This window comes from Pseudoalteromonas sp. Z9A4 (assembly GCF_011378845.1).
GTDB lineage: Bacteria > Pseudomonadota > Gammaproteobacteria > Enterobacterales > Alteromonadaceae > Pseudoalteromonas > Pseudoalteromonas arctica.
The window spans coordinates 230,687-288,357 of sequence record NZ_WTLA01000001.1; the positions used below are offsets into that span (position 1 = coordinate 230,687).

The 57,671-nt window shown below is 38.3% G+C and carries 51 protein-coding genes and 1 tRNA gene (2 of these 52 running past the window's edge); 40 read left to right on the forward strand and 12 right to left on the reverse strand.

What is annotated here, in order from left to right:
- A protein-coding gene (locus tag GQR54_RS00985; RefSeq protein WP_024590122.1) for an MgtC/SapB family protein crosses the window boundary here: on the reverse strand, positions 1-251 show its 5' portion. The gene continues 166 nt to the left of window position 1, outside the view; 251 of the gene's 417 nt are visible here — the first part of the coding sequence; it begins with the start codon at positions 249-251; its stop codon lies off the left edge, out of view.
- Between the two features lie 213 nt (positions 252-464).
- Here GQR54_RS00985 and GQR54_RS00990 point away from each other — a divergent pair, with 213 nt between their 5' ends.
- Both GQR54_RS00990 and GQR54_RS00995 read left to right on the forward strand, forming a co-directional pair.
- Complete coding sequence (locus GQR54_RS00990; protein ID WP_346766065.1) at positions 465-1,982, forward strand: BCCT family transporter; 1,518 nt, start codon at positions 465-467, stop codon at positions 1,980-1,982.
- 72 nt (positions 1,983-2,054) lie between these two features.
- Positions 2,055-2,393 carry a hypothetical protein gene (locus tag GQR54_RS00995; protein ID WP_166376278.1) on the forward strand — a complete coding sequence of 113 codons (339 nt, stop codon included), beginning with the start codon at positions 2,055-2,057 and terminating at the stop codon, positions 2,391-2,393.
- Here the strand turns inward: GQR54_RS00995 and fghA are convergent.
- Both fghA and GQR54_RS01005 read right to left on the reverse strand, forming a co-directional pair.
- Positions 2,347-3,189 (reverse strand): S-formylglutathione hydrolase, encoded by an 843-nt coding sequence (gene fghA / locus GQR54_RS01000; protein WP_166376279.1) that lies wholly within the window; start codon positions 3,187-3,189, stop codon positions 2,347-2,349. The genes GQR54_RS00995 and fghA overlap by 47 nt on opposite strands.
- A gap of 72 nt (positions 3,190-3,261) precedes the next feature.
- The gene (locus GQR54_RS01005) at positions 3,262-4,383 is read right to left on the reverse strand and encodes an S-(hydroxymethyl)glutathione dehydrogenase/class III alcohol dehydrogenase (RefSeq protein ID WP_002960732.1); all 1,122 of its coding nucleotides are present in this window, start codon (positions 4,381-4,383) and stop codon (positions 3,262-3,264) included.
- A 134-nt stretch (positions 4,384-4,517) separates the two neighbouring features.
- Here GQR54_RS01005 and GQR54_RS01010 point away from each other — a divergent pair, with 134 nt between their 5' ends.
- From GQR54_RS01010 to hflX, 7 genes are all read left to right on the forward strand, one after another.
- A complete protein-coding gene (locus tag GQR54_RS01010; protein WP_206017585.1) occupies positions 4,518-5,390 on the forward strand; it encodes a LysR family transcriptional regulator in 873 nt (290 codons plus the stop codon).
- A gap of 147 nt (positions 5,391-5,537) precedes the next feature.
- A complete protein-coding gene (locus tag GQR54_RS01015; protein WP_166376281.1) occupies positions 5,538-6,755 on the forward strand; it encodes a lipoprotein-releasing ABC transporter permease subunit in 1,218 nt (405 codons plus the stop codon).
- A complete protein-coding gene (lolD, locus tag GQR54_RS01020) occupies positions 6,748-7,446 on the forward strand; it encodes a lipoprotein-releasing ABC transporter ATP-binding protein LolD (protein WP_007375330.1) in 699 nt (232 codons plus the stop codon). Before GQR54_RS01015 ends, lolD begins: the two co-directional genes overlap by 8 nt.
- The gene (locus GQR54_RS01025; protein WP_165727442.1) at positions 7,436-8,680 is read left to right on the forward strand and encodes a lipoprotein-releasing ABC transporter permease subunit; all 1,245 of its coding nucleotides are present in this window, start codon (positions 7,436-7,438) and stop codon (positions 8,678-8,680) included. The genes lolD and GQR54_RS01025 overlap by 11 nt, the downstream gene beginning before the upstream one ends.
- Positions 8,681-8,797: 117 nt before the next feature.
- Complete coding sequence (locus GQR54_RS01030; protein ID WP_002960721.1) at positions 8,798-9,271, forward strand: DUF1456 family protein; 474 nt, start codon at positions 8,798-8,800, stop codon at positions 9,269-9,271.
- Positions 9,272-9,644: 373 nt separating this feature from the next.
- Positions 9,645-10,997 (forward strand): NADP-specific glutamate dehydrogenase, encoded by a 1,353-nt coding sequence (gene gdhA, locus GQR54_RS01035; RefSeq protein ID WP_165741898.1) that lies wholly within the window; start codon positions 9,645-9,647, stop codon positions 10,995-10,997.
- Positions 10,998-11,195: 198 nt separating this feature from the next.
- Positions 11,196-12,545 carry a GTPase HflX gene (gene hflX, locus GQR54_RS01040; protein WP_024592374.1) on the forward strand — a complete coding sequence of 450 codons (1,350 nt, stop codon included), beginning with the start codon at positions 11,196-11,198 and terminating at the stop codon, positions 12,543-12,545.
- Positions 12,546-12,612: 67 nt separating this feature from the next.
- Here the strand turns inward: hflX and GQR54_RS01045 are convergent, their stop codons facing one another.
- Positions 12,613-14,379 (reverse strand): AMP-binding protein, encoded by a 1,767-nt coding sequence (locus GQR54_RS01045; protein ID WP_166376282.1) that lies wholly within the window; start codon positions 14,377-14,379, stop codon positions 12,613-12,615.
- Between the two features lie 185 nt (positions 14,380-14,564).
- Positions 14,565-15,011 (reverse strand): DUF3010 family protein, encoded by a 447-nt coding sequence (locus GQR54_RS01050; RefSeq protein ID WP_007582681.1) that lies wholly within the window; start codon positions 15,009-15,011, stop codon positions 14,565-14,567.
- 355 nt (positions 15,012-15,366) lie between these two features.
- Between GQR54_RS01050 and thrS the strand changes: the two genes are divergently transcribed.
- From thrS to GQR54_RS01100, 10 genes are all read left to right on the forward strand, one after another.
- The gene (gene thrS, locus GQR54_RS01055; RefSeq protein WP_007582683.1) at positions 15,367-17,277 is read left to right on the forward strand and encodes a threonine--tRNA ligase; all 1,911 of its coding nucleotides are present in this window, start codon (positions 15,367-15,369) and stop codon (positions 17,275-17,277) included.
- A gap of 59 nt (positions 17,278-17,336) precedes the next feature.
- Positions 17,337-17,897 (forward strand): translation initiation factor IF-3, encoded by a 561-nt coding sequence (gene infC / locus GQR54_RS01060; RefSeq protein WP_002960714.1) that lies wholly within the window; start codon positions 17,337-17,339, stop codon positions 17,895-17,897.
- 212 nt (positions 17,898-18,109) lie between these two features.
- On the forward strand, positions 18,110-18,310 hold the full coding sequence (rpmI, locus tag GQR54_RS01065; protein ID WP_002960713.1) for a 50S ribosomal protein L35: 201 nt from the start codon (positions 18,110-18,112) through the stop codon (positions 18,308-18,310).
- Positions 18,311-18,325: 15 nt separating this feature from the next.
- Positions 18,326-18,685, forward strand: a complete 360-nt coding sequence (gene rplT / locus GQR54_RS01070) for a 50S ribosomal protein L20 (protein ID WP_002960711.1) — start codon at positions 18,326-18,328, stop codon at positions 18,683-18,685.
- 486 nt (positions 18,686-19,171) lie between these two features.
- Complete coding sequence (locus tag GQR54_RS01075; RefSeq protein WP_166376283.1) at positions 19,172-20,989, forward strand: M14 family metallopeptidase; 1,818 nt, start codon at positions 19,172-19,174, stop codon at positions 20,987-20,989.
- Position 20,990: 1 nt separating this feature from the next.
- Positions 20,991-21,632, forward strand: a complete 642-nt coding sequence (locus tag GQR54_RS01080) for an MBL fold metallo-hydrolase (protein ID WP_166376284.1) — start codon at positions 20,991-20,993, stop codon at positions 21,630-21,632.
- A 107-nt stretch (positions 21,633-21,739) separates the two neighbouring features.
- The gene (locus GQR54_RS01085; RefSeq protein WP_007375323.1) at positions 21,740-22,198 is read left to right on the forward strand and encodes an Lrp/AsnC family transcriptional regulator; all 459 of its coding nucleotides are present in this window, start codon (positions 21,740-21,742) and stop codon (positions 22,196-22,198) included.
- A 129-nt stretch (positions 22,199-22,327) separates the two neighbouring features.
- Positions 22,328-23,884 (forward strand): SulP family inorganic anion transporter, encoded by a 1,557-nt coding sequence (locus GQR54_RS01090; RefSeq protein ID WP_010554472.1) that lies wholly within the window; start codon positions 22,328-22,330, stop codon positions 23,882-23,884.
- A gap of 251 nt (positions 23,885-24,135) precedes the next feature.
- Positions 24,136-25,212: a histidine kinase gene (locus GQR54_RS01095; protein WP_166376285.1), complete on the forward strand. Its 1,077-nt coding sequence runs from the start codon at positions 24,136-24,138 to the stop codon at positions 25,210-25,212.
- Positions 25,205-26,029 carry a LytTR family DNA-binding domain-containing protein gene (locus tag GQR54_RS01100; RefSeq protein WP_007582688.1) on the forward strand — a complete coding sequence of 275 codons (825 nt, stop codon included), beginning with the start codon at positions 25,205-25,207 and terminating at the stop codon, positions 26,027-26,029. Before GQR54_RS01095 ends, GQR54_RS01100 begins: the two co-directional genes overlap by 8 nt.
- Before the next feature lie 68 nt (positions 26,030-26,097).
- Here GQR54_RS01100 and pyk read toward each other — a convergent pair whose 3' ends face one another.
- Positions 26,098-27,534 carry a pyruvate kinase gene (pyk, locus tag GQR54_RS01105; protein ID WP_007582689.1) on the reverse strand — a complete coding sequence of 479 codons (1,437 nt, stop codon included), beginning with the start codon at positions 27,532-27,534 and terminating at the stop codon, positions 26,098-26,100.
- Positions 27,535-27,911: 377 nt separating this feature from the next.
- On the opposite strand from pyk, the gene gndA reads away from it, so the two are divergent.
- The gene (gene gndA, locus GQR54_RS01110; RefSeq protein ID WP_165740831.1) at positions 27,912-29,285 is read left to right on the forward strand and encodes an NADP-dependent phosphogluconate dehydrogenase; all 1,374 of its coding nucleotides are present in this window, start codon (positions 27,912-27,914) and stop codon (positions 29,283-29,285) included.
- Positions 29,286-29,354: 69 nt separating this feature from the next.
- Here gndA and ansA read toward each other — a convergent pair whose 3' ends face one another.
- On the reverse strand, positions 29,355-30,365 hold the full coding sequence (ansA, locus tag GQR54_RS01115) for an asparaginase (protein ID WP_007582693.1): 1,011 nt from the start codon (positions 30,363-30,365) through the stop codon (positions 29,355-29,357).
- Between the two features lie 82 nt (positions 30,366-30,447).
- Positions 30,448-32,313 (reverse strand): signal peptide peptidase SppA, encoded by a 1,866-nt coding sequence (sppA, locus tag GQR54_RS01120; protein WP_024590136.1) that lies wholly within the window; start codon positions 32,311-32,313, stop codon positions 30,448-30,450.
- Positions 32,314-32,532: 219 nt separating this feature from the next.
- On the opposite strand from sppA, the gene GQR54_RS01125 reads away from it, so the two are divergent.
- The 7 genes from GQR54_RS01125 (at position 32,533) to GQR54_RS01155 (ending at position 37,909) form a co-directional block, all read left to right on the forward strand.
- Positions 32,533-34,494, forward strand: coding sequence for an NADPH-dependent 2,4-dienoyl-CoA reductase (locus GQR54_RS01125; protein ID WP_165721546.1), 1,962 nt, complete (start codon positions 32,533-32,535; stop codon positions 34,492-34,494).
- Between the two features lie 93 nt (positions 34,495-34,587).
- The gene (locus GQR54_RS01130; protein ID WP_166376286.1) at positions 34,588-35,271 is read left to right on the forward strand and encodes a DoxX family protein; all 684 of its coding nucleotides are present in this window, start codon (positions 34,588-34,590) and stop codon (positions 35,269-35,271) included.
- Positions 35,272-35,401: 130 nt separating this feature from the next.
- Entirely contained in the window at positions 35,402-35,950 is a 549-nt protein-coding gene (locus tag GQR54_RS01135; protein ID WP_007582703.1) for an NAD(P)H nitroreductase, read from the forward strand.
- A gap of 203 nt (positions 35,951-36,153) precedes the next feature.
- The gene (locus GQR54_RS01140) at positions 36,154-36,531 is read left to right on the forward strand and encodes a hypothetical protein (RefSeq protein ID WP_007582705.1); all 378 of its coding nucleotides are present in this window, start codon (positions 36,154-36,156) and stop codon (positions 36,529-36,531) included.
- Positions 36,532-36,689: 158 nt separating this feature from the next.
- Positions 36,690-36,780 (forward strand) — tRNA-Ser (locus GQR54_RS01145).
- Positions 36,781-36,832: 52 nt separating this feature from the next.
- Positions 36,833-37,219 carry a hypothetical protein gene (locus tag GQR54_RS01150; RefSeq protein ID WP_166376287.1) on the forward strand — a complete coding sequence of 129 codons (387 nt, stop codon included), beginning with the start codon at positions 36,833-36,835 and terminating at the stop codon, positions 37,217-37,219.
- A gap of 69 nt (positions 37,220-37,288) precedes the next feature.
- Complete coding sequence (locus tag GQR54_RS01155; RefSeq protein ID WP_007586200.1) at positions 37,289-37,909, forward strand: FKBP-type peptidyl-prolyl cis-trans isomerase; 621 nt, start codon at positions 37,289-37,291, stop codon at positions 37,907-37,909.
- Between the two features lie 363 nt (positions 37,910-38,272).
- On the opposite strand, the gene GQR54_RS01160 is transcribed toward GQR54_RS01155, so the two are convergent.
- The gene (locus tag GQR54_RS01160) at positions 38,273-40,642 is read right to left on the reverse strand and encodes a TonB-dependent receptor (RefSeq protein WP_166376288.1); all 2,370 of its coding nucleotides are present in this window, start codon (positions 40,640-40,642) and stop codon (positions 38,273-38,275) included.
- A 440-nt stretch (positions 40,643-41,082) separates the two neighbouring features.
- Between GQR54_RS01160 and GQR54_RS01165 the strand changes: the two genes are divergently transcribed.
- From GQR54_RS01165 to GQR54_RS01190, 6 genes are all read left to right on the forward strand, one after another.
- A complete protein-coding gene (locus GQR54_RS01165) occupies positions 41,083-43,410 on the forward strand; it encodes a beta-galactosidase (RefSeq protein WP_166376289.1) in 2,328 nt (775 codons plus the stop codon).
- Positions 43,397-44,374 (forward strand): SMP-30/gluconolactonase/LRE family protein, encoded by a 978-nt coding sequence (locus GQR54_RS01170; RefSeq protein ID WP_165741465.1) that lies wholly within the window; start codon positions 43,397-43,399, stop codon positions 44,372-44,374. The genes GQR54_RS01165 and GQR54_RS01170 overlap by 14 nt, the downstream gene beginning before the upstream one ends.
- Positions 44,375-44,690: 316 nt before the next feature.
- Positions 44,691-45,800: a mandelate racemase/muconate lactonizing enzyme family protein gene (locus GQR54_RS01175; RefSeq protein ID WP_165741463.1), complete on the forward strand. Its 1,110-nt coding sequence runs from the start codon at positions 44,691-44,693 to the stop codon at positions 45,798-45,800.
- 449 nt (positions 45,801-46,249) lie between these two features.
- Positions 46,250-47,422 (forward strand): cytochrome P450, encoded by a 1,173-nt coding sequence (locus GQR54_RS01180; RefSeq protein ID WP_166376290.1) that lies wholly within the window; start codon positions 46,250-46,252, stop codon positions 47,420-47,422.
- 60 nt (positions 47,423-47,482) lie between these two features.
- Positions 47,483-47,791 carry a 2Fe-2S iron-sulfur cluster-binding protein gene (locus GQR54_RS01185; RefSeq protein ID WP_166376291.1) on the forward strand — a complete coding sequence of 103 codons (309 nt, stop codon included), beginning with the start codon at positions 47,483-47,485 and terminating at the stop codon, positions 47,789-47,791.
- Positions 47,792-47,807: 16 nt separating this feature from the next.
- Positions 47,808-49,085 carry an FAD-dependent oxidoreductase gene (locus GQR54_RS01190; protein ID WP_166376292.1) on the forward strand — a complete coding sequence of 426 codons (1,278 nt, stop codon included), beginning with the start codon at positions 47,808-47,810 and terminating at the stop codon, positions 49,083-49,085.
- On the opposite strand, the gene GQR54_RS01195 is transcribed toward GQR54_RS01190, so the two are convergent.
- Positions 49,071-49,820, reverse strand: coding sequence for an AraC family transcriptional regulator (locus GQR54_RS01195; RefSeq protein ID WP_166376351.1), 750 nt, complete (start codon positions 49,818-49,820; stop codon positions 49,071-49,073). The two genes, GQR54_RS01190 and GQR54_RS01195, sit on opposite strands and share 15 nt — an antisense overlap.
- A gap of 141 nt (positions 49,821-49,961) precedes the next feature.
- On the opposite strand from GQR54_RS01195, the gene GQR54_RS01200 reads away from it, so the two are divergent.
- From GQR54_RS01200 to GQR54_RS01215, 4 genes are all read left to right on the forward strand, one after another.
- Positions 49,962-51,071: a Zn-dependent alcohol dehydrogenase gene (locus GQR54_RS01200; RefSeq protein WP_007586186.1), complete on the forward strand. Its 1,110-nt coding sequence runs from the start codon at positions 49,962-49,964 to the stop codon at positions 51,069-51,071.
- 11 nt (positions 51,072-51,082) lie between these two features.
- Complete coding sequence (locus GQR54_RS01205; RefSeq protein ID WP_166376293.1) at positions 51,083-51,907, forward strand: alpha/beta hydrolase-fold protein; 825 nt, start codon at positions 51,083-51,085, stop codon at positions 51,905-51,907.
- Positions 51,908-51,910: 3 nt separating this feature from the next.
- Positions 51,911-53,833 (forward strand): beta-agarase, encoded by a 1,923-nt coding sequence (locus GQR54_RS01210; protein WP_166376294.1) that lies wholly within the window; start codon positions 51,911-51,913, stop codon positions 53,831-53,833.
- Positions 53,834-54,058: 225 nt separating this feature from the next.
- Positions 54,059-54,373, forward strand: coding sequence for a hypothetical protein (locus tag GQR54_RS01215; RefSeq protein WP_165727321.1), 315 nt, complete (start codon positions 54,059-54,061; stop codon positions 54,371-54,373).
- On the opposite strand, the gene GQR54_RS01220 is transcribed toward GQR54_RS01215, so the two are convergent.
- On the reverse strand, positions 54,344-54,730 hold the full coding sequence (locus GQR54_RS01220; protein WP_007586180.1) for a YkgJ family cysteine cluster protein: 387 nt from the start codon (positions 54,728-54,730) through the stop codon (positions 54,344-54,346). The genes GQR54_RS01215 and GQR54_RS01220 overlap by 30 nt on opposite strands.
- A gap of 284 nt (positions 54,731-55,014) precedes the next feature.
- On the opposite strand from GQR54_RS01220, the gene GQR54_RS01225 reads away from it, so the two are divergent.
- Both GQR54_RS01225 and GQR54_RS01230 read left to right on the forward strand, forming a co-directional pair.
- Positions 55,015-55,194 carry a hypothetical protein gene (locus tag GQR54_RS01225; RefSeq protein WP_024592379.1) on the forward strand — a complete coding sequence of 60 codons (180 nt, stop codon included), beginning with the start codon at positions 55,015-55,017 and terminating at the stop codon, positions 55,192-55,194.
- A gap of 199 nt (positions 55,195-55,393) precedes the next feature.
- The gene (locus GQR54_RS01230; RefSeq protein WP_007586178.1) at positions 55,394-55,822 is read left to right on the forward strand and encodes a hypothetical protein; all 429 of its coding nucleotides are present in this window, start codon (positions 55,394-55,396) and stop codon (positions 55,820-55,822) included.
- A 107-nt stretch (positions 55,823-55,929) separates the two neighbouring features.
- Here GQR54_RS01230 and GQR54_RS01235 read toward each other — a convergent pair whose 3' ends face one another.
- On the reverse strand, positions 55,930-56,940 hold the full coding sequence (locus tag GQR54_RS01235) for an alpha/beta hydrolase (RefSeq protein WP_166376295.1): 1,011 nt from the start codon (positions 56,938-56,940) through the stop codon (positions 55,930-55,932).
- A gap of 499 nt (positions 56,941-57,439) precedes the next feature.
- On the opposite strand from GQR54_RS01235, the gene GQR54_RS01240 reads away from it, so the two are divergent.
- Positions 57,440-57,671 carry the beginning of a ricin-type beta-trefoil lectin domain protein gene (locus GQR54_RS01240; RefSeq protein WP_166376296.1) on the forward strand. 2,234 nt of this gene lie beyond the right edge of the window, so the window shows 232 of its 2,466 coding nt (coding positions 1-232); the start codon lies at positions 57,440-57,442; its stop codon lies beyond the right edge, outside the window.

Genomic DNA, 57,671 nt, shown 5'->3' on the forward strand with positions numbered 1-57,671 from the left:
CCACCGCCAATAAAACCAATACCAGTAATGATGCCTTGCAACATTTTTGATTGAGCTTCTGCGCCATCTAAAACCGACATAGCAATTAATGCATACCCACACGATGCAACAGCAACAAGAGGAAAGGTACGAAGGCCTGCGCCATCATTACTTCGCTCTCTGTCGTAAGCCATGGGTAGTGCAAGTAGGTATGCAATACCTAGGTGTATTAAGTTATCGATGATTTCATTCCACTGTAAATCAATTTCCATTATTGAGCCTGTGCTGGTTAACTTTGTTAATAATAAGCAAACAGCAAGCCATGGCATAAATTACTATTAATCAATGAGTTATTGTTAATACCTATATTTAACAAGAATTATTGAGGAAACTTTTACATGTTTTTATTACTATTTTACGCAATAGTTAATTTGATCTGAGTTTTAAAGCCCCGTATTCTTTTATCCAGACTAAAAGACACCTATGTGAATCTCTTGCCTTTAAATAAAACATTAAGCACCCCCACTAAGCTTGAAAAAACAGCCTTACTATTTTGCGTTGGGTTATCTGTTATTGCTTTTTTATTTCCTGAATTACTCACAGAGCACTTACAACCCGCTATTAATAAAATTTTAGGTTATTTAGGCTCGCCATTTTTTATATTGGTAAACTTGTTACTTTTTTCTGTGATAGCTATTGCTATAAGCCCATTAGGGCAACGAAAAATAGGAGGAGCGCAAGCACTTGTTGAGTTTAGTACCTTTGGTTGGCTTTCTATGTTGTTTGCAGCAGGAATGGGCTCAGGACTTATATTTTGGGGAGTAGCAGAGCCTGCACTACACACGGTTAATTCGCCTTTAAAGCAAAGCTTGTATCCTAACAATCAAACAAGTGGTTTGGCACTTACCTTAGTTAATTGGGGCGCGCATGCATGGGCGCTCTATGCAGTATTTGGCTTGTTATTAGGTGGGCTTACTCGCAATAGTGGTAAAGCGGGCGATATTAGTGCTCCTGTGATCAGTGCAACTAAAGGCGTTATTAATCGGGCTTGGCAGTTACAGTTGAGCTTTAGCATTAAATTAATTGCCATACTTGCAATATTTTTTGGTGTCGTGGGCACAATTGCTAATTCAACTTTATTACTGCGTAAAGGGCTCGAGCTTGAGCTAGGGGTTGAGTCTGCTTTATTTTCGGGGTTTATTATTATTTTTTTAATTGCGCTGCTTTATACCATTTCTGCAAAGTTGGGGCTTAAAAAAGGAATTCAAACTCTTAGTAAATTTAATGTGTTTTTAGCATTTGCACTTATAGTATGGCTATTAATTTTTGTGCCTATAAAGCCAATTATAGACATAGCAATAGGCGGTACATGGGATTACATTCAGCTCATAACCACAGGTACATGGCAGTTTGAAAGCGTAATTAATGACCCCGCATGGGCAACAGGTTGGACATACAATTACTATTTTTGGTGGTTAGCTTGGGGTCCGTTTGTTGGTGTGTTTTTGGCAAAAATTAGCCAAGGACGGCCGGTTTGGCAATACATATTAGGTGTCGTATTTGTACCAACCTTTGTGACTATTATATGGTTTAGTGTGTTTTCGGGCTCTGCAATTGCGTGGGATCAAACTCACAATGCAGGCATTTTAGCGGCTATTAAAGCCGATTATACACAAGGGCTGTTTGTATTTTTCGAGCAATTAGGCTGGCAAGGCGGTTTATTGATTTGGTCAAGTTTATTGCTTCTACTCATTTTTGTAGCCACATCAGCAGACTCTGCTGTTTTGGTTATTCGCCAATTAAGTGGTGCAAGTGAAGCTCAAACATGGAGCTTGTATGCTTGGTCGTTTGCACTAGGTTTATGCGCTTTTGTTTTGCTAGTACAAAATAATGAACCATTAAACAGAAGCGTTGCTATTATTGGAGCGCTTCCTTTTTTGGTTATTTTTATTTTACAGCTGGTGGGTTTTATTAAAGAGTTCATACGTGAATTTAAGCACTAAGGCTTACATTTTTTTACAATGCTATTTTTAAAATTGTATATAATTTAGGTAATTATATTGGTGGGGTTAATAATGCGTACTTTATTGATTATTCTATTTTCAAATGTATTAATTGGTTGCGCTGCTGCGGGTATAATTTTAGATGGGGCAGCGCGCTCTCAACCTGGCCCAGTAAATGCGGGGCCTGTTGTAAAAGATAAAGAGGGCTTTAGCTTTACTAAACTCGGTGTTGAAGCCGATATGGCTATAGTTGAATTTATTAAAGGTAAGGGCAATAACAATACGGTACAAGTATGCAGGCAAGTGAGTAAAGTATTGAAAGAGTGTGTAGAGTTAGAAAAGTCACCCCTACACACTAATGAGCCTATGCAGTTAAAAACTGATGATGAAATAATAAGTGTTGGTCAATAAAACTGCTTATAAAAAAGTAACTATGATCATAGCCTGCTTGCATTTCAAGTGTAAGCGGAAAGCCTTTTTTATCAGCAATAGCGACTAAGTTTTCTGGCTTAAGTTGCTCTTGTAAAAAACCATCGGCATCACCTTGACTTACTAACATGGGTAAGTAATGAGCTTGCTCTGCGTTTTTCATCAGCTCGCAGCTATCATACTGTGCCCAAAGCGCTTTATCATTTCCTAAATAACCAGTAAATGCTTTTACACCCCATGGGCATTCAATCGGATTTACAATAGGGCTAAAAGCCGAGGCACTTACAAACGCAGTCGGGTTTTTAAGTGCAACCATTAATGCACCGTGCCCGCCCATAGAGTGACCACTAATTGCTTTTGTGCTTGTGACGGGAAAATGTTGTTCAATAAGTGCTGGTAATTCACTAACAACATAATCGTACATATTAAAATGAGTGTTGTAAGGAGCTTGCGTGGCATTTACGTAAAAGCCTGCGCCTTGTGCAAAGTCGTAGCTGTCTTCATTGGGGACGTTTTCGCCGCGCGGGCTAGTGTCAGGCGCTACAATAGCAATACCCAGCTCAGCTGCTTTTTTAAATGCGCCGGCTTTTTGCATAAAATTTTCGTCTGTACAGGTTAAACCTGATAGCCAATAAAGTACCGGTACTTTGTTTGTCTCACTTGCGCCTGGTGGCAAAAATACGGCAAAGCGCATAGTGCAATGTGTACTTTGTGAGCTGTGAGTATATTGCTTATGCCAACCGCCAGACACTTTTACACTTGAGATGTTTTCTAACATACTTAATCCTTAAAAGCCGCAAACTTAAAAGTATTACGGCTTATTAATAAGCTATTTTACGAATGCAGTTTATTAGTAATGAATGACTGTACGAATACTTTTGCCTTCGTGCATTAAATCAAACGCTTCGTTAATATCTTCAAGGCTCATTGTGTGAGTAATAAAGTCGCTAAGAGCAAATTCACCTGCCATGTAACGCTCAACAATTTCAGGAAGTTGTGAACGGCCTTTAACGCCACCAAATGCACTACCACGCCATACACGCCCAGTTACCAGTTGAAACGGACGGGTTGATATTTCTTGGCCTGCACCCGCCACACCAATAATTACTGACTCACCCCAACCTTTGTGGCAACACTCAAGTGCTGAGCGCATAACGTCAACATTACCGATACATTCAAACGAGTAGTCAACGCCGCCGTCTGTCATTTCAACAATAACTTCTTGAATTGGCTTGTCGAAATCTTTTGGGTTAATTAAATCAGTTGCACCTAGTTTTGTAGCTAAATCGAATTTAGTGGTGTTTATATCAACACCAATAATACGACCCGCACCGGCCATTTTTGCGCCAATAATCGCAGACAAACCAATACCGCCTAAGCCAAATATAGCAACAGTGTCGCCAGGCTTTACTTTAGCTGTGTTGGTAACTGCGCCCATGCCTGTTGTTACACCACAGCCGAGTAAGCAAATCTCTTCTAGTGATGCTTCTTTATTTACTTTAGCGAGTGAGATTTCTGGCAATACAGTGTACTCAGAGAACGTTGATGTACCCATGTAGTGATAAATTGGTTGGCCATCTTTAAAAAAGCGTGTAGTGCCGTCTGGCATTAGGCCTTTACCTTGTGTTTCGCGCACGGCTGAACACAGGTTAGTTTTACCTGAAGTACACATTTTACATACGCCACATTCTGCAGTGTATAAAGGAATAACATGATCCCCAACTTCAACACTCGTTACGCCTTCGCCAACAGCATAGACAACACCAGCGCCTTCGTGACCTAAAATAGCAGGAAATATGCCTTCAGGATCTTGGCCTGATAATGTAAATGCATCGGTATGACACACACCTGTAGCGGTAATTTTTACCATTACTTCGCCTTTTTTAGGCATCATCACATCAACTTCTTCAACACTAAGTGGTTGATTAGGACCCCAAGCAATGGCAGCTTTTGATTTAATAAATTCAGACATGTGTTTTATTTCCTTTAACTGGCTATTAAAAAATAATTGTAGACCCAATTTGCTTGGGTGATGTGCTTATTGTATTTGTTTCTCAAATAATGATAATCTCAATTTTATTAAAACACTTTTACAGTATGGTAATAATGGCGCGTTGGGATGGAATAGATGAGTTTATAGCTGTAGGGGAGGAGGGCAGCTTTACTGCGGCTGCAAAAATGCTTGGGCTTTCGGTTGCGCATATTAGCCGCCATGTTACGGCGCTTGAGAAACGTTTAAATACCCAGCTTTTAACCCGTACTACTCGTAAAGTGGTTTTAACTAAAGAAGGCGAAGTGTATTTACATCAAATAAAGCACTTACAACATGCTATGGATGAGGCAACTCAAGGTCTTGCCACGCACCAAACTACACCAAAGGGTAAAATTAAGCTCACAGCCCCTGTTATGTATGGGGAAACGTTCATTATGCCTATAGTGCATAATTTTATGAAGGATCATCCCGAGGTAGAAGTTGTTGCCACACTAAGTAACGAGCAAGAAAACTTATTAGAGGGCGGATTTGATTTAGCCATAAGGTTAGGGCATTTAAAAGATTCGAGCTTAAAAGCGCGTAGGTTAAGTGCGCGGCGGTTTATTATGTGCGCGGCACCACAGTATTTAACGCGATTTGGTGAGCCGCATACTTTAGGCGAGCTAAACAGCCATGAATGTTTAATTGGTAATAGCAGCTACTGGCGCGTAAACGAAAATGGGCGCGATAAACACATTAAAATAGCGGGGCGGCTACAGTGTAATAGTGGTTGGGCGCTGGTGGATGGCGCAAAAAAGGGGCTCGGTATTGTACAGTTACCCGACTACTACATTGGCAACGAAATTTCCTCTGGAGAATTAGTTCCTATTCTAACTGCTTATCAACCACAGCAAGAGGGTGTATGGGGCGTGTATCCACCAAGGCAGTTTGTGGCCACTAATGTACGCGTATTACTCGATTATTTAGTCAACGGACTTAAAGCTTAACCGCGAGTTAATGGTTAAATACATATTGCTTTAAATATAGCCAAGTATCAGATTTTTAAATTATTTCTTACATTTTACGTCATACCCAAAGGCACTTTTTTCGTGCTACTATTGCTCAATACTTTTAGGATAAGTGTTAAAAATAATATGTTTCAACCGGTTAGCTTATTTATAGGGCTTAGATATAGTCGCTCCTCTAAGGGAAATGCGTTTATATCGTTTATATCGTTTTTTTCTATTGCCGGTATCGCTATTGGTTTAATGGCTTTATTTACGGTCAGCAGTGTAATGAATGGCTTTGAAAATAGCTTAAAAACGAACATGCTAGGGCTTATTCCTCATGTTGAAATAAAAGCGGAAGCACATACAGCTACACAAATGAATACCCTAAAAACCGACCTCGAACAATCTCCCTATGTTGACCATGTAAGCTTATACCGCCACGGCGAAGCTATTTTACAAACTAATAAAGATTTACATGGCGTTTTACTGCAAGGCCTTTACGACGATAACGGCTCTTTATATAAAATAACCGACAAAATAGTGCAAGGCGATTGGAAAACCGTACTTAACAAAAACTACAGCATTGCAATAAGCCGTTATTTGAGCCGTAAATTAGGCGTTAGCGTGGGTGATAAGCTGCGCGTTATTATGCCTAACGCTTCAACTTATACGCCACTTGGGCGAGTACCTAGCCAGCGTTTATTTAAAGTTGCCGCAATATACGAAACCGGATCTGAGATAGATATGGCACTTGCGTTTACGAGTGGCGCTTCGCTACAACGGGTATTAAAGCTGGATAAAAACACCGCCCCAAATTTAAGTGTTTCATTGCACGAACCTTTCGAACTAGATGAATTTATTGAAGCAAGCCAACGTATTTTAAAAGATCACAATTACAGTGATTGGCGCAGTACCCAAGGTACTCTATTTGCAGCCGTTGCTATGGAAAAGCGCATTATGTCTATGTTGCTTGCCCTCATTGTATTGGTGGCTGTATTTAATATTGTATCGGCATTAACCATGATGGTAAGCGAAAAACAAGGTGAAGTAGCCATACTACAAACGTTAGGTTTAACACCTTCGCAAGTGCAAAAAGTGTTTATGGTGCAAGGCCTATATAACGGCGTAATTGGTACTGCAATAGGCGCATTTTTAGGTGTAATATTTAGTTTATATATAAATGAGCTACTTGCATTAGTGGGCTTAAACTTATTGGCGGGTATAGAGCTTCCGGTAAAATTTGATATTTTGAGTTTAGTAATAATAGCGTTTGCCAGTATTGCTATGAGCTTTTTAGCTACCTTATATCCTGCGCGTAAAGCCGCAAAAGTAAAACCAGCAGAGGTATTACGTTATGAATGATTTAGTAATTAGTTGTGAAAATTTAAGTAAGGTTTATCAAGATGGCAGCAACCAAGTTGAAGTATTAAAAGGCGTTGATTTAGCGCTTCAGCAAGGTGAAATGCTCGCTATTGTGGGGAGTTCAGGCTCTGGTAAAAGTACGCTTTTACACATACTTGGCACATTAGATACCGCAAGCTCAGGTAGCGCTAAAATTAAAAACCAAGAAGTTGCAAAACTTTCGCGAACAGAGCAAGCCGCATTTAGAAACCAAAATTTGGGCTTCATCTATCAATTTCATCACTTATTAATGGAGTTTAGCGCAGTTGAAAACGTGGCTATGCCATTATTAATTAAAGGCTTGAGTGCAAAAGAAGCCAAAGCTCAAGCGCTCGATATGCTCGAAAAAGTAGGCCTTGCACATCGCAGCTCGCATAAACCGTCTGCGCTTTCTGGTGGAGAGCGCCAACGCGTGGCTATTGCCCGTGCACTGGTTACTAAACCTGCGCTTGTGCTTGCTGATGAACCAACCGGTAATTTAGATAAACAAAATGCGATTAAAATTTACGATTTAATTAATGAGCTTAACCAAAGCTTAAACACCAGTTTTGTGGTAGTTACACACGATTTAGAACTTGCCGATAAGCTAGGCAAAATAGCTTATTTAGACGATGGAAAACTAGCTATTAAAGAGTCGCAGCATGTTGCTTAGTGCATTTTTAAGTAAACGTTTTAGAGCCTATTCAGGCCACAAAGATGAAAAAAACGGCTTTGTTAGTTTTATCGCTAAAGCGTCGACTATTGGTATTTTATTAGGTGTCGCGGTTTTAATTGTGGCGCTGTCGGTAATTAATGGTTTTGAGCAGCAACTAGTACATAGATTGCTAAGTGTTGTGCCGCAGGTTGAATATGTAGCACCAAGTAGACCCATTGCAAATTGGTCGCAAAAAGTTGAGGATTTACAAACACAACCGCATGTAACAGGGGCTGCGCCATTTATTGCAGTGAATGGGATGGCGCAATATAAAAGCCAGCTAAAAGCGATAGAAATTCGAGGTGTTGAGCCATCGCTCGAGAGTAATGTATCGGCGGTAAACCAGTTTACCAGTGGTAAATTAGTGAGTCAGTTAGCCCTTGACGATGTAATTTTAGGTAAGCAAATAGTAAAACAGTTAGATGCAAGAGTAGGCGACAACATTACGTTACTTATTCCGCAAATAGGCCAAAAAGGTCAGTCATTATTAGCGCCTAAACGCGTAACACTTAACCTTGCAGGTGTTATAGAAATGGGAGGCCCCATTGATAGTACAGCTGCATTTATACATCTTAATAAAGCGCAGCAAACATTGGGTTACGATGAAACTCAAGTAACAGGGCTGCGGTTAAGTGTTGATGATGTGTTTTCGGCGCACCAAATAGCGCTAAAAGTGGGCCAAACTATTGACGACTACGTGTATGTTTCCAGTTGGTTCAGAACCCAAGGCAGCCTTTTTCAAGATATTCAAATGGTACGTACCATTGTTTATATTGTGGTGTTTTTAATTATAGCGGTAGCCAGTTTTAATATTGTATCCTCTTTAGTGATGGAAGTACGCGAAAAACAAGGCAATATCGCAATTTTAAAAACCATGGGCGCGAAAGACAGTACTATTTTAGCCACCTTTGTAATGCAAGGCTTAATGCAAGCATTTGTAGGCGTGGCACTAGGAACACTAATTGGCGTGGTATTAGCGCTTAATATAAGTGAGCTTTTTACGTGGATAAGCCAATTATTTGGAGCCAATCCACTTGAGGGCGTTTATTTTATAGAGTTTTTACCAAGTAAATTAGTACTTGAAGACATTGGTATTACAGTGATTGTTACGTTTGTGCTTGCGATACTTGCCACTATTTATCCTGCATGGCAAGCAACGCGCGTAGATCCTGCCAAGGTGCTTGGTAACTAGGTATAAGAAGCTCAGATAAAAATTAATAGGGTGGTATTAGTAAACCTGTTAAACTAGGTGCTTATTTAAAATTAAGCAATAACTGCTTGGTTGCTATACCTCACTTTGGGATTTACTTTGACTAATAACGATATTTTACGCCGCATTCGCTACACTTTTAACTTAACTGATACTGCTATGGTCAATGTTTTTGCATCAGCAGAGCATACGGTCACCAAAGAGCAAGTAATTGCATGGTTAACTAAAGAAGGTGAAGAGGCTTTTACCCCAATAAGTGATACTGAGTTTGCTAGCTTTTTAAATGGGTTTATTAATACCCAACGTGGCAAACGCGAAGGTGAGCAACCAGAGCCTGAGAAGAAGCTAAATAATAATATTATTTTCATGAAGCTACGTATTGCTTTAAATATGAAAGCAGAAGATGTTATAGCAACACTTGCACTTGTTGATTTTGATTTAAGTAAACATGAGTTAAGCGCATTTTCTCGAAAAGTAGATAACAAACATTACCGTGTTTGTAACGATCAAATATTACGTTTGTTTTTAACTGGCGTACAAAAGCAGCACCGTCCAGAAGAGTCTGCTGAGTAACTGGTTTTAGCTAATTAGTTTTTAGTTAGTGGGTTTTTTGCGAGCGCAATGCAGTATAAAACCCATTAATTGTTATATTTTTAAACAAACCCACACCTAACCTAATACTTCTAAAATTCCCTTTTGAAAATATAAAAACTCACTTGGCACTGTTCCGTTTTTAAATTTGTGAATTTAAATTCATCTTTAATAAATAAAAATCAAACTTCCAATCAAAAATAATTCACGTAGCTCGCGTTAAACATCTCAATTTTTCATGCTAAGGTAATAGTTAATTATATTAAATTAAGACATTAAAGCATGAATCATAAACTTGATCACGTTTACTTTAACATCTGATAAATACTTTTATTATTAACACGGAAGAATAATTATGAATTATATCCATAGCACAATCGCACAATTAAAAAATAGTAGTCCTGCACAATGCGAGTTTTATCAAGCTGTTGAAGAAGTACTTGAATCACTCGAACCTATCTTAGAAAACTCAGAAAAATACAAAAAAAATGCCATTATACAACGCTTAGTTGAGCCCGAACGCCAAATTATGTTTAGAGTTCCCTGGGTTGATGACGAAGGCAATATTCAGGTAAATAAAGGCTACAGAATTGAGTTTAACTCTGCACTTGGCCCCTATAAAGGTGGCTTACGTTTTCACCCAAGTGTGAATGCCAGCATAATTAAGTTTTTAGGGTTTGAGCAAATATTTAAAAATGCTTTAACAGGTTTACCGATCGGTGGTGGTAAAGGCGGGGCAAACTTTGATCCCAAAGGGCGCTCAGATGCTGAAATAATGCGTTTTTGCCAATCATTTATGAGCGAGCTCTATCGCCATATTGGTCCTACAACCGACGTACCCGCTGGAGACATTGGAGTAGGGGCAAGAGAAATAGGTTACTTGTTTGGTCAATATAAGCGTTTGACTGGGCGCTATGAAGGTGTTTTAACAGGTAAAAGCTTATTGTGGGGTGGATCGCTTGTACGAAAAGAAGCCACTGGATACGGCGCTGTTTATTTTGCTGACTACATGCTGCAAGCGCGCGGCGATAGCCTACAAGGTAAGCGCTGCTTGGTCTCGGGCGCAGGTAATGTTGCTATTTATGCTATGGAAAAGCTTTATCAAATGGGGGCAACACCAGTAAGTTGCAGCGACTCTCGTGGCACTGTGTATCATGAATCGGGTATAGATTTAAATCTTATTAAATGTTTGAAAGAGCAATCGCGTGATTGCTTGAGCGTATATAAAAAAACTCACCCCGATGCTATTTATATTTCTGCAATTGACTACCCTAAAGATGGGCACGCTGTTTGGCGCTTTAATGCTGCCGCTGCTTTTCCGTGCGCCACACAAAATGAATTAACACAGGCAGACGCTAACGCATTATTATCCGGCGGTTGTTTATTAGTAAGTGAAGGCGCAAACATGCCTTCAACAAAAGAGGCTATTGATTGCTTTATTGCTGCAAAAATTGCGTATGGGCCAGGTAAGGCCGCCAATGCTGGCGGCGTTGCAACAAGCCAATTAGAAATGGCGCAAAATGCGAGCATGCAAAGTTGGACCTTTGAAGAAGTTGATGAAAAGCTAAAACAAATTATGAAAAATATATTTGTTACCGCTAACGACACCGCTACAGAATTTGGTGAGCCTGGAAACCTTTTATTAGGCGCTAACATTGCAGGCTTTAGGCGCGTTGCAGATGCAATGATTGAGCAGGGTGTCGTTTAATATTAAAGCTGAACAATAAGGCTTTAATATAATGTGATTTTAAAACTAGCCATAAAATTGAGTATATTATGGTTAGTTTTAAATATTAACGCCATTAGTGAACTATAACCCTATAAAGCTGGGCTATAACAGCGTAGGATCAAGTTACTTTCGAATGAAAATTAGGTTTGCACTTTAGGTGCATTAAGACAAAAAATTATGCAACTAACTGCAAAACCATCACTTCCTAATGCGTTACTTATTTCTATTAGTACACCACAATTTAAAGGTGACGAAGCAACAGAATCGCTTGCAGAGCTTGCTCGTTTGGTAACTACGTTAGGCTTTAAAGTAGTAGGTACACAATCGCAAAAGCAAAGTTCTACCCAAAAAGTTAATGTACTGGGCTCAGGAAAACTAGCTGAAATAGCACACCTTACCGGCAATAAAGGGATGGTTGAAAACGAGCAAGAAGATGATTTACTTGATGAAGACCCTTTAACCGAAATATCCTCAGAAATTCCATCAGACGAACTTGATTTTGCATGTGCTGATGTAGTGGTATTTGACTGTGATTTAACGCCTTCTCAACTGCGTAATGTTGAGAACCAGCTTGGTGTAGAAGTATTTGATCGCACCGGTATTATCATTGAAATATTTAGCCGTCATGCGCGTACTAAAACTGCAAAATTACAAGTTGAAATTGCTCGCCTTAATTATGTAGCGCCACGACTGCGTGAAACATCAACAGGTGATAAAGAACGCCAAATGGGTAAAGGTGCGGGTGAAACCACACTTGAGCTAAATCGCCGTAAGGTGCGCGATCAGTTAGCAGAATTAAAGCGCGAACTTGTTAGTGTTCAAGATGTAATGATGGACAGACGTACGCAGCGCTCTGAGCTATTCTCAGTGGCTTTAATTGGTTATACCAATGCGGGCAAGTCATCAATGATGCGCGCAATTACAGGTAGTGATGTAGAAGGCGAAAATAAACTCTTTGCAACGCTAGATACCACTGTTCGCGCGCTGTATCCGATTACCCAGCCTCGTATATTGGTTTCAGATACGGTTGGTTTTATTAAAAAATTACCTCATGATTTGGTTGCTTCATTTCATTCAACGCTCGCTGAGGCACATGATGCGTCGTTATTGTTGTATGTTGTAGATGCTTCAGATCCTTCTTTTCGCTCACAACTTGAAGTAGTACATAAAGTACTGGCAGAAGTTGGGGTGGAAGGCAGCAAAAAATTATTAGTACTGAATAAGTCAGACCAATTAAGTACTGAGCAGCAGCAGTCGCTAATGGATGAATTTCCTGATGCGATGATGACCTCTACGCGTAATCCAGATGATATTAGTAAATTGCACAAATACATTATTGGCATTGCTCAAGAGGACATGATTGAAGAAGAGATTGTTATACCGTACACAGCCAAAGGTATCGTGGGCGAAATCCGATCGAGTATGAGTGTTGTTAAAGAAGAATATGAATACAGCCACATTAAATTAACAGTGCGCTCGAGTGCGATTGATTTAGAACGTTTAAAAAAGAGAATGTTAGATTTATAATAAATTTAGTATACAAAAAGCACAGCCAATTGGCTGTGCTTTTTAATCGTTACTTGAGGTAGATTTATTATTCAGAGTTCAGATTTTTTGTAGAGAAAAATTTGGAGAAGGCTTTGTCGCTTAGCTCTTCTTGCATTTGCTCACGCATTTTAAATTTTTGCAGTTTACCTGTTACTGTCATTGGATAGTTTTCTACAAAACGGATATGTCGTGGCATTTTAAAATAGGCTAGTTTGTCTTTTAAAAACTCACGAATTGCTTGCTCATCAAGCACCGCGTCTTCTTTTGGTTGGATCCAAGCGCACACTTCCTCGCCATACCTTTCATCTGTTATACCAAATATGGCAGCATCTTGAATGCCCGGGTAGGTGTAAAGCACTTCTTCTATTTCGCGCGGGTAAATGTTTTCGCCGCCACGAATAATCATATCTTTAATACGGCCAACAATAGTGACAAACCCTTCTGTATCCATGACACCTAAATCGCCAGAGTGTAGCCAACCGTTGTCATCTATTGTGGCTTTTGTTTTAGCATCGTCATTCCAATAGCAGCGCATTATACCTGCACCTTTACTACACACTTCGCCAGGTTGACCAATTTGTTGAATGTTACCCAACTCGTCAATAATTTTAACCTCGGTATGGGCAAGTGCGCGGCCAACCGTCGTTACTTGCCGCTCTATTGAAGAGTCTGTTTCGGTAATGTTGTTTATGGGGCTGCACTCAGTTTGCCCGTAAGCAATCAGTACTTGATGCATGTTCATTTGTGTTTGTACTTTGCGCATTACTTGCTCTGGGCATGTAGAGCCTGCCATTACACCCGTGCGTAAAGTACTTAAGTCATAATCGTTAAAATTACTTAGCTCAAGCTCACTAATAAACATGGTAGGTACACCGTGCAGCGCTGTACATCCTTCTTGTTGAACTACATCTAGTGTGGTTTTTGCATCAAACGAATCGCCTGGATAAATGGCTGCTGCACCTTTACTAACACACAATAAACTACCCAATACCATTGCAAAGCAATGATATAACGGGATAGGGATACATAACTTGTCATCGCTCGTAAAGTGCATAGATTCGGCGACGAATAGCGCATTATTTAAAATATTTTTATGAGTGAGCGTTGCGCCTTTTGGGTTGCCTGTTGTGCCTGATGTAAATTGTATATTGATGTCTTGCTCAGCATTTAAGTTTGCACCTATTGCTTTTAATTCAAGCTCATGTGCCGATGTTGGCAAGTTAATAACATCATTAAAAGAGTACATACCAGGAGATGCTTCATCGCCAATGCGGATTATATTTTTAAGAGTGGGCAGTGCTTTTAAATTAAGTGTGTCTTTATCGCAAGTTGCAAGTTCTGGAGCCAAACCATTGAGCATTTCTAAATAATCACTGCCTTTAAAGTTTGATGCTGTGATTAGAGTAGAGCATTCAACACTATTTAAGGCATATTGTAATTCGTTAGGGCGATATGCAGGGTTGATGCAAACCATTATTGCGCCAATTTTTGCCGTTGCAAATTGGGTTAAGCACCACTCAATATTATTAGGAGACCAAATACCAACACGCTCGCCTGGTTTCACGCCAAGTGCCAGCAACCCCATAGCAAGTTGATTAACTTCTTTTTGAAATTCTTTATACGTTAAGCGAATACCCTGGTGATGAACTACAACAGCTAACGCCTCTGGATTTTTGTCGACAATAAAGTCAAAGTACTCCCCGATAGTCGAATTTGTTAAAGGTGTGCTTTGTATACCTTTAAAATAGCTTTGCGATAACGGTAAGTGATTTATTTGTTCTACTTCTTTTACCGCAATAGTGTGTGTGTGCATTGCTCTCTCCATGAAAATGTGTGTGAGTTATGTAAACTACAAAGTTAAAATAAACACATATTGTCGACAAAGAGAAGTGCAGTTAGACTAATGTATAATTAGATTAATAAAATCTAATTATGTTTTTTAGATACAAAAAAACGCGTCTTACACTGTAAGTACGCGTTTTTAAACGAGCAATAACTTTACATTTCGTCGCTGCGGTATGTTTTTTTCATTATGTAAACGTAAGCGTTTACAAATGCATTTTCTTGGTACTTTTTAAGGCCTGTTTCTTCAAAATCAATAGGAATAGGATTACGCTTTACCTGTTCTTTAATTTCAGTTGTGGTAAATAAACGTACATCTAAATTGTCGATTAATTGAATCGCAGTTTCCATTTTGAATCCTTTTGCGCTGCCAGCAAATTTACCTTTAGGCTGACGCTCACGGATTGCAACAGAATCAATTTGGTAATCTTGCATTAGTTTTGCAAAATCGAATTGAAATTTACGCATTACTTCAGTGTCGTTACCGTTACCTAAGGTAAAGCGTGTTTGGCGCACATCGCGAATATCAAATACGTCATTATCTTTACTTAAAATACAAAGTAGTACATCACTACCGGTAATTTCTACACCACATGTTCTCATGTCTATTCTCTAAAATAACTTAATTACGCAGTATTATACGCAACACACATTAAAATGCGAGTGTAGGTATAGTTGTAGGTGCGTAATTAGTGCGTTGATGCTTTTATATTTTAATGAAATTATTTTTTTTGCTCTAAAAGTTACATTTTGTGCTCAAAACGGGTGGATTTCACCCCTTAAAACTTGTAATTAAATGCGCAGCACGCGACAATATATCTTTGTAGTTGAATAGACTCTGCATCTACATTTGTTAGTCAATGCTTATTCGTAAAAGCGTTGTCGAGTCATTCTCATTTAATTTATTAAAAATACACGTGATACATTGTAGGTGTCACCACTGTAGCAAGGATTTATAATGCCAGTTATTACTCTTCCAGACGGAAGTCAACGTAGTTTTGAAAACCCTGTAAGCACGCTTGATGTTGCAAACGATATTGGCCCTGGTTTAGCTAAAGCGACCATTGCGGGTCGTGTTAATGGCGACCGTGTTGATGCATGTGATTTAATTAGTGAAGACTCTCGTCTTGAGATCATTACCGCTAAAGACGATGACGGCCTTGAAATCATTCGTCACTCTTGTGCTCACTTAATTGGTCATGCAGTTAAGCAACTTTTCCCAGACGCAAAAATGGCAATAGGTCCTACCATTGATAACGGTTTTTACTACGATATCGATATGGAACATTCATTATCACAAGATGATCTTGAAGCAATTGAAAAGCGTATGTTGCAACTTGCAAAAACCAACTACGACGTAGTGAAAAAAACAGTAAGCTGGCAAGAAGCACGCGATACATTTGAAGCGCGTGGCGAAACATACAAAATAGAAATTCTGGACGAAAACATCGCTAAAGATGACCGCCCAGGGTTATATCATCACGAAGAATATGTAGACATGTGTCGTGGACCTCACGTTCCTAACATGAAATTTTGCCAAAACTTCAAAATAATGAAAGTTGCGGGTGCATATTGGCGTGGTGATTCAGAAAACAAAATGCTACAACGCATTTACGGCACAGCGTGGGGCGATAAAAAGCAACTTAAAGCGTATTTAAAACGCCTTGAAGAAGCTGAAAAACGCGATCACCGCCGTATTGGTAAAGCGCTTGATTTATGGCATTGGCAAGAAGAAGCGCCAGGCATGGTATTTTGGCACAACGATGGTTGGAGCATTTACCGCGAGCTTGAAGAATTTGTACGTGAAAAGTTACGCGAATATGAGTACGAAGAAGTAAAAGGTCCAATGATGATGGACCGTTCACTTTGGGAAAAATCAGGTCACTGGGAAAAATATTCAGAAGCAATGTTTACCACTGAGTCTGAAAAGCGTGAATACGCGATTAAACCAATGAACTGCCCAGGACATGTGCAGATCTTTAACCAGGGTTTAAAATCGTACCGTGATTTACCACTTCGTATGGCTGAATTTGGTTGTTGTCATCGTAATGAACCATCAGGTGCACTACACGGTTTAATGCGTGTACGTGGCTTTACACAAGATGATGCTCACATTTTCTGTACCGAAGAGCAGATAATGGACGAAGTTTCAGCGTGTATTAAGATGGTTTATGATACATATGAAACATTCGGATTTGAGAAGATTGTAGTTAAGCTATCTACTCGCCCAGAACAACGCATTGGTGAAGACCATATGTGGGATAAAGCAGAGCTTGCTTTAGCCGAAGCACTTAAGCTAAACGATATTGAATTTGATTATCTTCCGGGTGAAGGCGCGTTTTATGGTCCAAAGATTGAATTTACTTTATACGATTGTTTAGACAGAGCGTGGCAGTGTGGTACAGTGCAATTAGACTTTGCATTACCGGGTCGTTTAGGCGCTACTTATGTAGCAGAAAATAACGAACGTCGTACACCTGTAATGATACATCGTGCTATTTTAGGTTCTATTGAACGCTTTATTGGCATTTTAACTGAAGAGTACGCTGGTTTATTCCCGACGTGGCTTGCGCCAAAGCAAGTGGTAATTATGAATATTACCGATAAACAGGCTCCTTATGTTAAAGAAGTTGTACAAAAATTAAATAAACTTGGAATTAGAGCCGCTGCTGACTTGAGAAATGAGAAGATTGGCTTTAAAATCCGTGAGCATACACTGAAGCGTATTCCATACTTGCTTGTTGTTGGCGATAAAGAAGTTGAACAACAAGAAGTAGCAGTGCGTACTCGCACAGGTGAAGACCTAGGCAAATTTAATGTCGATGATTTTGTAGCTAAAATTAGCGAAGAAATTAAAAATCGACAGTAAAAATCGAGCGTGTAAGGCATTAACAAACAGCCAATTACACGCTTATATTATTGATATTCTTGGAGGAACGTACTATTAGAGGCGGCAAGAAAGGGCAACAAACAGCTCAAAAAAATCGTATTAACGAAGAAATTACAGCGCAAGAAGTTCGTTTAATTGACATTGAAGGCGAACAAGCTGGAATTCAGTCATTACAAGACGCGCAAACTATGGCCGATGCAGCGGGTGTTGATCTTGTTGAGATCAGTCCAAACGCTGAGCCGCCTGTTTGTAGAATCATGGATTACGGTAAGTTCATCTTTGAAAAAAGCAAAGAACTAAAAGAGCAGAAGAAGAAGCAAAAGCAAATCCAGATAAAAGAAATCAAATTCCGTCCTGGTACGGATGAAGGTGATTATCAGGTTAAGCTTCGCAACTTACGTAAGTTCTTAGAAGCTGGCGATAAAGCTAAGATTACTATCCGCTTCCGTGGTCGTGAAATGGCTCACCAAGAAATTGGTATAGAATTATTAAACCGTATCAAAGCCGATTTAGAAGAACTTGCAGTAGTTGAGTCTTTCCCAAATCGTGTTGAAGGTCGCCAAATGGTTATGATGATGGCGCCTGTTGCTAAAAAATAATTTTTAAGCGATAATACGCACCGAAATTAGCTCAGGTCTGCAAGTAATATGCGAATATTCACCTGAGTTAACCGGTATTAAAGTAAGATTGCGGCATTTATGCTGGGTCTTCACCGGAACATGGCAGTAAGTTAGGCCTAAAAGTGGAGCTATAGAAATATATCTCACGCCTGCTTACTAATTTAAAAGCAATACAATTTGGAGTTATTGCAATGGCTTATAAGCTAAAAAGTCACAGTGGCGCTGCTAAGCGTTTCAAAAAGACTGCTTCTGGCGGTTTCAAGCGTAAACAAGCGCATCTTCGTCATATTCTGACTAAGAAAACTTCTAAGCGTAAGTTACACCTACGTCCTAAGATGATGGTTCATAAAAATGACCATGGTCTAGTTTCACGTATGTTACCGTTCGCTTAATAGGGGTTTTTAGAAATGGCAAGAGTTAAACGCGGCGTTGTCGCACGTGCACGTCACAAAAAAGTTTTAAAACAAGCAAAAGGTTACTACGGAGCACGTTCACGTGTTTACCGCGTAGCTTTCCAGGCTGTTACTAAAGCGGGTCAATACGCTTACCGTGACCGTCGTGCGAAGAAACGTACTTTCCGTCAATTATGGATTGCACGTATCAATGCTGCTTCACGTCAAAATGGTCTGTCTTACAGCCGTTTTATCAATGGTCTTAAAAAGACATCTGTAGAAATCGATCGTAAGATCCTTGCAGATATCGCTGTTTATGATCAAGTTGCATTCGCAGCGCTTGTAGAAAAAGCAAAAGAAGGCCTAGCCGCTTAAGCTTTTTCATATAAGTATTAAAAAGGAGCCTATGGCTCCTTTTTTTGTGCCTGTAATTTAATAACTTACACTTTTTATATAGCTGAGCTAAATTAGTTTTCTCAAATTAATATCTATTTGCTTATATAAGCTCTATTTATCGATAAAAAGATACGTTAGAGCAGGGCGAAATTCACTATTTAGTTGTTATTTAAATTGCTCCATCATTACTCACTCTCCTGGATCCATGCAGACGTATATCAGACATTTTTGACGCTGTTAGCGTCAGATGTAATCCTTTAAATTGATTAAGTATTTTTACGAGTTGGTATAAATAGTAATGTAATGAATTACTGTACATTAATAATGTTATATAGCCTTAAAATACAGGTGTGAATGAGTGACATGTAGTTGGCTGCATTTTTTTGTTGAATCACCGCAGTTTCCTCATTATAAAAAATTTAGTTGATATAATTTATATAATTAAGGCGTTTGTTAGAGAATTTTATGTTTGCAAGTTTACTAGTTTTATCTGCAAGTGTGGCGTATGACGCACACTTACCTCCATTAATTGAGTGGCAGGGGAAAAGCGTAGAGCTTTTACAAAAACAAGGGCCGTTAACTACTGATTTTGAGTTGTCAGAAGGGGAAGCGTCGCCCGATTATGCAAATACAATGGCATTTGTAGATAGGTTAGTTGCTGCAAACCCTACTCAGTTTCAATCTCAAACCATTGGCTATAGTAATAGCAAGCGTGCAATAAAAATGTTGATTGCCAGTGAACAAGGTTTTTTTGAAGCAAGGCAAATGGCTAATAGCACTAAGCCAACTATTTTTATCCAGGCAGGAATACATTCTGGTGAAATAGACGGTAAAGATGCCATGTTTATGTTACTCAGAGATATAGCGACTGGTAAGCGCCGTGACATTTTAAAAAAGGTAAACATATTATTTATTCCTATTTTAAATGTAGATGGACACGAACGTAGCAGTGCATTCAATCGCATCAATCAACGGGGCCCTACAAAAATGGGCTTTAGAACAAATGCTAATAACCTTAATTTAAATCGTGATTTTACTAAATTAGATACCCCAGAAGTTAGAAGTGTTCTAAAGGTTATTAACGACTACAACCCAAATTTATACATTGATGTACACGTAACCGACGGCGCAGATTACCAATACGATGTGACTTATGGCTACAATCCGGTATTTTCAAGCGAGTCGCCTGCGGTATCTGATGCACTAAACCAGTTTTTTAAACCTCTGATTGACGATACGCTAGCTAAGCAAGGGCACATGCCAGGGCCACTTGTTTTTGTTATGGACAAGCGCGACTTTAAAAAAGGATTAGCGGGATGGGTTGCTACGCCGCGCTTTTCAAATGGTTGGGGTGATTTAAAGTCATTACCGACTATTTTAGTTGAAAATCATTCATTGAAGCCTTACAAGCAACGTGTATTAGGAACTTACGTATTTTTAGATGGTGCTATTACTGCGCTATCAAAGCACAGTCATGAATTAGCTAATGCAGTAAAAAAAGAACAGGAATTTGTTCCTAAACAGTTAATAGTAAAGCGTGGCTATTCCAAGCAAGCTGATACGATTGCGCAGTTTAAAGGTATTGAGTATTCATCAAGCATGAATGCGCTCTCAGGCCAAAATGAAGTGAAGTATTTGGGTAAAGCACATACATATACCGACTTACCTATTTATTGGCAAAAAGATGTACAACATACAGTTGAAGTACCTAAAGCTTTTTTTATTCCGCCTGTATATCGCAATATTATTAAGAAACTAAAGTTACATGGTGTCTCTATTAATAAGCTTGAAGGGGCAAACACACAGCCTTTAAAAGTAGCAAAGGTGGCAGACTACACGTTTGATAAAGCACCATTTGAAGGCCGTTTTAGAGTGTCAGCAAGTTTTGATTATGTCCCTGCTATAAATGTAGATTTAGATGGTTGGTATCAAGTCAATACTCAACAAAAAGCAGGTGAGCTTGCTGTGCATTTATTGCACCCTGAAGCACCAGATTCGTTTTTTGCATGGGGGGAATTTAATACTATTTTTCAGCGTACTGAGTACATGGAAAACTATGCACTAATTCCGTTTGCACGCCAAATGCTAAAGGACAATCCAAAGCTAGCGCTTAAGTTTGATGAAAAGCTTAAAGATAAATCTTTCGAAAGCGACGCTGATGCGAGATTAAACTGGTTATATGAGCAAAGTCCATTTTATGATCAAGCGTACTTAAAGTACCCAATATTGATGTCATTTGAAGAAGAAGTTGTTATCCCGGATCAAAAAAGTAAAGAAATCTAATATGCAAATTATAACCATACCCGTCACTGCATTTGCACAAAATAGTCGTATTATTTGGTGTAGTGAAACTAAACAAGCCGTAGTCATAGACCCAGGTGGCGACCCTGATAAAATAGTAGCAGCCCTTAATGAGCATAAACTAGAATTAAGTGCTATTTGGTTAACGCACGGGCATTTAGATCATGTGGGTGGGGCTGATATTTTACGTAATCAATTTAACGTACAAATTATTGGCCCACAAAAAGATGAGTACTTCTGGTTTGAAAACTTACCTATGCAAGCACAAATGTTCGGGTTTAAACCCATTGAGCCTTTTTATCCGGATATTTGGCTAAACCATAACGATACCGTGAGCGTAGGTAAACTTAGCTTTTTAGTGAAGCATTGCCCAGGGCATACACCTGGTCATATTGTGTTTTATCAACAAGAGAATGAATGCGTTATTGTAGGTGATGTTATTTTTAAAGGCTCAGTAGGGCGAACTGATTTCCCTAAGGGGAACAGCGAACAACTTATAGAATCGATTAAGACGCATATTCTAACCTTACCTGATAATACTAAAATATTGGCAGGGCATGGGAGCGACACTACGGTTGGATTTGAAAAACAAACAAACCCTTTTGTGAGTGGTAAGTTTGGTTAAGTTACTTATTTGAAGTTTGGCAAACTGCATAAAAATTAAAAATAAGCAGACTGAGTTTTAAAATAGTTGTATAATTTAACCAGTTTATTTGATAAATAAGAAATAAAATGTCTCTAAATCACGTAGATCGCCAAATATTGGCACTTTTACAACAAGATGCTAGTTTATCAACCGCAGAAATTGCTGATAAAGTAGGCTTGTCTCAGTCTCCATGCTGGCGTCGAATTGCCAAGCTAGAGCAAGATGGTTATATAAAAAGCAAAGTGGCTCTTTTAGATGAGAAAAAACTTGGCTTTGATATGCTTGTATATGCACATGTGCGCTTATCAAATCACGGTAAAAAGAACCTTGCTGAATTTGAAAAACTTATAATGAGTTATGATCAAGTAACAGAGTGTTACACCATGGCCGGAACAATGGACTTTATGCTACGCATAATTTCACAAGGCATAGAAGGTTATGAGCACTTTGTACGCGATAATTTACTAAGCTTAGAATATGTACAAGAAGTACATTCTAATGTAACAATGACATGTGTAAAACGTAGTACTTCCCTCCCTTTATAAAAGCACTTCTTTTAAAAGCTAAACCTCTTTTAGTTTAGTTTAACCACATAATGACAATTGTTAACTGAGCGCTAATTTGGTAGAATTTAGCGCTTTTTTTGATACCCATTACACCATTTGAGGAACTCAATGTTTAACTTACTCAGTAGGGCGCCTAGCTCTGCTAAAAACGATATTCTATCTGGATTAACTGTGGCGCTAGCCTTGGTGCCAGAAGCTGTTGCGTTTGCCTTTGTTGCAAATGTAGAACCTTTAGTTGGTCTATATGCCGCGTTTATCGTTGGTTTAATCACGGCTATATTTGGTGGCCGCCCTGGTATGATTTCAGGTGCAACCGGTGCACTAGCTGTTGTTATGGTAAGTTTAGTGCTTGATCATGGTGTTGAGTATTTATTTGCGACCGTATTGCTCATGGGCATACTGCAGATACTCGCGGGTGTATTTAAACTCGGTAAGTTTATCCGCATGGTTCCTCATCCGGTAATGCTTGGTTTTGTAAACGGCTTAGCTATTGTTATTTTTCTTGCTCAGTTAGGACAATTTAAAGTGCCTGATGGTATGGGCGGACAAGAATGGATGACGGGTAACCCGTTATATATTATGCTTGGTTTAGTGGCTTTAACCATGGCTATTATTCAGTTTTTACCTAAACTAACAACGGCTGTACCCTCTACATTAGTCGCTATTATTACAGTGACCGCTTTAGTTATTGGTTTGGACTTAGAAGCGCATACCGTAGTTGATTTCTTAAAAGGAATGACAGGCGACGAAGCTGCAACAATTGCAGGCGGTTTACCTCAGTTTCATATTCCTATGGTACCGTTTACTTTCGAAACGCTACAAATTATTTTTCCTTATGCACTTATTTTAGCGGCTATTGGTTTAATTGAATCATTATTAACGCTTAGCTTAATTGACGAGATTACAGAAACTCGTGGTCACAGTAATAAAGAGTGTATAGGCCAAGGCGCTGCAAATATTACTTGTGGTATGTTTGGTGCAATGGGGGGTTGTGCAATGATTGGTCAATCAATGATCAACATTAACTCAGGTGGTCGTTCTCGCTTATCGGGTATAAGTGCTGCATTGATGTTGCTTGCGTTCATCATATTCGCTTCAAGCTTAATTGAGATGATCCCACTAGCTGCACTTGTTGGTGTTATGTTTATGGTTGTATTAGGTACGTTTGAATGGGCCAGCTTTAAAATGATGAAGCGTGTGCCTCTATCTGACGCTTTCGTAATAGTACTTGTATCGGGTGTGACTGTTATTACCGATTTAGCGATTGCAGTATGTGTAGGTGTTATTGTATCTGCATTAGTATTTGCTTGGCAGCATGCTAAGCACATATACACAACTAACTATATTGATGAAGAAGGCGCTAAAGTATATGAGTTACATGGCCCGCTTTTCTTTGGTTCAGTTAAAAACTTTGCAGAGTTATTTGATGTTAAAAATGACCCTAAAAATGTAATTGTTGAATTTAAGCATAGCCGCGTATCTGATCACAGTGCAATAGAAGCAATTGACACACTTGCTGATAAGTACACAAAAGCAGGTAAACAACTTCACTTACGTCACTTAAGTAAAGACTGTACGCAGTTGCTTCATAAAGCACGCGATTTGGTTGAAGTGAATGTGATTGAAGATCCAACATACAAAGTAGCATCAGACAAACTAGCTTAATTTACACAAAGCTATTTATATTTAAAAAGCGAAAGGTGAATAACCTTTCGCTTTTTTAGTGTATCTACTATTTGTTTGCGGTAAGACTATTAAAAAGCAAGGTAGGCTGTAGTGCTATGCAAACTCATAAATCTATATAATAAGACTATCTAATTTTATTAAAATCAGCCCTACATAGGTAAAAATAATAAAGAATAACAAGCGCCTATTTTATGGAATTAGTCTTTAACTATACGGAGTAAACATCTATTTTGAACTGGCAATCTTTAGTCGATAACAGACAACGCTTTTTTTGGCTTTTGCAAATTGCAGGCTGGATTGGTTATGCGTTAGTAAATTATATTGGCTCTAAAGTATTTGAAATGCGTGATATATACGTATTTGTTATTTTATTGAATGCTTACGCTGGTTGTTTGATGACAGTGCCGCTTAGGTATATTTACCGTAAAATTTGGAATGCCTCGCCTTTGGTATTAATGATTGTAGTATTTGGTGCCTCTTATATAACGGGCACTCTATGGGCTGTCGTTCAAAAATTTAATCTATGGGAGATATACCGCCATGGTTATAGACCAGAGGAGTGGTTTTATTACCTGCAGCAAGGCTTAGATTCTGTATATATTATTTTATGTTGGAGTGGTTTGTACTTTGGTGTTAAATATTACCAGTTATTACAAAGTGAGCGACAAAAAGCACTAAAAGCCACAACTATGGCACACGAAGCGCAATTAAAAATGCTTAGGTATCAGCTTAACCCCCATTTTTTATTCAATACACTTAACGCTATTTCTACTTTAATTTTGGTTAAAGAAAACAAAGATGCTAACTTAATGGTAGCAAGGTTAAGTGACTTTCTGCGTTATACATTAAATACCGATCCAATAAAAAAAGTACCGTTAGAGCAAGAGTTACATGCGCTCATGCTTTACTTAGAAATAGAACGTGTACGTTTTGATGAGCGATTAAAGGTAAATGTAGATATAAGCGAGCAAGCTAAAGAGGCTTTAGTACCGAGCTTAATCTTGCAACCTATTATAGAAAACGCGATTAAATATGCTATTGCCCATCTAACAGAAGGTGGAGTAATTGATATAAAAGCACAGGTATTTGCGAATGAGTTATTACTAGAAGTGGGCGACAACGGCCCAGGTACTGACATACTCGATGGCCAATTAGTTAACGCTCAAGGCGTAGGTGTCGCTAATACCAAAGATAGATTAAAAACGTTGTATGAAAATAATTATTCGTTTGTATTATCACATAATACGCCAAGTGGATTAAAAGTTAATCTGCGAGTACCTTTTGAGAAGGCTGTGAAAAATGACTAAAATAAAAACACTCATTGTTGATGATGAACCGTTAGCACGAAAAGGTTTAGCGGTAAGGCTCGAAGAATACTCTGATATTGAAGTAATTAAATTGTGTAGTTCAGGCGCTGATGCAATTGAAATGTGTCAAAGCGAGAAAATTGATTTGGTTTTTTTAGATATTCAAATGCCAGGTATGAATGGCTTTGAAGTAGCAAGAGCCCTTAGCGAAAGCTCAAAAGCATTACCAGCGATTGTATTTGTAACGGCCTTTGACCAGTTTGCTGTAAAAGCGTTTGAAATTCATGCTCTCGATTACATTTTAAAACCCGTTGATGATAACAGACTAAAACAGGCGGTAGAAAAAGTGCATACCTACTTAAAAACGCAGCAAGACAACGCCCATAAGAAAAAACTAGCGAGTTTTGTAGCCGGTATTACTGGTAACAATTGCGAAGAAATACTTAAAAAATTAGCCACTGGCGATATGCTAACAGACAGACGTTACCCAGAATCGCTTGCTGTAAAAGAGCAGGGTGAAATTATTCGTGTACCAGTAGCGACTATCCAATGGGTTGATGCAGCAGGTGACTATATGTGTTTGCACTGTGAAGACGGACAAACGCATATTCTACGTAAAACAATGAAAGAGCTTGAGCAAGAGCTCGACCCTCAGTTATTTGTGCGTGTACATCGCAGCGCAATAGTAAATACAAAACAAATTAGTAAACTGGTTACACAAGTAAGTGGTGAGTATTTATTAGTACTTGAAAATGGCCAAGAATTAAAAGTGAGCCGTAGCTACCGAGATAAGGTTAAAGCGGCATTAGCAAGTTAAAGCCAACGCTTTTATTACAGACACAAAAAATGCGAGCTAAGCTCGCATTTTTTATATTCGGCGTTTAATTACGCAACAGTCACAATTTTCATTGTGTTAGTTGCGCCCACCGTTTCCATTGAGTCACCGTGAGTAATAATTACTGTGTCGCCAGACTGTAAAGAGCCTTGAGAAACTAAAGTATCAAGCGCGGCTTTTACCATACCGTCTTTTTCAGTTTTTGTAGAATCAAAAAATACTGGGTAAACACCACGATAAAGTGCTGTTTGACCTAATGTACTGGCATGACGTGAAAGCGAGTAGATTGGTAAGCCTGAGCTGATACGCGACATTAATTTAGCCGTACTACCAGATTCAGTAAGTGTGATAATTGCTTTAACAGAATCTAAGTGATTAGCTGCATACATAGCAGAAAGCGCAATTGATTCAGCATTGTTAGAAAAGCGACTATCTAAACGGTGTTTAGAAACGTGCGTTTCTTTTTGCGATTCAGCACCTAAACAAACGCGTGCCATAGTCGCAACTGTTTCTTCAGGATAATCACCTGCAGCTGTTTCAGCTGAAAGCATTACAGCATCTGTTCCATCAAGAACAGCATTTGCAACATCCATAACTTCTGCACGTGTAGGCATAGGGTTATCAATCATCGATTCCATCATTTGCGTTGCTGTTACTACAGTACGGTTTAATGAACGAGCACGACGAATAATTAGTTTTTGCTTGCCCATAAGAGCAGCATCACCAATTTCAACACCTAAATCACCACGAGCAACCATTACAGCGTCAGACGCCAAAATGATGTCATCAACAGCTTCTTGGGTTTCAACGGCTTCAGCACGTTCAATTTTAGCAAGTAACTGTGCTTTTGAACCAGCAGCTTCAGCAAGTGAGCGTACGTAGCGCATATCGTCGCCACTACGTGGGAATGATACGGCAATGTAATCTACGTCAATTTCAGCGGCAGTTATTAAATCTTCTTTGTCTTTTTCAGTAAATGCTGGAGCAGTTAAGCCACCACCTAAACGGTTAATACCTTTATTATTAGATAAAACACCGCCAACAGTGACTGTACAATGCACTAAATGCCCAGCTACTTCATCAACACTTAATTGAATAAGGCCGTCATTTAGAAGTAGTAAATCGTTAGGGCTTACATCGTTAGGTAATTCTTTATAATCAATACCTACAGAGTTTATGTCGCCTTCGCCTTTTTCCATTTTTGCATCAAGGGTAAATTTTGCACCCACAGCAAGCGTTACTTTACCTTCTTTAAAAGTAGAAACGCGGATTTTAGGGCCTTGAAGGTCAGCAAGGATAGCAATATGCTTGCCTAATCTTTTTGCAATATCGCGTACAGCTTGTGCACGGTCTTTATGATCTTGGGCAACACCATGTGAGAAGTTTAAACGTACTACATTAGCCCCAGCGATAATAATTTTTTCTAAGTTGTTATCTCTATCGGTAGCAGGTCCAAGGGTAGCGACTATTTTCGTGCGTCTTAGCATCAATTTCTCCTGTTTGCTTGGTGAAAGCATGTTGACGTTATTTTGTTGACTTAAAATATCTATATTAGAATAAAATATTTTAGTTATGTGCAAACTTCAAAGGTTTGCCACTATTTTATACAAAACTATTGTGTCATCATTATGACACCGGTGTCAGAATGCGTCAATGATCTTAATTTCAATTAGCTTTGCTTTTAGTCACCCCGAGACCATTGATGTTTGATATAATTACGTAGCTTATTTATCTGTAATAAAAAAGCATGTTGTATTGACTCATAATTAGTATTTTATGACTGTATGAGTATAATGCACGCGGTATTATTTAATTTATACACTGAATTTTCTAACCAAATAGTTGTTACCGAGGAGGACACTAGATGCAAGTTGCATTAGTAGGGTTAGGCGTTATGGGAAAAAATCTTGCCCTAAACTTGATTGAAAAAGGGATAACGCTAGTCGCTTATGACAAAAACCCACATGCGGGTGAAGAGTTACTAAGTTGTGCTAAATCACAAGGCATGGCTGATAGGCTTCACATTGTCTCTGATTTAAGAGACATGGTAAGGCGTTTAGAGGCACCTCGTTCTATTTTATTACTTGTTCCTGCTGGTGAGTTAGTTGATACAGTTTGTAATGAACTTGTAGAGGCCGGCGTTAACTGTGACGATATGATTGTCGATTGCGGTAATAGTAATTATAAAGACGGTATAACGCGTAAACTTAAATACCAAAATAAATTTGAATTTGCCACTATGGGAATTTCTGGCGGTGCAGAAGGCGCTCGCCATGGTCCTGCAATGATGGCAAGTGGTTCTGAGGGTGGTTGGGAACGTATTGAGCCATGGTTTGAAAAAGTAGCTGCTAGCTATAATGGTGACTCGTGTTTTGCACGTGTTGGTCAATCAGCAAGTGGTCATTTTGTAAAGATGGTTCATAACGGTATTGAATACGCACTTATGCAACTTATTGCAGAAGTGTACCAATTACTTCGTTTAGGCACTAATCGTTCTCCAAAAGAAGTGGCCGAGATATTTAATGACTGGTCAGAAGGTCAATTAAATAGCTACTTACTGTCTATTTCTAGCCACATATTGTCACTTGAAAATCATAATAATGTACCGCTTGCGGACTTAATTGATAATAAAGTTGGCGCTAAAGGTACTGGTCTTTGGACTGCGCAAAATGCACTAGAACTTGGTATTGCAGTTCCTTCACTTGTTGCTGCTGTACAAGCTCGTCATTTAACTAATGCATGTAATACAACGGCTGCACAAGAGATGACGTATGCATCTAAATCAACTAACAATGTTGAAATTGATTTAGAAGAGCTAAAAGAAGCGTTCTTACTTGCAAGCTTACTAGCGTATCGCCAAGGTTTAGCGTTAATTAAAGGTGCATCACGTACTCATCAGTGGAAAGTTGATTTATCTAAAACGCTTCAAACGTGGCGTTCTGGTTGTATTATTCGTGCTGACTACCTTGATAGCGTTGCACAAGGTGTTGAATTTATTGATACCCTTGAGAAAGAGTCTAACTCTTTGCGCAAAATTACCGGACAAGCAATAATGACTGGTTTAGCATTCCCTGTATTGGGTGCTACACAAACGTATTTAGCAACATTAACCACACCGAGTAATGGGCATTTAGTTCAAGCCCAGCGTGATTACTTTGGTGAGCACGGCGTTAAAACCCATAGCGGTGAAACATGCCATTTAACTGACTTAGTAGATATCGACGCTAAAGTTAGGTAATAAACAGTTGTTTAAAACGATAAAGGCACGCTATTTAGCGTGCCTTTTGTATTTTAGGCGCGGTGAGATTTAACGGCTTAATTCACCACGTAAATTGTCTTGCATTAAATGACGAATCGTCTCTACTTCTAGCTTTTGGCTAAATAAATAATGTAATTTAGTTAAACACGCTTCAAGGGTCATATCGTATCCACTAATAACACCAATATTTAACAGTGCATTACCCGTTGCATAGCCGCCCATATTTACATGGCCTTTTAAGCACTGGGTTAAATTAACAATAACGACGCCACGTTTACTTGCTTCTTCAAGTATTGATAAAAAGTTAGGATCTTGCGGTGCATTACCTACACCAAAACTAAGCAACACCAAGGCTTTAATATTGCCATTAACTAAGCTTTTAACCACTTCTTGACTAATACCAGGGTATAAATAAAGCACACCAATGGGTTGAGGTGTAATAGGAGTAACTTGCAGCTCATTTTCAACATAAGGACTAAGTTGGCCTTTAATAAGTTGAATACTAATACCCGATAACGCTAAGGGATCAAGATTAGGCGACGCAAATGCATTAAATCCATCGGCGTGGGCTTTAGTTGCTCTGTTACCTCTAAACAGTTGGTTATTAAAAAATAGACTTACTTCTGCAATTGGATAATTTGCCGCTAAATACATTGCATTCAGAAGGTTTACTTGACCATCTGAGCGTAATTGAGAAAGCGGAATTTGTGAGCCAGTTACAATCACAGGTTTAGTTAGGTTTTCGAACATAAACGATAGTGCTGAGGCTGTATACGCCATTGTATCGGTGCCATGAAGCACAACAAAACCATCATAATCTTGGTATTTATCTTTAATGTCATCAGCAATAAGTTGCCAATGCTCAGGAGACATATCTGAAGAATCTATAAGAGGGCAGTATTCGTGAATATCAAACAAAGGCATTTCATCACGGTTAAACTCTGCGTTGTTCACTACGGTTTCTGTTAAAAAACCTTCAGCAGGAATATAACCTCGACTCGATTTTTTCATACCTATAGTACCGCCAGTATAAGCGATATAAATGCGTTTACGTTTCATAAAAAAAGCCCAGTAAAAAAACTGGGCTTAGTATAACGTTAAGTAACTTTAAATACAGCTGATTAGGTAAAGCTATGCACTTTTATTGTGCAACATTACACACTAAACAACGTGCATATACACCTTGTGGATCGTTGTAATCTTTAAGGTTTTCAACTTCAGTACTTAATTGGTTAATAACGCTTTGCAAGTTAGCTTGCGTTGCTAACACAGATGTTTTTTGTGTTTGTAAACCAAGCATCGATTTAATAGACGCGTTACCAAAAATATTTTGAATCATTTTTTCTTGCGAGCTTAAATCTTGTTTAATGGTTTTAACTTCATAGTGATTAAGTTTTGCAAGTGCTGCAGCTGCTTTTATAGCATCTTGTTTATCACCAAGTTTGTCTACTAAACCTAGTTCAAGTGCTTGAGATGCAATCCATACGCGGCCTTGGGCAATTTTATCAACTTGCTCAGGCGTCATATTACGGGCATCAGCGACAACGTTTAAAAAGCGACCGTATGCTTCTTCAACGCTCATCTGAATTACTTGACCCATTTTTTCGTTTAGGGGACGAGTGATAGAAAAACCAGCCATTTCGGTTGTTGCAACGCCATCTGAATAAACACCAATTTTAGATAAGGTTTTTTCAAATGTCATAAACGTACCAAACACACCAATCGACCCTGTAATAGTACTCGGTGCTGCCCAGATTTCGTTTGCAGCAGAGGCAATCCAATAACCACCTGATGCAGCTACAGAGCTCATAGAGGCAATAACAGGCTTACCAGCAGCTTTAAGCGCTAATACTTCTGCACGAATAACTTCAGAGGCAAACATACTACCGCCACCTGAATCAATGCGCAGTACAACCGCTTTAACTTTGTCATCAAGGCGTGCTTTACGAAGTAGGGCTGCTGTAGAGTCGCCACCAATTTCGCCAGCTTTACGCTCACCATCCACAATTGTACCTTTAGCAACTACAACGGCGACTTTTTCGGTAATAGGGTTATCAAATTCAATCGGTGGTTTAACCAAGCTTAAGTATTCACGAAATGAAACTTGCTTAAATGTTTTGCCATCTTCTTGTGCGCCAACTAAATCAATTAATTGTTTGCGAACTTGTTGATTTGTTTTTAAAGAATCAACCCACTGGTGGTCAAGTGCATATTTACCTGCATCGCCATCTGCAGCTTTCATTTTTTCAAGATATACGTCCATTGTCTCGTCGAAATTTGACTCATCAAATGGGCGAACCGCAGCAACATCTTGTTTGTATTCACTCCAAAGAGCGCCCAACCAAACACGGTTAGCTTCTTTGGCTGCTTCAGACATGTCGTTCCGAATGAAAGGTTCTACTGCTGACTTAAATGTACCAACACGGAAAATATGCTGCGTTACTTCAAGCTTTTCAAGTGCATCTTTAAAGTAAAGCGGATACATGCCGTAACCTTCAATACCTACGCTACCGTATGGGTGCATAGCTATTTCATCAGCATGTGATGCAATATAGTATTGTGCTTGGGTATAGTAATAACCCGATGCAATCACTTTTTTGCCAGCTTGTTTAAATGCATCAATAGCATTGGTAATTTGCTTAAGTTTGTTTAAATGTGCTTTAGGCATTTCTTGTAAATCAAGCAGCATCACCGTAATGCGATCGTCTTTAGTCGCTTCGTTTATTACTTCAACAATATCGTCGAGTAATATTTCGCTTGGCGCTTCAGAACCAGAAGTTGCATCACTAATTGCAGCTTCGACCGGATCTATGTATGTTTTTTCTTCAACAATAGGGCCATTTAGGTTAAGCCTAAGCACAGAGCCATTTTCAACTATTATTTTATCGTCGTCACTTGAGAGTGACACTAAGAAAACAATTACCAGTAATAAAAACAGAATGTTGAGTATTAAACGACGAGAAAAGTTAATTCCAGCCCAAATACCTTTAAATACCTTTGCTATCAAAATAGCTCCTTAATTTGGTACAGTTAATACATTAGTTCCATCTTAGCCTAGAATAAAAATAAATTTAACTGCTAAATCGTAACGAAGTGTTTATGAGGTGCTATTAATACATGTTTTTATGGCTTTTTTTAATTAAATGAAGGCACATATTGCTTATTACTTGCCATTAAAGCAGAATTAGCTAATGTATACAGGTTAGACCAGTTGACGGGGCACAAGATGTTAGAACAACAATTACAACTAAAACACACACAATTACGTAACCGCTTAGTGATGGGCTCAATGCATACAGGCCTTGAAGAGGGATGGCATAATCGCAAACGCTTACGTGCATTTTATGAAGCACGTGCAAAAGGCGGTACCGCAATGTTAATTACGGGCGGATACAGCCCTAATTTACGTGGCAAATTAACACCTATTTCATCTTCATTTAATAGTTATTACGATGTATTTAAGCACCGCGCTTACACAGATGCTGTGCATAAACACGGCGGAAAAATTTGTTTGCAATTATTACACGCTGGACGTTATGCGTACCATCCATTCAATCAAGCACCAAGTGCAATAAAAGCACCTATTAATCCTTATAAACCTAAAGCGATGTCGCTTGGCTCGATTAAAAAAACGATTAAAGACTTTGCGCACTCTGCCTATATGGCTGAAAAAGCTGGCTACGATGGCGTTGAAGTTATGGGTTCTGAAGGGTATTTGATTAATGAGTTTATGGCGCCGCACACCAATAAACGTGAAGATGAATTTGGTGGCAGCCTAGAAAATAGAATGCGACTTGCGCTTGAAATAGTTAAAGCTGTAAGAGCAAAAGTATCTGAGCAATTCTTAATCATTTTTAGATTGTCGGTTATTGATTTAATTCCAAACGGTTCAACACCAGAGGAAGTTGTCATACAAGCTACCGAGCTTGAAAAAGCGGGTGTTGATATATTTAACACAGGTATTGGTTGGCACGAAGCGCGTGTACCGACTATTGCGAGTATGGTGCCGCCAGGTGCATTTAAAGAAGCATCAAAACGTTTAAAAGACGTGGTGAGCGTGCCAGTTATTGCTGTTAACCGAATTAATACTCCAGAAATAGCTAACGATATTTTAAATGCAGGCGAGGCTGATTTAATTTCTATGGCAAGGCCGCTACTTGCCGATCCAGAGTTTTTTAATAAATACGCAAATAATCAATCTAAGCAAATTAATATTTGTATAGGGTGTAACCAAGGTTGTCTAGATCACGTATTTAAAAATAAACGTGCTACGTGTTTAGTTAATCCACAAGCTGCATTTGAGCTAGATTACCCGTTAGAGCAAGCAACCAAAGCTAAAAACGTATTAGTAGTCGGTGCAGGCCCTGCTGGTTTATCGGCAAGTTGTTACTTGGCTCAAAAAGGGCATAACGTCACGTTAATTGATCAAAAACCGCAAATGGGTGGCCAATTTAATTTAGCTATGCAAATACCGGGCAAAGAAGACTTTAACCATACTCTTACTTACTTCACTAATGAGCTTGAGCGATTAAAAGTAACTGTAGAGCTTGGTAAATCTTATGACGATTCAATGCTTAAAAGCTATGATGACATCGTATTTGCAACGGGCGTTAGGCCGCGTGAAGCCTCTATTAAATGTAGCGATGATAAGCGTGTATTTGCTTATGACGAAGTTATACGCGGCGAAGTAGAGCTAGGTAAATCAATTGCTATTTTAGGTGCCGGTGGTATAGGTTTTGATATGGTTGCGTTTTTAAGCGAACATAAATCGCAAACTATTAGCGAGTTTAAAACGCAATGGGGGATTGAGTGTGAAGCCCAACCTCATAAAGACGAACGTCAATTGTATATGTTAAAACGCAGTGCGGGTCGTTTTGGTAGCGAGCTTGGTAAAACAACGGGTTGGATACATCGCCAAGTTGCTAAGCAGCATGGCGTTAAGCAAATTGCTGATTGCCAATACCAAAGCTTTGATAAAAGCGGACTAACTATTAATGTTGCTGGTGAAACTCAAGTACTGCCAGTAGACACGGTTATTGCCTGTATTGGCCAGGTTTCTAATAACGAAGTGCTAGAAAATTACACAGATAACGCAAAGGTACATGTTATAGGCGGAGCTAAACTAGCTGCAGCTATTGATGCTAAACGCGCTATTTTTGAAGCACTTCAGGTCGCTAGAAGTATTTAACCTTTGTAAATAAATTGAAATAGTTTATCAATTCATGCGGTCTTTGCTGTTTATAGTCTATAACTTAATAAACAGTGAACACACAGGATACGCATGAACAAACTAACCAATCTTTATGATGCAATATTGGGTAAACTATCATTTTTAGATGGTTTACCTGCATTGCTATTTCGCTTGATTTTAGCCCCTGTTATGATCATTGCAGGTTATAACAAACTTGCTATAAGCGGTGAGACAGAAGGTTTCTTTGATAACTTTTTAGCATCTCCAGATGTAGTTCAATGGTTTGGTAATAATGAATGGGGTTTAGGATTACCGTTTCCTGACTTACTAGCTTTTTTAGCTGGCTGGAGTGAATTTTTAGGAGGTTGGTTTTTATTACTTGGCCTTTTAACTCGCTTGGTCAGTATCCCACTTATGTTCACAATGGTTGTCGCTGCAACCTCAGTGCATTGGCATAATGGTTGGTTTGCAATAGCACCAACTAATCCAGAAACAAGTGCTGCGCTAGTGCTCGATTGGTTATCAATTCCGGGCGCTAAAGAAAGCCTTGAAAACTCACTAGAAGTACAAGACCGAATAGGTGAAATTCGTGATTTGGTTGAAGAACACGGGTTTCCTGATTATCTATACGAAAAGGGCAAGCCGTCTATTTTAAACAACGGTATAGAATTTTCGGCAATTTATTTTGCTATGCTTCTTAGCTTGTTTTTTATGGGCGGTGGGCGTTTTGTTAGTATAGATTACTGGTTAAGGCGAAATATTGTAAAAGAATAACGTATTCAATCTACTTTACTAACGGCCGCATAGATTAACCCTTTGCGGCCGTTTTGCATTTTAATTTCTCGGTATTTATTTTTTAAGGGTTTAAATGTTACTCTAGCGTTTTGAATTTTGAGGAATCGTTATGAACGCTATCGAGCTTTTACTTACCCGCCAATCAGACTCTAAACTAACAGAGCCGGGCCCTACGCCTGAGCAGCTCGACATAATTAAGCAAGCAGCATTACGTGTTCCTGATCATGGCTGTATAGCACCGTGGCAGTTCATTGTTGCTCAAGGTGATGCACGCAATAAACTGGGTGAAATTTACCATCAAAGTGCAGTGGCAGAGCAACAAGAAGAAAAAGTAATTAACCGTGCTAAAGAGCTTCCCCTTCGTGCGCCTATGATTGTAATAGCAATTGCTAAATATCAAGAACACCCAAAAGTTCCTCGAATAGAACAAGTACAAAGCGCAGGCTGTAGTGTATTAGCGATGCAACAAGCTGCATTTGCCCAAGGGTTAGGCGGTGTTTGGCGCACAGGCTACTTTGCACAAAGTAGCGCGGTTAAAAAAGCGCTTAACTTACATGAGCAAGATGAAATAGTAGGGTATTTATATATAGGTACACCCGAAGTCGATTGTAAAAAGTCGCCTCGCCATAAGCCTGAAAACTATTTTAGTAATTTGTGAAATAGTATGAACTTCGCGCAACTTACATAGTCATAATTCATTAAGGTTACAAAGAGTATTATTCAAGAGTTAATGACTTGGCTGAAAGAAGCGCTTGGAAGCACTAAATTTACTAAATCTTCTTCAGTTTGTTTTTTAATCGGTTGTTTTTTGATACATTATGGAAAGTCTTAATAAAAATAACGATAAAGAAGACGAAAACTATGGGAAATTTATTTTTACGTGAAAAAGAGAATTGGCTAGCATGGTCAATTTGGGGAATCATTGGTGCTTTTGTAACACTGTATGTTGCAATGAGCACAAATGCATCACACTTTATAGCCGGTTCAGCGATGGGTATGCTTGTGTTGTTAACATGGTGGATGCACCAGTCCAAACGTTTCGACTTTGGGCGTGCATTTAAAGTATGTTGCTACGTTTTATCGCTTAGTGTGCTACCAGCTTTTATGTTTGTTGTAGTACCAAGTGATGATTTAAATCGATTCGATTTAATTTTTCAAGGCGTTACCTTTACCGCACTGAGTATATTGGCTTGTTTAATCTGCTCTTGGATTGCACGTAGACCTAAACAATATTATTAATGTGTTTAACTTTAGTCCATTAACTACACTTTTATTAAAGTGAAGAGCTTAACAAAAGAACAAAGTGGGTCTATTTTATCCAATATGTTAATATTTTATATTAATTTCTATTTAGCTCTTTACAAGTTATGTATTTAGCCATATTATTCGCGCCGTGCGGAGAGATGGCAGAGTGGTCGAATGCACCGGTCTTGAAAACCGGCATGGGTTTATAGCCCATCTAGGGTTCAAATCCCTATCTCTCCACCATTATTTAAAAAAACCGCCTTATGGGCGGTTTTTTGCTTTGTGGAGTTTCTAAATGACTAAAGCAACAAACCTACCAACCTCGCAGAAATTAATAAAACATCTTTTATTATGGACGGTATTTGGTTACTGCTATCAAAGTGCTATTAGCTTATTAGTAAAAATGGCTATAGATGCTCAACCAGAGTATCCATTAATTACCGCTTTAATTTATGGTGTTGGTTTTAATGTTTTAGCTGCCCATCTTATTACCAAATACGATAAGTATTGGCCAGTTATTGGCTCTGTTTTTATTGGTTGTATAGGGCTGCTTGTAGTGCCATTTTTACTGTTTGGCGAATCAGGATTACTAACAATGCCTCTACTTGTTGGAATTTTATTCAGTTTGCCGCTTTGTAGTTATATTGTTGGCCTAATTAAGCTAAAACTCAGCAAAAACTAGCCCCAAACGCGGTTTATTTTGTGATAGCATAGTCCCGTCTTTTAACTAACAAAACGTGAAAAACACATTATGTCAGATAATTTTACTACAGATGCTGAAAAAGCAAGTTACGGTATTGGCTTACAAATGGGTGAGCAACTTAAGTCTAATCCTTTTGAAGGCTTAAACCTAAATTCAGTATTTGAAGGCATGAAAGATGCGTACGCTGGTAGCGCATTTCAAGTTGAGATCCCTGAGATCCAAGCTGCATTTGAAAAAATAAACGAAGAGATTCAAGCTCGTCGTGAAGAAGAGTCTAAAGTACTTTCTGCAGAAGGTATTTCATTCTTAGAAGAAAACGCAAAACGTCCTGAAATCACAGTAACTGAGTCTGGTCTTCAATACGAAGTACTAGCAACTGGCGAAGGCGAAAAGCCAACAGCTGAGTCTACAGTACGTGTTGATTACCACGGTACACTTATTAACGGTACTGTGTTTGATAGCTCATACGAGCGCGGTCAACCAGCTGAATTTCCAGTTGGTGGCGTGATCAAAGGCTGGACTGAAGCATTACAAATGATGCCTGTAGGTACTAAATGGCGTATCTACGTTCCTCATGAGCTTGCTTATGGTGAACGTGGCGCAGGTGCTGCAATCGCACCTTTCTCAACGCTTGTATTTGATGTTGAGCTACACGAAATCATTTCTTAAATTAAATAAATTTTAATTTAAAAGTGTAAAAAGCCGTATTCAATTTGAATACGGCTTTTTTGTGTTTGTGATTTAAGAGTTTTATACCAATTAGCTTAATTAAGTGATCTATTTTTCGCTAAGAAAATCGTGTCGATAACAAGGCAAAAATTTCGTTATTTAGTTGTTATCACTAATTGCTCTTGCATTGCCTCCTGCCTCCATGCAGTCGTATATCAGAAATTCTTAACGCAGTTAGCGTCAGGTTTAATCCTTCAAATCGATTAAGTATTACTGCGTGTTGATATTATATATTCTAAAAATAAAAAACCGCCTTAATAAAATGCGGTTTTTAAATATATAAACTAAAGAGCTTGTCAGCTATTAAAAGTAGCCACGGATACCAAAGCGGAAGTTTCTGCCAGGTAGTGGGGCTTTATCTTTAATAAATGAGCTATGCACAAAGCCTAACTCATCAGTAATGTTATCCACGTTTATATAAAGCTGTGCATCTACACTGCCTAAACCTAATTGGTAATTAGCTTGTGCATCAAATAACGTATAACCATCGGTTTTTGTTTCAAATGCAGTTACATCGTTTTGATCAAAGTAATGAGTACCTGTAAGCGTTAGTTGTAAGTCACCTAAATCGTACTGTAACTCAGAGCCTAATTTATTGGCAGGGATACGCGGTAAGTTGCCTTCGTCGTCTTTTAGTTTTGCACGAGTTGAGTCACCAAATACTTTAACCATAGCGCTTGGGGTTACTTGGTAATGTGCGTCAAACTCAATTCCATAAAGCTCTGCGTCTTTACTTGTAAACTGATAAACCGCAACAGCATCGTCATGTGCACCAATAGCTGATTCTAAACCATCTTCTTCATCGTAAACTAAACCTGTATTTTCTTGGAAATAAAAGTTCTTAATATCGTTATAGAAAAAGTTAACGGTGTAACCAAAATCACCGCTAAAACGTCTAAAGCTTAAATCTAGGTTTGTTGAGGTTTCTTGCTTGATATTCTCTGGCTCAAAATGCGCTTCATTATCTTCAATGTTGTAACCAAGACCTAGTTCATAAGTGCCAGTTGCAATGTGTAAACCATTTGATAAAAGCTCTGCAGAAAGCGGAGCTCTTTCTGAGTGAGAAATACTTGTCGCAATACTATGACCCGGCTTGTACTGCCAAATGGCACCGGCAGAGGCGCTTAAATTGGTAAAGCTTTTATTGTATCCAATAGTTTCTTCGTCGCTATGATCTATTTCTACTTCATCGTGGCTATGTTCGTGTGCCGTGATTTGGCTTTCAATTTTGTAATCTTCTACACGTGCACCAAGCTCTATTGTCACGTCGCCAAATTCACGCTCTTCTAGTAAATATAATGCGTTAGTTGTAGTTACACTCGCGGGTGTAAATGCTTCTTCACCAATTGCATCGTAGTCAGAATCGCTGTAGTGATAGCCCATCATTCCGTGCCAATCAGCAAACTTATGCTCTACATTTAAACGTGCTTCAGTCGTTTTATTTTTAAAAGTAGTACCAATTTCGCCATCTTCAATTTCGCTGTGTGAATAATCTGTATAGCCAACACGTAGGTTGATGGTTTCAATCCAGTTATTATGAAGAGCGTAACTTACAAGCCCTTGCCAGCGGTCTTGCTCTAAATGTGCATAAACTGGCTCTTCAGCAGCTTCATCTTCATGTTCTGCATGCTCTTCTTCAGTTTCGCCTTCGTGATCGTGATGATGCTCATGCCCAGGAATACCGTAATCAGTATCAATGCTACCGTAAGAAAAACCAATCGTTAAGTGATCGCCAACATAGCTGGTACCAAAGTTGAGTGTTTCGCTATCAATAAAAGTATTTTCTACCGAGCTTTCGGTTTCAACATCGCCATCATCGTCGGCAATAGTAAAGGTCGGTGTTTGGTAATCATCGCCGCTGCGTTTTGTACCATCAAAATGAAAGTTAAAGCCTTCATTACCAGTTTCAAGCTTTGCAGCAACTGTATTTGCGTTAGATACAGTGTCGTGGCTGTATTCAGCCGCGCCTGTTAAATCGTCAATATTGCTAGTAGGAATGCGGTTATCAACCACATTTACCACACCACCAATAGCGCCAGAGCCATAAAGTAGGGTGCTTGGACCACGTAATACTTCAATTTGCTCTGCAGCTAAACTATCGCTTGATGTTGCATGATCAGGGCCAATGCGTGATGCATCGCTGGCATCTAAACCGTTTTGCGTAATTTTAACGCGAGGACCATCTAAACCACGAATAATTGGGCTTGATGATACAGGGCCAAAGTAACTTGCATTTACGCCTGGTAAACCTTTAAGAGTTTCGCCAAGTGTTGGTTTAGATTTATTTCTTAATTCATCACCTGAGAGCACGCTTACTGGCGATATCATTTCTAGGCTGTTCTTATGAAGTGCAGAGGCATAAACAACCACTGTTTCAACCGATGTTGGTTTAAGTGACACAGACAGATTATTTGAAGATTCGGTAACAGCAATACGAGAGTCTATGTAGTTGTCTTTACTAATATGTAATTGGCTGTTTGCATCTATATCGATAGCAAACTCGCCTAAATCATTACTTTTAACGCTTTGGTTTTTGCCATGCACATGGATAGAGGCATTTTTAATTGGTTGATTTTTATCATCCATTACTTTACCAGTAACGGTTGCAGCCAAAGCTGATTGAGAACATAAAACAGAAAAAATAGCAGAGGAGATTAATGTTAACTTTGTCATGGATATATTGGTTCGTGGTTATTATGTTGTGATATAATATAACACCGTAAAATTAACGAATCAACAATGTTATAGTATAACTTTGTATTTTGCGTTTAAACCACTAAAAGTGCCGATAAACTGTTTGCTTTACTATAGAAGTTAATCTGGCATTAACTCTATTTTACTGTAACAAATCTACTCGTAGTACCCTCAAAGAATATCTGCTAATGATTATGGAGAGTAGTGTTTAAAGTATTGAATTTTATGTTTTTTACCTATAATTTATATTTTTTTAATAGCTCCCTCTATTATATAACGCTTCTAAAATTCACTATATTGTTAACAGTTAATTGTTTTATATCGTCGCGTGTGTAATTATCTTGTGTAGTTTTAACGCTTTTTAGCTATCAATTATTGCTCAAAAGTACACATTTAAACACGCACAATAGTAGGCCAACATGTTTCTCAATCCTTATAGTGTAAAATTAGCATCCTCGTTTTTTTGTTTATCGGTACTTGCAGGGTGTCACAATGCGAAAGCTTCAGATCAAAATTCAACTAAAGGAGCCACTCCATTAAAAAAAGAGCATATAATTTTTGATTTTGAACAGGATAATTACAGCCAATATATAAATACAATTAATGGCTTTAGTACATTAATAAAGGAAGGTGGAAACCATAAACTAGCGGTTACATTAAAATCTAAATCTAATGTAGAAAGTGACTTTGAATTTATAAACCCAAAAGGATGGGATTGGCAAGCAACAGGAAACTTTGCCCTTGCACTTGATATACAAAACCCTGATGAGGCTTCTACTTACCTATACATAAAGACAATAGACAAGTCGGGACAATTTCAAACTCGAAGTGTTGTTGTGCCAGCAAAGTCTCAAAATACGTATTACATAGAATTAAAAGGCGCAAATTTAAATGTTAATTCAGGTATTCGCTCAAACCCACCAAGTTGGAAAAGCAGTTATACGCCAATAATCTATAGAGGCGGACAAAAAAATATCGACGTTAGCAGCATTGTAAAAATATCATTTGGAGTAAAAGGGCTACTTGACGATAAACGAATTTTAATAGACAACTTACGCCTTATAAAGCCAACTAATTTTGATACTAACTATCTAAAAGGGTTAGTTGATAAATTTGGGCAAAATGCAAAATTAGACTTTACCAATAAAGTATCTTCAACAGAGCAGCTACAAGTTATTTCTCAAAAAGAGCAAATTAACTTACAAAACTCACCAATGAAAGGACGTTCTAAATATAGTGGCTGGAAAAACGGCCCACAATTAAAGGCAACGGGATATTTTAGAACTGAAAAATACAAAGGGAAATGGAGTTTAGTCGACCCAGAAGGTTATCTGTTTTTTTCAACCGGCATTGATAACGTTCGTATGGCAAATACTTCAACTATTACCGGTTACGATTTTGACCAAAGCTATATTAAGCAGCGCGAAGCTAATGATTTAACACCAGAGGATTCATTAGGATTAAATTCAGCTCCAAAAACTGCGTGGTCAACACGTTATAAAAGCTCAACACTAAGATCTGATATGTTTAATTGGCTACCCGAGCAAAATAACCCTTTAGCAGATAATTACGGCTACAGACGCGAAGTTCACAGTGGTGCAATTAAAAAAGGTGAAACGTTTAGCTTTTATCGCGCTAATTTAGAGCGAAAATATCAAACCCATAACAACAACGACTTAATGAAACAGTGGCAAAATACCACTGTAAAACGCATGCTTTCATGGGGCTTTACTTCTTTTGGTAATTGGATAGAAGAAGACTATTACCATACTAACCAATTACCTTACTTTGCTAATGCGTGGATCATTGGTAATTTCAAAACGGTAAGCAGTGGTAACGACTACTGGAGCCCATTACCTGACCCATTTGATCCATTATTCGTTGAGCGCGCTGATGTAACGCTTGCAAAAGTAGCCCAGCAAGTTAAAAACAGTCCTTGGTGTGTTGGTGTATTTATTGATAACGAAAAAAGCTGGGGCATGATGAATTCTGACGCCTCACGTTATGGTATTGCTATTAATACACTTAAAAATAACGCCCAAAATAGCCCGACTAAAGCACAATTTGTTACCTTAATGAAAAATAAGTACAGCCAAATTAGCAAACTTAATAAAGCATGGAATACACGTATTGCCTCATGGGATGAGTTTGCTGCAGGCGTCGCACTCACGCAGTTTAACGAGCAAACTAATATCGATTTATCAGCGATGTTATTTCATTATGCTAATCAGTATTTTGCAGTGGTTGACGCGGCTATAGCTAAACACCTTCCAAATCAGCTGAATATGGGAGCACGTTTTGCTGACTGGGGTATGACGCCTGAAATAAGAGCCGCCGCTGCCGCGCATGTAGATGTGATGAGCTACAACTATTACCGAGAGGGATTAAATGAAGATTTTTGGGCATTTTTATCTGATATAGACATGCCAAGCATTATAGGTGAATTTCATAATGGTGCGCTTGATTCTGGGCTATTAAACCCAGGCCTTATACACACTCAATCTCAGCAAGAGCGTGGTACTAAATACAAAAAATATATGAATAGCGTTATAGATAACCCATATTTTGTTGGTGCGCATTGGTTTCAATACATAGACTCTCCACTAACTGGGCGAGCATACGATGGTGAAAACTACAATGTAGGCTTTGTAAATGTAACGGACATTCCTTACAAACCGCTTGTAGATGCAGCTAAAAGCGTGAATAAATCGTTGTATGAACGCAGGTATAATAATGCAAAAAATTAAATATATACTAAGCGCTGTGTGTGTTTTCTGTTTGGGTGTATCTGCTAAGCAAAGTAACACACTTTTATTCGAGCAAGGCCCCTACAAAATATTTAATGAGCAAGCGCTTGAAGTGCTTAACTTAAATAGCCATGTTAAAACCCTCGCTTCGGGTTATGACTGGCTAGAGGGGCCGGTTTGGGTTAATCAAGGAGGATATTTATTATATTCTGATATACCTAATCATCAGGTTTATAAATATACACCAGGTAAAGGTGCAAGTTTGTACTTAGCGCATAGTGGCTATTCAAATGGTTTAATTGTAAATAAACAAAATGAGCTTGTGCTTTTGCAATCGCGCTCACGTGTTATATCAAAAATGAAGACGCCATTAAGCACGCCTAAACCACAATACCTACAAATTGTAAGTCATTATAATGGACAAAAGTTTAACAGCCCAAACGATGGCGTTTTTAACGACCAAGGCATGCTTTATTTTAGTGATCCACCCTATGGTTTACCTAATCAATTAGATGATGAAGGCAAAGAGCTTAAGTTTCAGGGGGTATATTCACTTAAAAATACAGGGGAACTTACCTTATTGGATCGTGATCTTATTTATCCTAATGGGGTCGCATTATCAGCTGATAATAAAACCTTATATGTGGCGGCATCTAATGCTAATAAACCTGCGTGGTATCAGTATGATTTAAATGACAGCGGTGCAGTGATAAGTAAATCTTTATTTTATGAATTACCACCAGCAATTAAGCATGACCAAGGCTTACCAGATGGTTTAAAGGTACATAAAAGTGGGATTATATTTGCTACAGGTCCCAATGGGTTATGGTTATTTAATAAAAATGCTGAGCTACTAGCTCAAATTGAAATGCCAAATATTAGTGCTAATCTAACGTTTAACCAATCACAAAACCGCGTTTATATAACAGCGCATACACAGCTATTGGCACTTGATTTAAAATAGTCTTGTTATTCTATTGTTAAATTAAAGCCCCTATAAGCACGCTTGATAGGGGCTATTTACTCTTTGTTGCCTACATGAATGAAGGTAAGGGGCGTGAGCAGGACGCGGAAGCTTTGCTCGGTTTTTACTTAGCCCACTAGGTTACAAATCTCACGCTGCGATTAAATAGCCTCGAGTTTGAACAAATTTTAATTCTCAAAGATAAACAGACCTTCGGATAATTTCGCTTAATTAAACAGATAACCTTTACAACAACAAATACCTGTTGTAAATTGTTAACAATGAACAGTGTCATGTTAACTAATTCGGTGGCTTAATGAAAGTATCATCACAAACAATCAAAAGTGTAAAAGTCGAGTATTACCAAATTCCGCTAGCAGAAGTGTTAAGTGATGCAAAGCATGGCGATCACACTCACTTTGAAGTTATTACAGTGCATATTATGACTCACGACGGGTATGAAGGGATGGGATATACCTACACTGGCGGCAAAGGTGGTCGCGCAATTTATTCACTCCTTAACGATGAAATAAAGCCCGGTCTAATTGGACAAAATTCTATGTCTATCATGGCAATTTGGGACAAATTGCAGTGGGATCTTCATTATGTTGGCCGAGGTGGACTACTTAGCTTTGCGATTTCAGCAGTTGATATAGCGCTGTGGGATATTAAGTGTAAGCGCTTAAATGCACCATTATGGCAAGTTGCGGGTGGTAGCAGTGACCAAACAAAATGCTATGCAGGCGGAATAGATTTAAACTTTAGCCAAGAAAAACTGCTTAGTAATATAGATGGTTATTTAAATCGTGGCTTTAATGCAGTAAAAATTAAAGTCGGTAAACCCAACTTTAAAGAAGATATAGAACGTGTAGCCGCAGTAAGAGAGCTAATAGGTAAAGATAAAATACTTATGGTAGATGCCAATTACTCAATGACTGTTGAGCAAGCTATTCGTTTTGCTAAATCAATTGAAAAATACGACATAACCTGGTTTGAAGAACCGACTATACCTGATGATTACAAAGGCTTTGCTCGCATAGCACAAGCGACTTCAATACCGCTTGCAATGGGTGAAAATTTGCATACATTGCACGAATTTGGCTATGCGATTAGTCAAGCTAAATTAGGTTTTTTACAACCAGATGCATCAAATATTGGTGGCATAACAGGGTGGTTACATGTAGCGAGTATGGCATATACCCATAATTTACCTATTTGTAGCCATGGCATGCATGAACTACATGTATCACTGTTGGCATCTCAGCCTCACGCTGGTTTTTTAGAAGTTCATTCATTCCCTATAGATGAATATACAACACGTCCTTTAAAGCTTGAAAATGGGCAAGCGTGCGCGCCAGATATAATTGGGACGGGTGTAGAATTTGACCCTCAACTAATGAGAACACATTTAATTAAACAGTCGTAACTAGAAAAATTAGTAATAAAAGAAAAGAGTTGTTGTGTGTCCACAAATTCAGTGTAGAAATTATTTATCAAGGAATGAATGATAATCTCTTTGTCATAAGTTTTAATTTATGAGTACTGATTTTGTGGACGCTTTTATAAAGGTAAATAGTTATTGCCATTGCAAATATTGATTGTTTTACACAAACCCAAATTGCTAAGTCTGCTGTAAACCCGATGGTTGTAATTAACGCCGAGAATAGTTTTATTTCAATGCTTTAAATTAATTAGTTAAGGGCTCTCACAACCCCACCAAAGCCAGCTTAAATTGCTGGCTTTTTTTATATTTTAAAAATAGCAATAAAGAGCATCAAATTACCATTTTTAAGCCAAATCCGTGTATTTGTATCATTAAGTTGTGATTAAAATGGTGTATCAAAAATAGATTAATAATAGAAATTAGGTTTCATTATGACGTCAAAAGTAACTGGTATTAGCGAGTTTCCCGATGCGTTTGCACAGCAACGAAGAGTAACAGGAATGGGTCAAATGGATGACCAAAACGATCCTGTAAATATGATCTTAGGCTTAAAAGATGTACGAAAAGCAGCGCATAATTGTGCTGTTTTTCAATCGGGTGCTAAACCTGGACGTATTGTAATTCCATCAGAAGTGGCAATACGTGAAACACGCCAAATTCCATTTGAAGTAGACCCGCCTGAGCACTGCGGTTTTCGTGAACTATTAAACCCTTGGTTTAAACGCCCATTAGATGAATGTTACCAAGCGCGTTTACAAACCATTATTGATGAAACCATTGAAAACGCCTTTAAAGCAGAGTCGTTTGATGTGGTGTCACAATTTGCTTTACCACTTCAATCTAAAGCGTTAACGCTTTTACTTAATACCTCAATGGATAAAGCACAAACATGGATAGATTGGGGTACTCATGTATTTAGAAGTGAAGGCAGTGACCTTGATGGCGATAAAGCCAATATTCTATACAACTACATTGATGAGCAAATAGAAAACGCCATTTTAAACCCTGGTGATGATTTATATTCAGTGCTTTTAAATTCAGAGGCGAACGGTAAAAAGCTGAGTAAAGAAGAAATAAAAGGTGTGATGATCCTCACCTTTGCAGGGGGGCGCGACACCGTTATAAACGCGATCACAAACTCTATTGCCTACTTTAGCGAAAACATCAGCGATTTAAAGCGTATTGATGATCAGCCTGAAATATTAAACAGGGCCGTAGAAGAACTAATTCGCTATTTTTCGCCGCTTACGCAAATGGGCCGTGTCGCTACGCAAGACACAAGCGTATGTGAGCACGCTATAAAAGCCGACACACGAGTTTCGTTATGTTGGGCGTCGGCTAATCGCGATGAAAAGGTATTCAAAGATCCCAACAATGTCGACTTCGATCGAAAAGTTAACCCGCATATTAGTTTTGGTTTTAGCCATCACAATTGTTTGGGCGCAACGCATGCCCGCCAAATTCTACGTCAACTAGTGTTATCACTTGCTAATAAAGTTGCTCAAATAGAGACAATAAAAGCAGATGAAAATATTGAAAAACTCGGTGAGTTTTCAAGAAAGGTAGGCTTTAACAGTCTGCACGTTAGCTTTAAATCAAAATAAAAACACCGTAGAAAATAGTTAAATAAATACAGTAACAAGTAAAAGTAGAGGATTAATACGATGGCGAAAGTAATATTTATAACCAAAAAAAACGATGCAGTTGAAGTTGAAGGCGATAGTGGTTCATTAATGGAGCTTGCAACCGCTAATGGTGTTAGCGGTATTGATGGCGACTGCGGCGGTGTTTGCTCATGCGCAACATGTCATATTTATGTAGCTCCAAATGATTTTGAAAAAATAGGTCAACCAGAGGAAATAGAAAGCGACATGTTAGAGCTTGACGACAACGTTACACAGTATAGCCGTTTATGCTGTCAAATTGAGGTTACTGAGGCTATTGATGGCATGACCTTTGTAGTCGCTAACTAATAAAATAGGCATCATTATGCAAAACACACAATTAGAATCAAACAGGCTGCAGCAAAGTGTTGTAATTATTGGTGCAAGCCATGGCGGCGTTAACTTTGCATTTAACTTACGCCAGCAAGGTTGGCTGGGTAAAATTACATTACTCGATAGCGATCCTGAACTGCCATATCACAGGCCACCGCTGTCTAAAAAAACGCTGCAATCGTTAGAGGTAAAATCAATACCTTTAAAGGTGCAAAAATCCTACACAGATAGCCATATAGATTTATGTTTAGGTGAGCGTGTTACTGCAATTAATAAAGATAACAAAATAGTTACTCTTGAAAATAATAAGCATCTAGCATTTGATAAATTAGTAATCGCAACCGGTTGCTCAGCTTTTATTCCTCCAATTACAGGCCTTAGTGAAACTGTAGATGAATATGGCACCTCTCAATATTTCGCAATGCGAACACATAGTGATGCCGTAGCAATAAAAAAAGCGCTAAGTGCAAGCACTAACAAAGAAGTGGTGATTATTGGTGGAGGTTATATCGGCCTTGAATCGGCGTCATCCTTTATTGCACTTGGCGCTAAAGTAACGGTTATCGAAAAACAAGAAAAAATACTATCGCGAGTCACATCATCTGCTATGTCTAACTTTTTAACTGATTTACACAAAACGAAGGGGGTAGACCTGCAAACAGCAAAAGATATTGTACAAATTAAGCACACAAACAATAAACATTATGTGCAATGTAGTGATGGCAGTGAGTATCCCGCCGATTTTATTTTAATTGGCGTAGGTGTAAGGCTAAATACACAACTTGCAACAGATGCTGAGCTGGTGGTTGAGCAAGGCATAAAAGTAAATGACGTATGCCAAACATCACACCCTGATATCTACTCAATTGGTGATTGCACTATTCATTTTAATAAAATTTATAATCGTTGGATCAGACTTGAGTCGATACAAAACGCAGTTGACCAAGCTAAAGTTGCTGCGCAGTTTTTAGCTAAAAATAATACGTCAGCTCCTGCACTCCCTTGGTTTTGGTCAGATCAATACGAATATAAATTACAAATAGTAGGTTTATCACAAGGCTATAACGAGATTATTAAGCGCCAAGAAGCTCCCGGTCAATTTTCACTTTGGTACTTTAATAACGACACACTGCTTTGTGTGGAAGCTGTTAATTATGCAAAGGCCTATGTACTTGGCACACAGGCTATTAAGCAAGGTTTAAAGGTAAACAAACAGGTATTGAACAATTTGACTATAGCACTTGCAAAACCTCAGTTATTTCAGGCGTAACTGCTGTCGATACTGATGCGGAGTCACTTTAAAGTGATGTTTAAACTGCTTAATAAAATACGACGGGCTAGAAAAGCTTAAATCGTAAGATATATCAGTCACCGAAACATTACTTTGCCCGAGTAACCGTGCGGCATTATATAACTTGTGCTGAATCAGGTAGTCGGAATAAGGCACTCTAAAGTGCTTTTTAAATACCCTTGAAAAATACGAAGGTGATAAATGGCAAAGGGCTGCGGCTTGCTCAAGTGACAGGTTAAGGCCGTTATTTGTTTTAAGCTCATTAATTACCGGAGCAAGCTTTTTAAAACTTGCTGAGCTACTTAATGACGTTTGCTGCTTAGATAAACTGCTTTTACCATATTCGCACACCATAGTGATTAAGCTATCAAACAGTTGAGCACAGGTTTTACTTTTAGGATTTTCGTTAAATTCGCTAAGCATCCAAGCGAGCAACTTATGAATCCTTTTTTGTATTTCAATGCTAAAGCTTAAATGCAAACCAGTTTTTAGTAATTCTATAAATTCTTGTAAGGCCTGATTATTAAGGCGTTCAGGCATAAATTGCACAATATACCAAGATTTAGGGCGCGGATTTAAAGCAAAGTCGTGGGTTTCCATAGCGGGTGTAAAAACGGCCTCAAAATCAGAAAGAATCGATTCACCTTGATGATAAAAATAAGTGCCGTCAATTTGTTCAAAAAATATAAATTCATGCACCTGATGAAAGTGCATAAAACATGAATAGCTATCGTGCTGAAGATAACTTACATGATGAATTTCGAAATCGTAACCGTCTTTTATACAAAACGGTTCACAGTAAATTGTCGGTTGCTTCATAACATAATACTTATATTTAGAGACTTAGGAGTCTACATGTACAAGGCAAAAGCTGCAATTGCAGATGGAAAAGGCGGTTTTTTCTTCGATACCGTTAATGTCGGAAAACCAAGTGCTGGCGAAGTAAAAATTAAAATAAAAGCCTCAGGTATTTGTCATACTGATTGGGATTCAATTAAAACGTGGAATAAAAAATTTATCATTGGTCATGAAGGCGCAGGAACCGTTGTTGAGTTGGGCGAAGGTATAACGGAATTTACTATCGGCGATAAAGTAATACTAAATTGGGCAATTCCGTGTGGTGAGTGTTTCCAGTGCCAAGAGGGTAATTTACACATTTGTGAAGTAAATAGCCCCGTAACTGGCAATGGTTTATGCGGACACGCAGGTAAACAAGCGTGTGAGCATAATGGCAATAGCTTAGAGCGCTCATTTCATTTAGGTACGATGAGCGAATACACCGTCGTTAAGGCTGCTGCAGTTATAAAAATACACAGTGACATTCCTTTTCCAAGTGCAAGTATTGTTGGTTGCGGCGTAATGACCGGTTACGGATCAGTAGTTAATGCAGCTAAAGTAAAAGCAGGTTCTTCAGTGGCCGTATTAGGCTGTGGAGGCGTAGGACTAAATGCAATACAAGGGGCTGCAATTTCAGGCGCCGCTAAAATAATAGCAATTGATTTGTCACCGGAGCGATTAACACAAGCTAAAGCATTTGGTGCTACACATACCGTACTTGCTAAAAAGTATGACCCTGATTTAGTTCACATGATAAACGAAGTTAAAGCGCTAACAAATAGTCGCGGAGCCGATTATGCCTTTGAGTGTACAGCAGTGCCGGCACTTGGTTCAGCGCCATTAGCATTAATACGCAGCGCGGGAGTTGCGGTACAAGTGAGTGGCATTGAGCAAAAAATAGATTTTGATTGCGAACTATTTGAGTGGGATAAAATTTATATAAATCCGCTCTACGGGCAATGTAATCCTAAGCGCGACTTTGCTCAAATACTAGACCTTTATGACGCAAAAAAGCTCAAGCTCGATGAGCTAGTCACAAAAACTTACTCGTTAGATGAGTTACAAACAGGCTTTGACGACATGCTAGCAGGGCGTATCGCTAAAGGTGTCGTCGTGTTTGATGATTAAAGGAGTATAAAATGGCAATTCATCGTTTAGAAATATCAAATAGCAGCTACACCGCTGATAACTTTGTAACGCTAACCGCGTATAGCAGCCACTTAAAAGGGCGAGGTGATATAAGCATTTACCAAGAAGCAACCAGTAATAAAAATGTACCTATAATTGTATTACTGCATGGTGTGTATGGTAGCCACTGGGTGTGGAGCCAGCTAGGGGGCGTACATAAAGTGTATCAGCAGCTTCGTAGCAGTGGCCTTAACGAGTTTGTATTAGTGATGCCATCAGATGGCGCGCACGCCGAGGGCAGCGGGTATTTGCCACTTAAAAATGCAGATTATGAAGCATGGATAGTTGATGATGTGATTAGCGCTGTTATTCAAACTCAACCAATGTGCTCGAGCTCATCAAATATTTATATTACGGGCCTTTCAATGGGAGGGTATGGAGCATTATGTTTAGGTGCAAAGCATCCAACTATTTTTAGCGGTATATCAGCGCATTCATCAATTACTGAGCTTGACGACTTTAATCACTTTGTTGATGAACACACTCTAAAGCCACTAAAAAAAACCACTGATAAGTACAAAGGCGACGTGTTTAAAACATTGAGCGCGAATAAAAAGACATTACCGCCACTGCGATTTGATTGCGGAAAAGACGATGTACTTTTTAGTGCTAATACTGCGCTTGCAAAAAAGCTAGTTGATGAAAATGTTCCTCATACGTTCGATATTTTTGCAGGCACCCATTGCTGGGAGTATTGGCACGAACATGTAGCTAAAACTATGATCTTTTTTGCTCAATTAGAAAGCAAAACTCACACAATTAAAATAAGGAAATAACCCATGAAAGTCATTAGCTCACTTTTAATTGCATTTGCATGTACTGCATCAAGCAATTTAGTCGCACAGCCAGAAGTATCCGTAAATTTAAACGTAAAGCGAAGTATTGACGGCCTATCAACCTTTGATAGAAGCAAATATATTGTTATGCACTCGATGCTAACAACAACCGATTGGAAGGGGGAAGAAGATAAGCTCGACTACTTACTTAACGACCTTGATGTGTACTTTGGTCGTGATAACGGTTCTATGCCGTATTACGCGACTCAAGTTGAGCAAAACCCAAATAATCTAGGGTACGCAAGCCCTGAGAGTATCGCTGCTTATGGCAAAACTGCTCGCGAAGATTATTATGGTAAAACGTTGTCGAAGCTTCATAAATACGACAATAGAGCCCATGTAATGATAGGCGGGCAAATTAATCAGTTTTGGATTGGTAATCATAAAGGCAAAGGCGAATGGAGCTTTGCTAATACCGATGCCGTGGGTCAATACATGGGACATTTTGTAAATGAATTTTATCGAAATGACAACCAAGGACCGAACAAAGGCCCAGCACGCCCACAATACCTTGAAATACTTAATGAGCCACTTTACGAACTTGTTGATGTACATCACGGTAAGCCTATCGATACATTTATTTTTCATAACGAAGTAGCCCAAGGCATACGAAAAGTTAATACAAGTATTAAGATTGGTGGGTACACCACTGCCTTTCCATGGTTTGACGATAACAATTTCAATCGTTGGGATGAGCGAATGAAGCTATTTTTAGATACCAGCGGTGAATACATGGATTATTTTTCGATTCACCTTTATGACTTTGGCTACTTAAACCGCGATAAAGGCGTTGCTAACTTTAAAGGAGCCCGTATAGAAGCCACTATGGATATGATGGAGCAATACGAAAAGCTTAAACTAGGTAAGGTAAAACCTTTCATGATTTCGGAATACGGCGGGCGTGACCATAAAACAGAAGCAACGCCATGGACTGCAATAAATGACTGGCAAACTATGAAATCGTTTAGCCCTATGATGATGCAATTTATGGCTAAACCGAATCTCATACTTAAAGCCATTCCATTTAGTTTAGCAAAAGCAGAGTGGAGTGGTAATGAGGGACGCGATTATGCTTGGCGCTTACTACGCCACAATGACGAAAAAACAGGTGAAACAGGCGATGAATATGTATTCACCGACATTATTAAATTTTATCAATTGTGGTCAGATGTAAATGGCACTCGCGTTTATACTGACTCAAGTGAAGCAGACTTATTAGTTGATAGCTACGTAAACAATAACAAAGCATATGTAATTATCAGTAATTTAGAAACAAGTGCTAATAGCGCCTTGCTAAATTTAACAGAGCTACCAAGCAATCCGATTAATAACATTAAAATTAAGCACTTGCACTTTGCTAATGGTGAGCCAACACTTACAACAACATCACAAAATATTGGTGTAAAAAATGAGTTACCAAAAAGCATTAACATAGGCGCAGAAGCCACAGTAATTATTGAATATACGTTCAGCGACAATATAAAAATTATTGCTGAGTCTGACGAGCATAAATACTATGCAACAACCTACAAACAGGCAATTAAAGCCAATACAGCGCTTAAATTTAACATTAACGATGTAAAAATAAGTGAATATGGTAAAGGTATATTGCGTTTAAGTTTTGGTAGAGAGCATGATTTAGCTCAACAACCTATCGTTAAAGTAAATGACACTTTAGTTACTGTACCAACCGATTATGCCGGTGATGAGCAAGTATTTCGCCCACAAGTATTTAGTATGCTAGAAATCGAAGTACCAAACGAGCTGTTAAAAACCAATAATACAATATTAGTTACATATCCTGATGATGGCGGATTTGTTAGCAGCGTGACGCTCCAAGCGTTTGAGTACAGTGATGATATTTAATTTAAAAAACTAACTATTTGTTATGATATAAAAAGCAAGGTCACTAATTATTAGTGGCCTTAGTTGTTATTCGTCCGCTTTTTAAATTCATAGACAATCTTTAATTATCACAGAAGTCTTATTAAATTTTAAAAATAGATGGCATAATTCGTATGCATTAGTGATTGATCTTTATGTGTATTATATTTACTTGTGCTATTGGCCGAAAAGAAAACAGATGCCTTAATGGTTGGCGGAAGCTTATTTTATGTTTATCCCGCACTACTTGTTTATGGGGTACCAATATCAATTTTATTAAAAAAATTTAATGTTTTTAATTTACCTATGGTTCTTTTAGCGAGTGTAACTCCATTTATTATAATTATTCCAATGGGATGGAATGAGCCTATAATACCCTTATTTGTAATTTGCTTTGGCTCTATTGTTGTGGCTATAGGTTGTTGGTATACACGTTTACTCTTATTTAAAAATAAAAAAATAACCAATAACCTGTTGCAGTTTAAAAGAGAGTTACCGACTATCAATCATAAGTATATCTAGTTTATGTTGAGCCCTGGTTTGATTTTTTATGTCGATAGGTTCAATCATTTCGCATTCGTCTCTGATCATTTCAGGAATGAGGCTTGGGTAGTGGCGACAGTCCTCTGGGCGGTCGAGGTAAATACTGCAGGTATACATATTTTTAGCGAGAGGATCTTTTTTAGGCGCAATTTCTAAAAATGGGCACACTTGAAGTCTTAAGCCTGTTTTTGGGTCAAACCAAATTTCGTTGTTTTTAACGTATTCATAAATTTCGGGGTTAAAGAGCTCCCATAAATCTATTTCCTCTTTCGTTGCGCTTAAATCGCCGCCGCCATATTTAATACAGCATTTACCACACTGGTTGCATTCTTTCATAATTTGCTAATTTGGTTGGCTGTTAACGAGTTTAAGTTAGTTATTAGTGTAGCACCAAATTTATTATTAACGCTCTACTGAATTTACCCATCCTTTAATTTTTGGGTGTGTAAACAATAGTTAGATACAATAACTTAAGTTAAAACCCTTTGTTACATTTTATATAGTACAGGCTTTATTTAATGGTTTACTCTAAAGGTAGCGAAAAATATTACAAACCCCGCTTGAGCAACTGTGTGATTGTTAAATGTTGCTGAGCGCAGATACCTAAGCAGGGCGTTATTATGAAGGAGGCTGTCACTAAGTTAAAAACAGAATTTAATGCAAAGCTATTGTATTGGAACAATCTTAAAAGTAGCAAAGCCAAAGCGGCAATCATCCTATTATTTTTAGTTGTCATTGCACTTAAAGTCTTTACGACCATTTTTACGTTGGATTGGGTTGCAAGTTTATTCAGCGTGTAAGTTTACCAAGAGTAATTGCGATAAAGTTTAATCTCAGAGTGTTTAACGCCTACGCGATGTTCATTATTAATGTATTATTACGCTATACACCAAATTAAATAAATCAGTTGTTTAAATACGTTTTATAATGACTGTAATGATACATTTTAGCTAAATTGAGTGAGTAAATGAGTTTAGCTGCATTAAAGGATAACCAGTGATGATGAATACAAAAGTATATAAAGCGGTACATGATCTAGCAGAAGATTTAATGGCGGCGGCTAACAAAAATAACCGTGAAAAGTTTGAGTCGTTATTTGCTCAATTAAAAGCTATTTGTATTGAAAACGAAAACACCTCAAAAGATCACCCTGTACAATGGGAAACTTTAGCTGATTTTACCGAAGAGTTAGAAGAGGCAATTACTACTTACGAAAAAGCATTAGAAAAGTCGATTGCGATTAATAACAAAGATCACATGTCGTCGGTTTCTTTTTCAATGGCTACATTACAGCTTGAGCTTGGTCAAAAAGACGAGGCCATTAAAAATCTTCAAAATGCTAAAGTTAGCGCTAATAAAATTGAAGACAAAGAGCTTAAAGCTGAAATACATGACCTACTAGAGTCACTTATTGAAGAAGAAGGTTAAGCTGATTTAGTGAGTATTATTTAACGTTTTATTTAGCTTTATATTTAACAAGAAAGCGCTGGTGGGTTATTTCATACCTTCAGCGCTTTTTTGTATTACAAAGTAAATTAGTTTTGTTTGTTTTTAATCGCTAATTTATCCATAAAGTCCACAATGTACTTTGCTATTTCAACTGGTTTTTCTTCAACACTAAAGTGCCCAGAATCGAGTAAATGCAGTTCTGCGTTTGGTACATCTTTTAAATACGCTTTAGCGCCTGCAGCTATAAATGCTGGATCGTTTTTACCCCATACAATTAATGTAGGTGGCTGATGCTCTCTTAAATATGCTTGCCATTTGGGGTAGTCGAGTAGGTTGTTGTAGTAATCTTGTAGTAGCTGTACTTGAATTGATCGATCAGTTTTAGTTTGTAAAAAATGAAGGTCGTGAGTCCAGCTATCAGGGTTCATTATTTGAGTATTATTTTGCACATCGCGTAAGTACTGTTTATTAGTAATGGCTTGCTCTGAAGTAAATGAATACAGCTTAGCTTGTTGTGCTTTGGATTTATCTTGATTAGCTGTTTTAAAAAATGTTTGCCTTGCAGGAGTTAAACCTTCTAAATATGCATTACCATTTTGCACGATTAATGCCTCGAGTTTATTTGGGTTACTTAACAGCATTCTAAAGCCTACAGGTGCTCCAAAATCTTGAATGTAGAGGCTGTAGCGCTTTACTTTAAGCGTTGTCAGTAGTCCTTCAACATATCTAGCCAGTAACTCAAATGTATATTTTTGATCCCCAAGGTTTGGGCGGTCGCTATAACCTGAGCCTAAATAATCAGGTGCTATCACATGATAACGCCCAGATAAAAGCGGAATAAGCTCACGGTAGCTATGTGATGACGACGGATAACCATGTAAAAGTACAATTGTTTGCTCATGTTGCTTGCCTGCTTCTCGATAAAATATTTTTTTACCATTTACGTTTGCATATTTGTAAGTGGTTTTTGAAGGCCATACAGCATCTGTGGCGTACACTTTGGCGGTAAGTGTAGACATAGATACTAATAAAAACACAATAAATGAGGCGATGTGAGCAGGTCTTATTTTAAGATTGTTTTGTATATCTGGGTGCATAACTAAACTCGTTAATGTTTTGGTAATACTGCTTTATTAACAAATTAGACCAGCCATCTTAATAATTACATTCATTAAAACTTCCAATTTACTTAAATGTCTAAGTATAAAATATAATAATTGTTAACAGTTTAACCTCTAAAATATCAATTCGAATTTGTCGTAAAAAAATATATTCTTAAAAACTAAGTGCATATATAAAAATTTAATTCTTGTACTTATTTCATGCCGATAAATTAAAAAGTATTTAGTAACATATGCTTACGGTTGTTTTTTGTCGTGTGTGTTATAAGTGACTATTATTTGTAACTATAAATGTTGTGTTCATGTTGTTCATTTAAACTTTAAATTCACGTGCCTATTTATGGTACTAAGGTGTGAAATTTGAACAAATCATTAATTTATTGTTGCATACAGTTAATTGTTAACATTATATTGATTGTGAATTCGATGCCTTTACACAAAGGATTAATTTTCACACCAAGATAGGTAACAAAAAATGAAAAAAAGCTCATTGTATTGCGCGATTTCGAGCGCGCTATTACTTTCAAGCGTTTTTAATGCACACGCTGGCACTGTTATTAAACAAACGTCTTCACAAATGTGTTTTAGAACCGCTGATAATGCAGTAAATGGTACTCAAGTAGTATTAAACAATAACTGTAGCGGTGATGCAGCAGGGTTTAGCTGGACATCTGGTGGGAGTATAAAGCACGTTAAGTCGGGTTTAT

Excerpts from the sequence above, each read along its gene's own strand:
- GQR54_RS00995 (WP_166376278.1), top strand. The coding sequence starts at position 2,055 with ATGCGTACTTTATTGATTATTCTATTTTCAAATGTATTAATTGGTTGC.
- fghA (WP_166376279.1), bottom strand. The coding sequence starts at position 3,189 with ATGTTAGAAAACATCTCAAGTGTAAAAGTGTCTGGCGGTTGGCATAAG.
- GQR54_RS01005 (WP_002960732.1), bottom strand. The coding sequence starts at position 4,383 with ATGTCTGAATTTATTAAATCAAAAGCTGCCATTGCTTGGGGTCCTAAT.
- GQR54_RS01010 (WP_206017585.1), top strand. The coding sequence starts at position 4,518 with ATGGCGCGTTGGGATGGAATAGATGAGTTTATAGCTGTAGGGGAGGAG.
- GQR54_RS01015 (WP_166376281.1), top strand. The coding sequence starts at position 5,538 with ATGTTTCAACCGGTTAGCTTATTTATAGGGCTTAGATATAGTCGCTCC.
- lolD (WP_007375330.1), top strand. The coding sequence starts at position 6,748 with ATGAATGATTTAGTAATTAGTTGTGAAAATTTAAGTAAGGTTTATCAA.
- GQR54_RS01025 (WP_165727442.1), top strand. The coding sequence starts at position 7,436 with ATGTTGCTTAGTGCATTTTTAAGTAAACGTTTTAGAGCCTATTCAGGC.
- gdhA (WP_165741898.1), top strand. The coding sequence starts at position 9,645 with ATGAATTATATCCATAGCACAATCGCACAATTAAAAAATAGTAGTCCT.
- hflX (WP_024592374.1), top strand. The coding sequence starts at position 11,196 with ATGCAACTAACTGCAAAACCATCACTTCCTAATGCGTTACTTATTTCT.
- GQR54_RS01045 (WP_166376282.1), bottom strand. The coding sequence starts at position 14,379 with ATGCACACACACACTATTGCGGTAAAAGAAGTAGAACAAATAAATCAC.
- GQR54_RS01050 (WP_007582681.1), bottom strand. The coding sequence starts at position 15,011 with ATGAGAACATGTGGTGTAGAAATTACCGGTAGTGATGTACTACTTTGT.
- thrS (WP_007582683.1), top strand. The coding sequence starts at position 15,367 with ATGCCAGTTATTACTCTTCCAGACGGAAGTCAACGTAGTTTTGAAAAC.
- rpmI (WP_002960713.1), top strand. The coding sequence starts at position 18,110 with ATGGCTTATAAGCTAAAAAGTCACAGTGGCGCTGCTAAGCGTTTCAAA.
- rplT (WP_002960711.1), top strand. The coding sequence starts at position 18,326 with ATGGCAAGAGTTAAACGCGGCGTTGTCGCACGTGCACGTCACAAAAAA.
- GQR54_RS01075 (WP_166376283.1), top strand. The coding sequence starts at position 19,172 with ATGTTTGCAAGTTTACTAGTTTTATCTGCAAGTGTGGCGTATGACGCA.
- GQR54_RS01080 (WP_166376284.1), top strand. The coding sequence starts at position 20,991 with ATGCAAATTATAACCATACCCGTCACTGCATTTGCACAAAATAGTCGT.
- GQR54_RS01085 (WP_007375323.1), top strand. The coding sequence starts at position 21,740 with ATGTCTCTAAATCACGTAGATCGCCAAATATTGGCACTTTTACAACAA.
- GQR54_RS01090 (WP_010554472.1), top strand. The coding sequence starts at position 22,328 with ATGTTTAACTTACTCAGTAGGGCGCCTAGCTCTGCTAAAAACGATATT.
- GQR54_RS01100 (WP_007582688.1), top strand. The coding sequence starts at position 25,205 with ATGACTAAAATAAAAACACTCATTGTTGATGATGAACCGTTAGCACGA.
- pyk (WP_007582689.1), bottom strand. The coding sequence starts at position 27,534 with ATGCTAAGACGCACGAAAATAGTCGCTACCCTTGGACCTGCTACCGAT.
- gndA (WP_165740831.1), top strand. The coding sequence starts at position 27,912 with ATGCAAGTTGCATTAGTAGGGTTAGGCGTTATGGGAAAAAATCTTGCC.
- ansA (WP_007582693.1), bottom strand. The coding sequence starts at position 30,365 with ATGAAACGTAAACGCATTTATATCGCTTATACTGGCGGTACTATAGGT.
- GQR54_RS01125 (WP_165721546.1), top strand. The coding sequence starts at position 32,533 with ATGTTAGAACAACAATTACAACTAAAACACACACAATTACGTAACCGC.
- GQR54_RS01130 (WP_166376286.1), top strand. The coding sequence starts at position 34,588 with ATGAACAAACTAACCAATCTTTATGATGCAATATTGGGTAAACTATCA.
- GQR54_RS01135 (WP_007582703.1), top strand. The coding sequence starts at position 35,402 with ATGAACGCTATCGAGCTTTTACTTACCCGCCAATCAGACTCTAAACTA.
- GQR54_RS01140 (WP_007582705.1), top strand. The coding sequence starts at position 36,154 with ATGGGAAATTTATTTTTACGTGAAAAAGAGAATTGGCTAGCATGGTCA.
- GQR54_RS01150 (WP_166376287.1), top strand. The coding sequence starts at position 36,833 with ATGACTAAAGCAACAAACCTACCAACCTCGCAGAAATTAATAAAACAT.
- GQR54_RS01155 (WP_007586200.1), top strand. The coding sequence starts at position 37,289 with ATGTCAGATAATTTTACTACAGATGCTGAAAAAGCAAGTTACGGTATT.
- GQR54_RS01160 (WP_166376288.1), bottom strand. The coding sequence starts at position 40,642 with ATGACAAAGTTAACATTAATCTCCTCTGCTATTTTTTCTGTTTTATGT.
- GQR54_RS01165 (WP_166376289.1), top strand. The coding sequence starts at position 41,083 with ATGTTTCTCAATCCTTATAGTGTAAAATTAGCATCCTCGTTTTTTTGT.
- GQR54_RS01170 (WP_165741465.1), top strand. The coding sequence starts at position 43,397 with ATGCAAAAAATTAAATATATACTAAGCGCTGTGTGTGTTTTCTGTTTG.
- GQR54_RS01175 (WP_165741463.1), top strand. The coding sequence starts at position 44,691 with ATGAAAGTATCATCACAAACAATCAAAAGTGTAAAAGTCGAGTATTAC.
- GQR54_RS01180 (WP_166376290.1), top strand. The coding sequence starts at position 46,250 with ATGACGTCAAAAGTAACTGGTATTAGCGAGTTTCCCGATGCGTTTGCA.
- GQR54_RS01185 (WP_166376291.1), top strand. The coding sequence starts at position 47,483 with ATGGCGAAAGTAATATTTATAACCAAAAAAAACGATGCAGTTGAAGTT.
- GQR54_RS01190 (WP_166376292.1), top strand. The coding sequence starts at position 47,808 with ATGCAAAACACACAATTAGAATCAAACAGGCTGCAGCAAAGTGTTGTA.
- GQR54_RS01195 (WP_166376351.1), bottom strand. The coding sequence starts at position 49,820 with ATGCACTTTCATCAGGTGCATGAATTTATATTTTTTGAACAAATTGAC.
- GQR54_RS01200 (WP_007586186.1), top strand. The coding sequence starts at position 49,962 with ATGTACAAGGCAAAAGCTGCAATTGCAGATGGAAAAGGCGGTTTTTTC.
- GQR54_RS01205 (WP_166376293.1), top strand. The coding sequence starts at position 51,083 with ATGGCAATTCATCGTTTAGAAATATCAAATAGCAGCTACACCGCTGAT.
- GQR54_RS01210 (WP_166376294.1), top strand. The coding sequence starts at position 51,911 with ATGAAAGTCATTAGCTCACTTTTAATTGCATTTGCATGTACTGCATCA.
- GQR54_RS01215 (WP_165727321.1), top strand. The coding sequence starts at position 54,059 with ATGGTTGGCGGAAGCTTATTTTATGTTTATCCCGCACTACTTGTTTAT.
- GQR54_RS01220 (WP_007586180.1), bottom strand. The coding sequence starts at position 54,730 with ATGAAAGAATGCAACCAGTGTGGTAAATGCTGTATTAAATATGGCGGC.
- GQR54_RS01225 (WP_024592379.1), top strand. The coding sequence starts at position 55,015 with ATGAAGGAGGCTGTCACTAAGTTAAAAACAGAATTTAATGCAAAGCTA.
- GQR54_RS01230 (WP_007586178.1), top strand. The coding sequence starts at position 55,394 with ATGATGAATACAAAAGTATATAAAGCGGTACATGATCTAGCAGAAGAT.
- GQR54_RS01235 (WP_166376295.1), bottom strand. The coding sequence starts at position 56,940 with ATGCACCCAGATATACAAAACAATCTTAAAATAAGACCTGCTCACATC.